Source organism: Gemmatimonadota bacterium (assembly GCA_041390105.1).
Taxonomy (GTDB): domain Bacteria; phylum Gemmatimonadota; class Gemmatimonadetes; order Longimicrobiales; family Gaopeijiaceae; genus JAGQIF01.
Window position 1 is genome coordinate 576,714 of record JAWKQO010000002.1, and the last position, 57,671, is coordinate 634,384.

General features: G+C 68.2%; 39 protein-coding genes and 1 pseudogene (2 of these 40 cut by a window edge). 23 read left to right on the plus strand and 17 right to left on the minus strand.

The window, feature by feature from the left end:
• Positions 1-874: the 3' portion of a hydantoinase/oxoprolinase family protein gene (locus R3E10_11795; protein ID MEZ4416419.1), read on the plus strand. It extends 683 nt beyond the left edge of the window; only the last 874 of its 1,557 coding nucleotides appear in the window; its start codon lies beyond the left edge, outside the window; it ends in the stop codon at positions 872-874.
• A 78-nt stretch (positions 875-952) separates the two neighbouring features.
• On the opposite strand, the gene R3E10_11800 is transcribed toward R3E10_11795, so the two are convergent.
• Positions 953-2,419, minus strand: coding sequence for an arylsulfatase (locus tag R3E10_11800; GenBank protein MEZ4416420.1), 1,467 nt, complete (start codon positions 2,417-2,419; stop codon positions 953-955).
• On the minus strand, positions 2,416-5,010 hold the full coding sequence (locus R3E10_11805) for an alkaline phosphatase D family protein (GenBank protein ID MEZ4416421.1): 2,595 nt from the start codon (positions 5,008-5,010) through the stop codon (positions 2,416-2,418). The genes R3E10_11800 and R3E10_11805 overlap by 4 nt, the downstream gene beginning before the upstream one ends.
• Positions 5,011-5,259: 249 nt before the next feature.
• On the opposite strand from R3E10_11805, the gene R3E10_11810 reads away from it, so the two are divergent.
• The 3 genes from R3E10_11810 (at position 5,260) to R3E10_11820 (ending at position 8,920) form a co-directional block, all read left to right on the plus strand.
• Positions 5,260-6,201 carry a hypothetical protein gene (locus R3E10_11810; protein MEZ4416422.1) on the plus strand — a complete coding sequence of 314 codons (942 nt, stop codon included), beginning with the start codon at positions 5,260-5,262 and terminating at the stop codon, positions 6,199-6,201.
• Complete coding sequence (locus R3E10_11815) at positions 6,198-7,346, plus strand: hypothetical protein (GenBank protein ID MEZ4416423.1); 1,149 nt, start codon at positions 6,198-6,200, stop codon at positions 7,344-7,346. Before R3E10_11810 ends, R3E10_11815 begins: the two co-directional genes overlap by 4 nt.
• An 83-nt stretch (positions 7,347-7,429) precedes the next feature.
• Positions 7,430-8,920 carry an amidohydrolase gene (locus R3E10_11820; protein ID MEZ4416424.1) on the plus strand — a complete coding sequence of 497 codons (1,491 nt, stop codon included), beginning with the start codon at positions 7,430-7,432 and terminating at the stop codon, positions 8,918-8,920.
• A gap of 13 nt (positions 8,921-8,933) precedes the next feature.
• Here the strand turns inward: R3E10_11820 and R3E10_11825 are convergent, their stop codons facing one another.
• The 6 genes from R3E10_11825 to R3E10_11850 form a co-directional block, all read right to left on the minus strand.
• A complete protein-coding gene (locus R3E10_11825) occupies positions 8,934-9,992 on the minus strand; it encodes an alpha/beta fold hydrolase (protein ID MEZ4416425.1) in 1,059 nt (352 codons plus the stop codon).
• Between the two features lie 8 nt (positions 9,993-10,000).
• Entirely contained in the window at positions 10,001-10,894 is an 894-nt protein-coding gene (locus R3E10_11830; protein MEZ4416426.1) for a hypothetical protein, read from the minus strand.
• A gap of 135 nt (positions 10,895-11,029) precedes the next feature.
• Positions 11,030-13,777 (minus strand): YqiA/YcfP family alpha/beta fold hydrolase, encoded by a 2,748-nt coding sequence (locus R3E10_11835; protein MEZ4416427.1) that lies wholly within the window; start codon positions 13,775-13,777, stop codon positions 11,030-11,032.
• Positions 13,778-13,806: 29 nt separating this feature from the next.
• Positions 13,807-15,261: an amidohydrolase family protein gene (locus tag R3E10_11840; GenBank protein MEZ4416428.1), complete on the minus strand. Its 1,455-nt coding sequence runs from the start codon at positions 15,259-15,261 to the stop codon at positions 13,807-13,809.
• Between the two features lie 97 nt (positions 15,262-15,358).
• Positions 15,359-16,486 (minus strand): glycosyltransferase family 4 protein, encoded by a 1,128-nt coding sequence (locus tag R3E10_11845; protein MEZ4416429.1) that lies wholly within the window; start codon positions 16,484-16,486, stop codon positions 15,359-15,361.
• A 5-nt stretch (positions 16,487-16,491) separates the two neighbouring features.
• The gene (locus tag R3E10_11850; GenBank protein MEZ4416430.1) at positions 16,492-17,814 is read right to left on the minus strand and encodes an MFS transporter; all 1,323 of its coding nucleotides are present in this window, start codon (positions 17,812-17,814) and stop codon (positions 16,492-16,494) included.
• A gap of 161 nt (positions 17,815-17,975) precedes the next feature.
• Between R3E10_11850 and R3E10_11855 the strand changes: the two genes are divergently transcribed.
• The 4 genes from R3E10_11855 to R3E10_11870 all read left to right on the plus strand — a co-directional run bounded on the left by R3E10_11855 (position 17,976) and on the right by R3E10_11870 (position 22,765).
• A complete protein-coding gene (locus tag R3E10_11855; protein MEZ4416431.1) occupies positions 17,976-18,956 on the plus strand; it encodes a DUF1028 domain-containing protein in 981 nt (326 codons plus the stop codon).
• Positions 18,953-19,549, plus strand: coding sequence for a class I SAM-dependent methyltransferase (locus R3E10_11860; protein ID MEZ4416432.1), 597 nt, complete (start codon positions 18,953-18,955; stop codon positions 19,547-19,549). The genes R3E10_11855 and R3E10_11860 overlap by 4 nt, the downstream gene beginning before the upstream one ends.
• A gap of 179 nt (positions 19,550-19,728) precedes the next feature.
• A complete protein-coding gene (locus R3E10_11865; GenBank protein MEZ4416433.1) occupies positions 19,729-19,899 on the plus strand; it encodes a hypothetical protein in 171 nt (56 codons plus the stop codon).
• 190 nt (positions 19,900-20,089) lie between these two features.
• Positions 20,090-22,765, plus strand: coding sequence for a M14 family metallopeptidase (locus R3E10_11870; GenBank protein MEZ4416434.1), 2,676 nt, complete (start codon positions 20,090-20,092; stop codon positions 22,763-22,765).
• Positions 22,766-22,822: 57 nt separating this feature from the next.
• On the opposite strand, the pseudogene R3E10_11875 reads toward R3E10_11870, so the two are convergent.
• Positions 22,823-24,139, minus strand: a pseudogene (locus tag R3E10_11875) (FAD-dependent oxidoreductase).
• 250 nt (positions 24,140-24,389) lie between these two features.
• On the opposite strand from R3E10_11875, the gene R3E10_11880 reads away from it, so the two are divergent.
• Positions 24,390-25,820 carry a pyridoxal-dependent decarboxylase gene (locus tag R3E10_11880; GenBank protein ID MEZ4416435.1) on the plus strand — a complete coding sequence of 477 codons (1,431 nt, stop codon included), beginning with the start codon at positions 24,390-24,392 and terminating at the stop codon, positions 25,818-25,820.
• On the opposite strand, the gene R3E10_11885 is transcribed toward R3E10_11880, so the two are convergent.
• The 3 genes from R3E10_11885 to R3E10_11895 all read right to left on the minus strand — a co-directional run bounded on the left by R3E10_11885 (position 25,725) and on the right by R3E10_11895 (position 30,260).
• Positions 25,725-27,158, minus strand: a complete 1,434-nt coding sequence (locus R3E10_11885; protein MEZ4416436.1) for an MATE family efflux transporter — start codon at positions 27,156-27,158, stop codon at positions 25,725-25,727. The genes R3E10_11880 and R3E10_11885 overlap by 96 nt on opposite strands.
• A 139-nt stretch (positions 27,159-27,297) precedes the next feature.
• Positions 27,298-29,934 (minus strand): ABC transporter permease, encoded by a 2,637-nt coding sequence (locus tag R3E10_11890; GenBank protein ID MEZ4416437.1) that lies wholly within the window; start codon positions 29,932-29,934, stop codon positions 27,298-27,300.
• Positions 29,931-30,260, minus strand: coding sequence for a PadR family transcriptional regulator (locus tag R3E10_11895; GenBank protein ID MEZ4416438.1), 330 nt, complete (start codon positions 30,258-30,260; stop codon positions 29,931-29,933). The genes R3E10_11890 and R3E10_11895 overlap by 4 nt, the downstream gene beginning before the upstream one ends.
• Positions 30,261-30,437: 177 nt before the next feature.
• Between R3E10_11895 and R3E10_11900 the strand changes: the two genes are divergently transcribed.
• Together R3E10_11900 and R3E10_11905 are read left to right on the plus strand one after the other, a co-directional pair.
• Positions 30,438-30,815 carry a PadR family transcriptional regulator gene (locus R3E10_11900; GenBank protein ID MEZ4416439.1) on the plus strand — a complete coding sequence of 126 codons (378 nt, stop codon included), beginning with the start codon at positions 30,438-30,440 and terminating at the stop codon, positions 30,813-30,815.
• On the plus strand, positions 30,812-33,505 hold the full coding sequence (locus R3E10_11905; protein MEZ4416440.1) for an ADOP family duplicated permease: 2,694 nt from the start codon (positions 30,812-30,814) through the stop codon (positions 33,503-33,505). The genes R3E10_11900 and R3E10_11905 overlap by 4 nt, the downstream gene beginning before the upstream one ends.
• A gap of 1 nt (position 33,506) precedes the next feature.
• On the opposite strand, the gene R3E10_11910 is transcribed toward R3E10_11905, so the two are convergent.
• The 4 genes from R3E10_11910 to R3E10_11925 all read right to left on the minus strand — a co-directional run bounded on the left by R3E10_11910 (position 33,507) and on the right by R3E10_11925 (position 41,884).
• Entirely contained in the window at positions 33,507-35,132 is a 1,626-nt protein-coding gene (locus R3E10_11910; protein ID MEZ4416441.1) for a hypothetical protein, read from the minus strand.
• Positions 35,133-35,301: 169 nt separating this feature from the next.
• Positions 35,302-37,167 carry a S8 family serine peptidase gene (locus tag R3E10_11915; protein ID MEZ4416442.1) on the minus strand — a complete coding sequence of 622 codons (1,866 nt, stop codon included), beginning with the start codon at positions 37,165-37,167 and terminating at the stop codon, positions 35,302-35,304.
• A 258-nt stretch (positions 37,168-37,425) separates the two neighbouring features.
• Entirely contained in the window at positions 37,426-38,649 is a 1,224-nt protein-coding gene (locus R3E10_11920) for a hypothetical protein (GenBank protein MEZ4416443.1), read from the minus strand.
• A gap of 19 nt (positions 38,650-38,668) precedes the next feature.
• On the minus strand, positions 38,669-41,884 hold the full coding sequence (locus R3E10_11925; protein MEZ4416444.1) for a glycosyl hydrolase: 3,216 nt from the start codon (positions 41,882-41,884) through the stop codon (positions 38,669-38,671).
• A gap of 169 nt (positions 41,885-42,053) precedes the next feature.
• Between R3E10_11925 and R3E10_11930 the strand changes: the two genes are divergently transcribed.
• From R3E10_11930 to R3E10_11940, 3 genes are all read left to right on the plus strand, one after another.
• Positions 42,054-42,815 (plus strand): hypothetical protein, encoded by a 762-nt coding sequence (locus R3E10_11930; protein ID MEZ4416445.1) that lies wholly within the window; start codon positions 42,054-42,056, stop codon positions 42,813-42,815.
• A 165-nt stretch (positions 42,816-42,980) separates the two neighbouring features.
• Positions 42,981-45,911, plus strand: a complete 2,931-nt coding sequence (locus tag R3E10_11935) for a M14 family zinc carboxypeptidase (protein MEZ4416446.1) — start codon at positions 42,981-42,983, stop codon at positions 45,909-45,911.
• 162 nt (positions 45,912-46,073) lie between these two features.
• A complete protein-coding gene (locus R3E10_11940) occupies positions 46,074-47,204 on the plus strand; it encodes a histidinol-phosphate transaminase (protein MEZ4416447.1) in 1,131 nt (376 codons plus the stop codon).
• 93 nt (positions 47,205-47,297) lie between these two features.
• Here R3E10_11940 and R3E10_11945 read toward each other — a convergent pair whose 3' ends face one another.
• Positions 47,298-47,762 carry a hypothetical protein gene (locus R3E10_11945; GenBank protein MEZ4416448.1) on the minus strand — a complete coding sequence of 155 codons (465 nt, stop codon included), beginning with the start codon at positions 47,760-47,762 and terminating at the stop codon, positions 47,298-47,300.
• Between the two features lie 172 nt (positions 47,763-47,934).
• Here R3E10_11945 and R3E10_11950 point away from each other — a divergent pair, with 172 nt between their 5' ends.
• The 9 genes from R3E10_11950 to R3E10_11990 form a co-directional block, all read left to right on the plus strand.
• On the plus strand, positions 47,935-48,441 hold the full coding sequence (locus tag R3E10_11950; GenBank protein ID MEZ4416449.1) for a hypothetical protein: 507 nt from the start codon (positions 47,935-47,937) through the stop codon (positions 48,439-48,441).
• Between the two features lie 35 nt (positions 48,442-48,476).
• Complete coding sequence (locus R3E10_11955) at positions 48,477-50,174, plus strand: sulfatase-like hydrolase/transferase (protein ID MEZ4416450.1); 1,698 nt, start codon at positions 48,477-48,479, stop codon at positions 50,172-50,174.
• Positions 50,175-50,182: 8 nt separating this feature from the next.
• Positions 50,183-51,592: a hypothetical protein gene (locus tag R3E10_11960; GenBank protein ID MEZ4416451.1), complete on the plus strand. Its 1,410-nt coding sequence runs from the start codon at positions 50,183-50,185 to the stop codon at positions 51,590-51,592.
• 29 nt (positions 51,593-51,621) lie between these two features.
• Positions 51,622-53,319 carry an amidohydrolase family protein gene (locus R3E10_11965; protein MEZ4416452.1) on the plus strand — a complete coding sequence of 566 codons (1,698 nt, stop codon included), beginning with the start codon at positions 51,622-51,624 and terminating at the stop codon, positions 53,317-53,319.
• A gap of 177 nt (positions 53,320-53,496) precedes the next feature.
• Entirely contained in the window at positions 53,497-54,117 is a 621-nt protein-coding gene (locus tag R3E10_11970; protein ID MEZ4416453.1) for a TetR/AcrR family transcriptional regulator, read from the plus strand.
• 56 nt (positions 54,118-54,173) lie between these two features.
• On the plus strand, positions 54,174-55,229 hold the full coding sequence (had, locus tag R3E10_11975; GenBank protein ID MEZ4416454.1) for a 6-hydroxycyclohex-1-ene-1-carbonyl-CoA dehydrogenase: 1,056 nt from the start codon (positions 54,174-54,176) through the stop codon (positions 55,227-55,229).
• A gap of 10 nt (positions 55,230-55,239) precedes the next feature.
• The gene (gene oah / locus R3E10_11980; protein MEZ4416455.1) at positions 55,240-56,388 is read left to right on the plus strand and encodes a 6-oxocyclohex-1-ene-1-carbonyl-CoA hydratase; all 1,149 of its coding nucleotides are present in this window, start codon (positions 55,240-55,242) and stop codon (positions 56,386-56,388) included.
• Positions 56,389-56,406: 18 nt separating this feature from the next.
• Positions 56,407-57,153 (plus strand): 3-oxoacyl-ACP reductase FabG, encoded by a 747-nt coding sequence (fabG, locus tag R3E10_11985; protein ID MEZ4416456.1) that lies wholly within the window; start codon positions 56,407-56,409, stop codon positions 57,151-57,153.
• 36 nt (positions 57,154-57,189) lie between these two features.
• Positions 57,190-57,671 carry the 5' portion of an enoyl-CoA hydratase/isomerase family protein gene (locus tag R3E10_11990; GenBank protein ID MEZ4416457.1) on the plus strand. Its footprint extends 274 nt past the window's final position, so 482 of the gene's 756 nt are visible here — the first part of the coding sequence; it begins with the start codon at positions 57,190-57,192; the stop codon falls past the right edge of the window.

The following is a 57,671-nucleotide window of genomic DNA, read 5'->3' on the forward strand; positions in this document are numbered from 1 at the left end:
GCTCTTCGTGACGCTCAATGACGGGACGGTAGCCCGCTCGGAGATGGTGGCGCGTTTCCCGGTGCTTTCCTTCGCATCGGGTCCCACGAACAGCATGCGCGGAGCGGCTTTCCTGACCGGCATGTCGGATGCGCTGGTGGTGGACGTCGGGGGCACCACCACCGACATCGGGGCACTGGTGGGAGGCTTCCCGCGGGAAGCGAACAGCGTGGTGGAGGTTGGCGGCGTCCGCACGCTCTTCCGCATGCCCGATCTCCTCTCGATCGGTCTCGGTGGAGGCAGCATCGTTTCCGAGGACGGCGGTCAGGTGGGGCCGACCAGCGTGGGCTTCCGGATCCAGGAGGAGGCCCTCGTGTTCGGCGGGGATACCCTGACGGCGAGCGATGTGGCGGTGGCGCTCGGGTGGACGTCGATGGGCGACGGGAGCCACGTCGCGGGGGAGCCGCGGGCCCGGGTGGAGCGTGCCGCCTGGAGCCTGCACACGGCCCTCGCCGAGGCGGTGGACCGCATGAAGACCGACGCCCGCCCCGAGCCGCTCATCGCGGTAGGCGGCGGCGCGTTCCTGGTTCCAGAGCGCATGGATGGCATCTCCGAAGTCGTCCGGGTGCCGCATCAGGGCGTGGCCAACGCCGTGGGTGCCGCCATCGCTCAAGTGTCGGGTGAAGTCGACCGCATCTTCCAGGGGGTCGGGCGCGAGGGCGCCATCGTGGAGGCCACCGCTCTGGCGAATGAGCGCGCAATGGCGGCAGGTGCCGCGGCGTCGACTCTCCGAGTCGTCGACCTGGAAGACCTGCCCCTGGCCTACCTGCCGGGAGATGCGCTGCGCGTGCGGGTGAAGGTGGTGGGGGACGTCGGACAGACCGTCCGCGTCTAGCAACCAGCTCAGCGGCCTTCCGATTCCACCAGCTCGGGGCCGCCGCGTTCGCGGATGAGCTCTGCGGGCATCATCGGCTCACCTTCTGGCGAAGTTCCACTCGGGAAGTCGTGCCGGGGTCCGGCTCTCCATGACGGCGGCAACGCGCTGCACCACCTCCGGGTGGTCGGCGGATACATCCCTGGTCTCTCCCGGGTCCTCCGTCAGGTCGTACAACGCGATGGGCGCGTCGGCGTCTTCGTGTCCACCGAGGCGCACCGCCTTCCAGTTCCCCAGGCGGACGGCCTGGGCGCCGCCCCACAACTCATGGTATTCCCAGTAGAGGGCGTCGTGTTGCTGTTGGCTGCCCTCGCCCAACAGCGTCGGGAGGAACGACACTCCGTCGAGGCCCGTGGGGGCAGACACACCCACCAGATCCGCGAAGGTCGGCATCATGTCCCAGAACGCCGACACGTGATCGCTCACCGAGCCCGGCGCGATGTGGTCCGGCCAGCGGGCGATGAGCGGCACCCGGATGCCGCCCTCGTACACGGAGCCCTTGAGACCACGCAGTCCGCCCGTGCTCTGGAAGTATTCCGCGTCCACGCCGCCCGTGTAGGTGGTGCCGTTGTCACTGCTGAACATGACGAGCGTGTTCTCGGCCAGTCCCAGCTCGTCCAGCTTGGCCAGGATACGACCGATGTGTGCGTCCATGCGCGTGATCATGGCCGCGTACGCCGACAAGGGACGGATGTGGGGCAGGTAGCTGCGGTCGCCCAGGTAGGGCTCCTCAGCGAACGCTCCCTCGTATTCCGCCAAGGCGGAGTCGGGCACCTGCAAGGCCAGATGGGGGATGGTGAAGGGCAGATAGAGGAAGAACGGCTGCTCCTGGTGCTCCTCGAGGAAGCGCAGCGCGTCGTCCGCCATCACATCCAGTGAGTATTCGTTGCCCTTGTAGGCGTCGTAGGAAGCCGGGTCGTCGGGGTCGCCTCCGCTGAAGCGCTGGTGAGGAGAGAAATAGGGGTTGTCCAGCGGCACCCGTTCACCGTTTCGCCACAGGTGGGTGGGGTAGTAGTTGTGGGCCAGCTGTTGATCGAGGTAGCCGAAGAAGTAGTCGAACCCCTGGAAGTGGGGCTGTCCGTACGAGTCGCGTCCGCCCAAGCCCCATTTTCCGATGGCGCCGGTATAGTAGCCGGCATCCTGCAGGAGCCGCCCAATCGTGTAGGTGGCGGAAACGAGGGGCATCTGCCCCATCTCGTTCGGGTCGGGGTAGCCGCCGACCTCGAAGTTGTCGCGGATCTGGCCATGGCCGGTATGTAGCCCCGTCAACAACGTCCCCCGCGACGGTGCACACACCGGGCTCCCCGCGTAGTGCTGTGTGAAGCGCATGCCCTGGGCGGCCAGGCGGTCGAGCGTGGGAGTATGGATGCGCGTCTGGCCGTAGGCGCCGAGCTCCCCGTAGCCGAGGTCGTCGGCGAGCATGTAGATGATGTTCGGTGGGGTCGCCTCCACGCGGCAGGCGGTCAGCAGGAGCAGTCCAATGAGCGCTCGTTGCGGAGTCCTCACGCGTCCCTCCCGTCCGGTTCGAAGTCGAACGACAGCGGCCCTCCGCCGAGGTCCTCGGCGTCCACAGTGCGTTCCTGCCAGAGCCCGCGGTCCGGATCGCCGACCCGGATCTGGTGTCGTCCACCCGAGAAGAGAGGGGCCGCGGGCTCCGACCCCTCCACCCTGCGGGAGTAGACCAGCTCGTCTCCGGCGTCCCGCACCTGCAGCACCGGAGCGGCAAGTCCGGTGATGCGCAGGGGAACGCGCAGCGCCGGCACGCGGCCGTCTCCGGCATCGGCCCCCACGACCATGGGCCATCCCCGGTATTGGCCGGCGTCGCCGGCGGCGGGGTCCGACTGGCGGGGCCAGCACTCGATGCGGATGGTGCGTGCCGTTGGATCGAACGTGATGATCCCGTAGCCCGTGGCCCGGTCGCGCAGGATGCGCGGCTCCAGTCCGGTGTCGTGCGGGTTGGCTGCCGCGTAGACGGTGATGCGGTTCCCGAAGCCGTCCAGGAAGTCGCCCGTGTAGGGCGGCTGGCCTGGGATCGAGGAGTGCGCCATCGGTCGCGGCGGCCACCAGCGTCGGGGCCAGATGTTGTTGAGTGCTGGTCCGGTGAAGCTCCAGGCCGCGTCCCGGAACTCGTCGACGCCGTGGTGCACCATGGTGGCGAGGTGCTGGTCCCCAGCGATGTGGAACGCGGAGCAGGTGCGGAGGACTCGCAGCACCTCGTCGCGTCGGTCCTGAGGCCATCCGTTCGAGTCCATGTCGACGGCGGGCTTGTCGCCGTCGACATACTCTCCGGAGCGAGGAACGGGAAGGCTGGGAATGACCTCGCCGGTCAGGGCATCTGCCGGAATGGTGTGTACGGCGGCGAAGTTCGTCTGGGACAGCACGACCTTGATCTGCGCCCCACCGCTCCAGTCCGCCGCCCACTGACGTAGGAAGTGCATCTGCCGTGTCCCGAGCAGGGTGGCGTCCGGGAGATCTCGGTGCTCCCGCACGTCGAAGTCCGGGTTCTGGATCCACCCGTTCCAGACCCGTGCCTGCGCGGGGAGCACGTTGGCGGGCGCCGACTTGAACTTGCGATCCTCCAGGATGGCGAAGCTGATGCCGCCGTAGGTCCAGCTGGTGAAGTAGACACCGATGCCCTGGTCGACAGGCACCGGATCGACGGGGTCGGGCAGGTGACTGGTCTGCGCCCTTTGCACGGCATTGAGCCACGCCGCGGGCATCTTGTAGCCGCCCTGGTCTTGCGCCTCCGCCCCCCATCCGTGGTCGGTGGGAGCCACTTTCCCGCCTTCGCCCCAGACGTTGCCGTGGTAGACGTCGTGGTCATCCGGGATGAAGGCGGCGGGGACGTGGCGGAACAGCTCTCGATAGGACCAGCCGAACATGAACCACTTGTGCAGCATGTCGAGCGTCGCCTCGGGAACCGAGTCCGTCTGGATCCCGAAGCCGCCCGAGCTCTCGTAGAACTGGTCTCCGAGGAACAGGGCCAGATCGGGTCGATGTCGGGAGACGTGCCGCACCACTTCCGCGTCGGGGAAGCCATGATCGGCGTTGCAGCTGAAGACGGCGGCCTTGAGCGGCGTGGATCCGTCGGGCTCGGCCGCCACGGTGCCTTCGTAGACGAAGTCGACCGGACCGGAACGCAGCGGCACACGGACGCGGACGCGATACGGGACCGCTCGCGTTCCGTCCCAATGTTCGACGCGGAAACGGGCTGTGCGGGCCAGTGGATCGAGGGGCGCGCGGGCCATCTCGGTCCAGGTGCCCTCCGGAGTCCGTACCTGCAACACCGGAGCGAGGCCGTCGATCGCCTCGATGGGGGCGAGCTGCGCGGTGAGCTTGAGGACATTCCGGTGCAGGGTGTACTGCGCGAAGACGATCGGACCGAACGCGGCTTCGGGGTCGCTCAGGATCCCTGGTCCGTACAGGCTCCACGCGTCGAACCGGACCTCGGCGCCGCCCAGCGCTTCAGCGCTGTGCACATGTAGCGCCAGAGTCCCCAGCGTGTCCGCGCGGTCGGCGATGCGGTGCTCCAGTGTGGAGACGGGTTGGGCGCCTGCGGCGGGCAGGAAGGCGTGGAGAGTCAGGCGGGCGCCCGCGCCTTCGGCCTCGACGTTCAGCTGCAGCCGAATGGGCTTCGCAAGATCGATGCGCTCCGCTCCGCGGAGATCTCCGCAGACCAGTCGACCTTCGCCGTCGACCCCGGCATCCTCCCCGCGCCCGTGGACCGCAGCCGAGCGAAAGTCCGGAAAGCGCCCCCGGCTGCCGACGCGAACTCCGGCGCGGGCGTCCCGCCCTCCCGCGCGGAGCGCGGACGCGTCCAGGACCAGGTCGGTACGGTAGGGGAGGCCCCCCGCTCTGTGGGTGAGACAGTGCAGCGTCCGGTTGGGAGCCAGGGTGCGGCAGACCAGCACTCCGCCTCGGACTTCCCAGTCCTGCAGCCGATTGCCCCAGTAGTCCGGCCCCACCCAGCGGACGTCCGGCCAGTCGTGCCAACGACCCAGATGACGGGCCTCCTGGTCGGGTCGGTCGACCGGGCGGGGGACTGCCGGGGACAACGCGCCGGCCATCAGAAGTTTGAGCGTATCGCGTCGGTCCATGGAGGCGCTCGGGGGATCGACAGAGGTTCAGCGGCGCAGCGGAACGCGACCTAGGCTGGGGCGGGGCGAACGGGTGGGCAAGCGCCGGGAGACCGGGTCGTGGGGAGTAACCTTTCGAGCGGTCCTTGGTACGGTAGGAAAGCGCGGTGCCCTGGCGCCGCGCCCAGCGGCCATCGCCTCACGTGCCCCGAGCGCCCAAGCGAACCCATCGATCGTATGCTTCGTCGCTGCCACTTCTGCGAACGTCCCATGGGGCGAGGCACGGACGACCACGGCTTTCCCGTCGTGCGGGTCGCCGCCTACGACGCAGAGCGCCACCGGCTTTGGGCCGTATGCGATCGCTGTCGGCGCTGGAATCTCTGGCCGCTGGAGGATCGCGCCGAGATCCTGGAGGCCATAGAGCGGCTGGCCCATGATCGCGGGGTTCCTGTCGCGAACACGGCCAACATCACGCTCCTGCAAGCGGACGAGGTCGCTCTCGTGCGGGTGGGGGATGCCGGGTTGGCGGAGCGCAGCTGGTGGCGCTACGGCCGGGAGTTGCAGCTGCGCTACCAGCGCCAGCGGAGCCCCCGCTTCCACCTCACGGGCTATCTCCAGGGCACGCTCACCGTCCTGGGGCAGAGCGTGGGGCTCGCCGACGAGAACCGGAAGGTTCGCTGGGACCGGGGCGGCCTCACGGATGTGCAGCGCTGGCGGCGGTTCGGGCGCACCGTTTGGAATGGTCGCCTACCGTGCACGAATTGCGGGAGCATACGCAGGGCCCTGCTCTACGATACCGGCTGGTTCGTGCACCCCGTGGTGAGTGAGGCGGGTCTCGAACTCCGAATGCCCTGTCCGCGTTGCGACTTCTGGAGCCCGGGCGACGCCTACAGCCTGACTGGCCCGGAAGCCGAAGCGACGCTGCGCCGCATCCTGGCCTACCAGCACTTCAACGGCGCGGATGCACCTGCCATCGAGCAGGCGTCGCAGGCCATCGAACGGGTGGGTTCTGTGCGCGGCCTGCTGGGGCCCACTGCCGGACGGAGTGTTTCGTTGTGGTCGATGGATCGGGTTCAGGCGTTGGCGCTCGACATCGCCATCAACGAGGCGTCAGAGCGCCGGGCCCTCCGCCACCTGGCTCTCGCCTACGAGGCGACCTGGAGGCGAGAGGAAGAGCTTGCCGAGATCATCGACACCGAATTGACGTGGTGACCGACACACCCAGCTCACTCTCCGAACGCATTCTGCTGCAGTTTGCCGAGGAGACGGGCCTGACCTCCTCCCGCGTGCCCCGCCGGTATCTGTGGACGGATGCCTTCGCGGTCTGTGGCTTTCTGGCCCATCACCGGCGTACGGGTCAGGAGCGCTTTCTGGAGTTGGCCACACGGCTCGTGGATCAGGTCCATCAGGTGCTCGGGCGCCATCGCTCCGACGATGTGCGGCAGGGTTGGATCAGCGGATTGAGCGAGGAAGAGGGAGCGGAGCGGCCAACGGCCGGAGGTCTGCGCATCGGCAAGACCGAGCCCGAGCGGGCCGGGCAGGGGCCGTACGACTCTCGACGGGAGTGGGACCGGGATGGCCAGTACTACCACTACCTCACGCGCTGGATGCACGCCCTCAATCGCGTTTGGCGCACAACCGAAGACGAACGTTTCCACCGTTGGGCCGTGGAGTTGGCGGCTGCGGCGCACCGGGGATTCGTGCGCAGGGACGCGAGCGGTCTGACCATGCACTGGAAGGCCAGCATCGATCTGTCTCGTCCGCTGGTGCCTTCCATGGGGCATCACGATCCACTGGATGGTCGCGTCGAGATCCAGGCGTTGCGGGCCACGGCCCCCCGCACGGTCGGGGACTCCACCGAGCTTCTGCGCAGGGAGGCGATGGAGCTCGACCAGCTGTGTCGGGGCCGGTCCTGGGTGAGTGACGACGCGCTGGGCATCGGTGGTCTGTTGATCGCGGCGTTGCAGGCCTCTCAGGTCCGCCTCCACGGAATGCCCCTGGATGCGCGACTGGAGGCGTCGGTCCTGCGCGACAGTTGGATCAGCCTGGACGAGTACGCGCGTCACGAGCGGCCAGGGGTGCCGGCCATCCAGCGACTGGCGTTCCGCGAGCTCGGTCTTGCCCTCGGCCTTCGCGCCGCGCAGCGCGTCGGGTCCCTCCCCAGGCCTCCCTTCGAGCCGGATTCGGAGCACGCCTGGGCCACCATGGTCCGAGCCCGCGTCGGGATCGCGGAACGGATCGAGGCCTTCTGGTCCCGGCCGGAGCATCGCGAGGTCGCCAGCTGGACCGATCACGCCGACATCAACGCGGTCATGCTGGCGGTATCCCTGGAACCCAGCGGCTACCTGGATCTCTGACGGAGGCGCTGGAGGCGGCTCCGCCGCGCCCCTGGTAGATTGCGGCACCGTCATCCGTCGGACCCAGCTCAGGAGTCGAGGCCGTGAGATTCGCCCGGTCCCCCCGCATCCGTCCCTTCGCCCCCATTCGGCGTATTGCCCCGTTCGCAGTAGGAGTGGCGCTCCTCGGCGCTGGAGGCCCGGCGCTGGGTGCGCAGCAGACCCGTGAGGAGGTGATCGCGGCGCTGGACGCACGTGCCGATCACATCACGGGCGTGGCCATGCGCATCTGGGATCTCGCTGAGGTCGGCTTCCTGGAGACCGAAAGCTCGGGGCTTCTCCAGGGCGAGCTGGCCGAGGCCGGCTTCCAGGTGGAGACCGGAGTCGCCGGCATGCCCACCGCGTTCGTGGCGACCTGGGGTGCTGGGAGCCCCGTCATCGGCATCCTGGCCGAGTTCGACGCGCTTCCCGGGATCAATCAGGACGCCGTCCCCAACCGCCAGCCGATCGAGGGGAAGGCCGCCGGCCACGCCTGCGGGCACCATCTGTTCGGCACGGCCTCCACCCATGCGGCCATCGCCGCCAAGGAATGGCTGGAAGCCACCGGTACCACCGGGACCATCCGCCTGTACGGCACGCCCGCCGAGGAGGGCGGGTCCGGCAAGGTGTACATGGCCCGAGACGGGCTCTTCAGCGACGTGGACGTGGTCATCTCCTGGCATGCAGGAGACTCGAACTACGCGGGCCCCAACACCAACCTGGCCGTGAAGTCCGCGAAGTTCCGCTACTCGGGCGTGTCCTCCCACGCCGCAGCGGCGCCCGAGCGCGGGCGCTCCGCGTTGGACGGCGTGGAGGCCCTCGACTACATGGTCAATCTGATGCGCGAACACGTTCCGCAGCAGACGCGCATCCACTACGTCATCACGTCGGGCGGAAGCGCGCCCAATGTCGTGCCCGACTTCGCGGAGGTGTACTACTACGTGCGCCACCCCGACCCGGAGGTGGTCAAGGACGTGTTTGATCGCATCGTGCAGGCGTCGGAAGGCGCGGCGCTGGGGACCGGCACTACGGTCGAGCACGAGGTGATCGCCGGCGCGTTCAACCGACTCCCCAACGTGGCGCTGCAGGAGGTCATGCATCGCAACCTGGAGGCGGTGGGCGGCATCCACTACGACGAGAAGGAACGTGCCTTCGCAGAGGCCATTCGCGAGTCGTTCAACAACCCGCCGCCGATGGACCAGGCCTGGGCCATCCAGCCCTTCGAGTTCGAGCAGACCTACGCATCGGCGGATACGGGGGACATCACCTGGCTCGTGCCCTCCGCGAATCTCAGCACGGCCACCTGGGTGCCGGGCACCTCCGCGCACAGCTGGCAGGCCATCGCGGCTGGCGGCACCAGCATCGGGGCCAAGGGCATGATGGTCGCCGCCAAGGTGCTGGCTCTCACCGCGCTCGACCTCTATCAGAGCCCACAGGCGGTCACTGCGGCGCGCGCGGAGTTCGAGGAGCGCCGAGGGCCGAACTTCACCTACGAGCCACTGCTGGGCGACCGCGATCCGCCACTGGACTACCGGAGGTCCGTGTCCAGCCGCTAGGAAGGCAGCGTCGCTACCGCCTGAATCGCGAGGCGAACGCCCAGACTTCCTCCGAGGCGTTCACCATGGTGGTGGACGGTCCCAGCAGCCGCTGCCACATGCGCCCGACCTCGACGCCGGGCCAACCGTGGCCGACGCCAGTGAAGCGCAGATGCTCGACGGTCGCGCCGTCCGTGCACCCGCTCCACCGGAGACGCGTGAGAGTCTGCCCGCGATTGCCGAGCTGCCCCGTCCGCTGCTCCACCGGCACCGGCTCTGGCCGGCAGCCGTTGCGGTCCGCCCAGAAGTCGAGGCCGTCCATGACGCGCTCGTGGGGGACGCTACGGTTGGTGAGGGGGAACGGCGGACCTTCGCCGCCTTCGTAGAGCGCCCGCGGGTCGTCGACGCTGTGGATGTGGAGCAGCGGCACCGGACGGGTCGGCGCGGGAGCACTCAACGCCATCGCTCCACCGACCGGAACCACGGCCGCCACCCGGTCCGCTGCCTCTGCGGCGAGTCGGTAGGCCATCATCGCACCGTTCGAGTGCCCGGTCACGTAGATGCGGTGGTCGTCGTAGCGTTGGCGGCGTGCCAGGTCATTGAGCACGGCGAGGAGGAACCCCACGTCGTCGACCTTCTGATCGAGCGCATAGCCGCAGCAGTTGTGGCCTGAGTTCCAGGTGTAGAGTCGACCGTCGAACGCTCCGGTCCCGTCGGGATACACCGCCACGAACCCGTTGCGGTCCGCGACCTCGTCCATCCCGTTCTCGGATTTGAACTGATCGGCGGTTCCACCTCCGCCATGCAGTGCCATCACCAGAGCCGGCGAGTCTGCGACGGCGGTGGGGACGTGCACGACGTAGCGTCGGGCGCGACCGTCGTGTACCAGCGTGAACGCATGGTCGCCGGCCGACAGGCTCGGGGCCTCCGTGGGAGGGCTCCCCTCGGGGGCCGGTCCACCCACTCCGGCCGGCTGCGCGCCGCAGCCAGCCGCGACGGCCGCCGCCAAGGCGACGACCGTCACGACGGGGCCTGTCAGCGCGCGCAGGACCCTGTGGCCACGAATCCCGGGCACCCGAGCGGTGATGCCCATCGACATCCTCAGCCGGTGCAGGTGGTGTTGTTCTGGTTGGCGTCCCAGCAGGCCCTCAGGCCACCGTTGTAGTGGGGCGCGATGATGTAGCCCGTGCCGGTGGCTGCGTTCCAGCCGATCTCGACCTCTTCGTTCTGGGAGGCATCGTACCACGTCACCAGGTGATTGTCCCCGTTGCGGTCAGCGGTGAGCACGTCCCCCACGTTGGGGCCACTGGTGACCGTGATGGTCACGCCGTGCAGCACGTCGCTCTCGTGCGACCAATCCACCCGTACCACCTCGGTCGGGTTGCCCGGCTGGGTGATGTCGTTGAAGCGCCATGTACCGCTGGTCCTGTCCACGCGGGACACGCCGCTGTACCACAAGAACTCGTCGAGCGGCGGATTGGTCTGGGGGGCGGTGATGCGCATGTCCCAGGTGACCTGATCGCCCTGGACTACTCCGGCGATGTGGGCGGTCCAGAGCTGACCTCCCTGGGAAGCCGTGTAGCGCCAGTGCCAGCGCCCGTCGTCCTCGAAGGACGGCGTGTTGTTGGCAGCGGCCGCGAACACGGCTGCGGGTACCACCAGATGCAGAGCGGTGATGGCCTGGGCCACCACCACGCTCAGGGCGGCGGTGGTGAAGTTGAGTCCCACACCCGCGACCGCCGCGTTCTGCTCGGCCAAGGCCACGAGGGCGCTCAGGCTCTGCGCCTGAGCCGCCTGGGCCGAGCCCGAGGCCAGCAACCCGAAGTCGGCGTTCATGCTGGTGGCTGCGGGGAGGTCGGGAGGCGGCCCCGCTTCCTGCTCGGGTCCCGTGGTCCCGTTGTCGCAGGCTCCCAGCGCGGCGCCGAGGATCAGGAACAGGGCCCATCCCGACCGCGGCCGGAGGGCGTGTAGAATCGCGTCACGGTGTCGGGTCATGGTTCTCCCGTCCTGTCAGGGTCATCGGTTCGGGCGGGGCCGAGGCTCCGGCGCGCCGCCTTTCATGGTGTGGGTGCGTCCTGCGGCCGCCCCATATGACAGGTAGGGTCCTGGGCACACACCGTGCCTGCTGCGTCAGTGCCCCAGACGACGCCCCCGCTCCACCCAGGTCTCGCCCCGTTGGATCCACTCCGGGGCGGGCTCCCCTTTCAGGTAGTGGCCGAACCACTGGAGGATCCGCCGGTGGTAGTCCACCTGCTGCGTCTCCTCCCGCAGGCCGTGGTCGGCACCCGGATAGACCAGGAGCACCACCTCCTTTCCGGCGCGGCGGGCGTAGTTGTAGAACTCCAGGCCCTGACGGAAGTCGACCACGCCGTCCGCGTCGCCGTGCATCAGCAGCATGGGCGTCTGGAGATTCGTGATGAAGTTGGCGGGGGAGCTCTCCAGGTGTCCTTGCACGTCTTCCCAGTACGGGACCGCCATACGCGCCTGACCCGTCTCCCAGTGTCCCGACTCCGGGAGTCCTCCGTTCCAGTGCACCGCTCCCATGAAGCTCATGAAGTTGGTGATGGCTGCGCCGGCTACGGACGCTGCGAAGCGGTTGGTGCGCGTCGGTAGATAGGCGGCCTGATACCCGCCCCAGGAGTGTCCGATCAGGCCCATCCGTTCAGGATCGACGTGGCCGGTGGCCACCGCGGCGTCGAGGGCGTGCTCGACTGCGTCCAGCGCGGAGGGCCCCGGACGACCGGGCTCGTAGGCGATGTCGGGCATCAGCACGAAGTACCCTTCCTGGGACCACACCTGGTAGTTGTAGTAGCTGCGCTGGCTGGGTGTGTAGTAGCGGTGCAGCCCGTCCGAAAGGCGCTCGTACTGGTAGAGAATCAACGGATAGCGCTTCCCCTCTTCGAAGTTCGCCGGATAGGTGAGGATGGCCTGGAGCGCGTGCCCCGCGTCAGTGGTGTAGCGGAGCAACTCGGTCCGGCCCCACGCGTACTCGTCCTGGAACGCATTGACCGCCGTGAGCCGCCGCAGGGATCGAAGGTCTTCATCGCCCACGAACAGGTCTGGTGCGTCGTCCCAGCGCTCCTGACGCAGCACGTACCGGGCGGCATCACGCGCACGAGTCAGCGACGAGACGCGCGCATCCTCGGACACGAGCGTCTCGGCGGAGCCACCGGGCCGCACCCGCGCGTAGCCGGAACGCTTGGTATCGAGATCGAGGGTGGAGAGCCAGAGGGGATCGGTGTCCGACCAAGGCGTCGCTTCTCCGGGGCGACGCTCGGGATCCACATGCGCGACGCGATAGCGGATGCCCGCCTGCGCGCCCTCCGTCATGCGAGTGAGGACTCCCGTGACGAGGTCCGCGCGCCACACGTCGTGCTTGTCGTAGAGCAGGGCCGTCGTGGTGCCCTCGATCCATGCACCTACGCCCCACGGAGGCCGCGGCCCTGGATAGTCGTAGTCGAAGAGGGGCATGGTGAAGCGACCTGCGTCGCCGATCGCGACGCGTTCCAGCGACGTCAGGTCGACCGCGATCCAGCGATCGTCCTCGTAGACGAGCACTCGGCCATCGGCCGGGCCTTCCTCGATGCCCCAGTGGACGCCCTGCGCGATCCGCGTCCGCTCGCCCGTCCCCGGATCGACGCGGTACCAATCGGCGGACGAGTCGCCCCAGCGTCGTTGCACGCGGTAGGGCGTGTAGTCTGGCACAAGTCCCCACCGGCCTCCCTCGACCATGCGCACGGGTTCCTCCAGGTCCTCGCCTAGGCGCACGAAGCGGTCGGAGCGCAGGTGCCATGCGGCCGCGTAGGTCTGCCGCGCGATGCGGGCCGCGTTGTACTCCTGCGCCCTGAGGATCTGGTCGTCATCCCAGTGCCACACCTGGACGTCCGCTTCCTTGGGCGCGTCCGGGTCGGCTGCCGTCGACTCCGAGGCCGTGCTCGCCGAGTCGTCGGGCTCCGTCGCCGATTTCCCTTTGGGGTCCGGCTCCCACGGTCTCAAGCCCACGAAGACGATGGCGCCATCGTCGCTGAAGGAGATGCCAGCCGACTCGACCACGCGAAGCGTGTCACCGAGACCCGGGTGATCGGCGGCCAATACCTGGGGTGCGGCTGAAGGCGCGGTCCACGCCAGGACGTCGTGTGCATCGTCCTTGCGGTCCTCTCGGGAGACGGAGCGGAGGACGCCCAGGGCGCCGGAGTCTTCATGCCACGTGAGTCCGCGGTAGCGGGCGTTCCGCGAGTCGAGCGTGCGCAGTGTGCCGCTGTCGGGGTCGAACAGCACCACGCCGTTTCCGTCCCCGCCGGCCGTGCGCAGCGTCGCAGCCAGCCGTACCCCGTCCGGTTGCCATGCGAAGCTCTCCACGTTCCCGATCACCGTGCGTCGACCCGACGCCGGGTCCAGCACGATCAGATCCGCTCCCACGCTATCGGCCAGGGGGTAGCCGCGAGCAGCCAGCCAGACGCCATCGTCGCGAAAGGCGACGTCGCTGATCTCGAAGAGCACGGTATCCCTGCCGGGGTTCAGCTCGACCAGACCGAGCCGGTCGTGGATCGGCGTCTTGGAGGCCTCCCGCTCCGCGGGGGAGACGCCCTTGCGGTAGGCGAGCCAGCGCCCGCCCTCGGCGAACACAGGGCGCGTTCCGTGCTCGAGCACCAAGGCGTCGCCGCGCCCACTCGTGGCGTGGACGCGGATCTCGTTGCGCTCGTCGACGCGCTGGATGGACGCTGCCAGCCACTCTCCACTCGGGTCCAAGAGAAACGTGCCCAGGTTCTCGAAACGCCCGTACTCGGACGGCGTAAGCGTGGGCAGCTGCTGCGCCACCAGGGGAGCGGCGAGCCAGAGCCAGGCGAGGCCGGCGGCCAGTCGACGAAGAACGATCATCACATGCTCCAAGGAGATGGTTTCGTTGCTCAGCGTGCTGCTGGGGCACCGCGGATGGCACGCCCGGGCGCGACATCCTCCACGAGTCGGCTGTCCACCACGACGGGAGTTCCGTTCACGATGACATGTCGGATTCCCTCCGAGGTCTGCGCCGGTTCTGCATAGGTGGCGCGCTCGCGAATGGTCGAAAGGTCGAACACCACGATGTCGGCGTCGGCACCGACACTGAGCCGTCCCTTGCGGCGCATGGCGGGTGAGGCCTGCTGCAGCTGTACGGCGGCCAGGTAGCTGGTCTTGCGCACGGCGTCCATGAGGTCGATCAAGCCCTCTTCGCGGACGTATTGGCGGAAGAAGCGTGCGTAGGTGCCCGCCCCGCGCGGATGGCCGCGGCCCTCCGCGTCGATGCTCCCGTCGCTACTGACCATGGTCACGGGGCTGGACAAGGCACGCCGCAGCGTCGTCGTGGGAATGAAGTGGATGATCACCCGGTCGGGTTTGCCGTCGTGGCGATACCGTTCGAACGATGCTTCGGTGAGGCGTTCGCCATTGGAGACCATCTCGATGTCTCCGTAGTCGATCGCCATTCGCTCCCGGAACCCCTCGTCGAACACGGAAGACTCGAGGCCGGTCGATCCCGCCTCCCAAGGATAGGCGTCGGCGGACATGTCGACCCCGTGCGCCGCGGCTCCTTCCAACAGACGCATGGTGAGGTCGATCTCCCGCGGCGACGTAGAGTTCACGTGGGCGATCTGCGCGGAGGCGCCGGTCGCAGCGGCGGTGGCGATCACCTCCTGGATGGCTTTGACGCTGTTGATGGGGTGGGTCGGACCCAGGTAGCGGATATGCAGGTGGACGGGAACCCCGTACCGGCTGGCGAGGGCGAACAGTCGAAACACCTCGTCTTCGTGCGTGCTGGGCACGTACTGCAGTCCGAAGCCGATGCCGAGGGCACCGTCGAGAATCCCCCGGCGGGCGATCTCCACGATGCGCGCCACCTGATCCGCACTGGCGGCCGCGGCGCGTTCTTCTTCGTTGCCGGCGTGGAGCCCCACGGCTTCGCGAGCGGCTTGATGTCCGACCGTGGTGCCGTAGTTGAGCAGCGCGCCTTCCTGCTCCATGCGCTCGTACAGGGCACCCACGTCGGTGGGACCGCCGTGCATCGAGAGGACGGTGGTCACGCCGTCGGTGACCTTGTACAGGGCGCTCGGCAGCTGGGCGGCGGCGACCTGGGTCAGCGGATCGATGAAGCCGGGGGCGACGATCAGTCCGGTGGCGTCGAGCACACGGCGGCCCTGGAGCGGCCCGGACTCGATCGCCGCGATGCGCCCGCCCCGCACTCCGATGTCGGCGACGCCGTCGAACCCGCTCTCCGGATCGAGGACGCGGCCGCCCCGGATGACGAGATCGTATCCCGTATTCTGGGCGGCGAGCGCTGCAGGAGGAAGCACCCAGACGAACGACAGGACCAGCGCGAGGATTCTCATGGCCTCTCCGGGAGAGCGTTGGCAGCAGGCTGGGCCCGCCGCCGCAGGTTGGTCGACTTCCCAGGAAAGAGGCAAGGGCGCCTGGTGGGGCCCACGTTCAGCGGGGCGGGGTCCAAGGCTCCAGTAAGCGGCGCGCGACCCCTGGCCAGGTGAACTCGGCCAGCACCCGCTGGCGGCCCGCCTTCCCCATCCGAGCGCAGAGCTCCGGATCCTCGAGCAAGCGGTCGATCTTGGCGGCGATCGCCATGGAGTTGTGCGGATCCACCAGGAAGCCGGTTCGACCATCGAGAACCGCGTCGCCCACCCCGCCCTCGGCTCCGGCTACGACAGGTTTCTCACAAGCGGCGGCCTCGAGGAACGTGATCCCGAAGCCTTCCGCATCTCCGGTGCGCTCCAACGTCCGACTGGCCATGACCACCACGTCGCAGGCCCGGTACAACTCCACGACCTCCGCGTCGGACAGCGATCCGGTCCACACCATGCGATCGGCCACTCCAAGGTCCCGGGCCAGCCGCCGGAGGCGAGCCTCGACCCGGGCTTCGCCACTCCCGCACACCACGTAGCGAATCCCAGCATAGCGCGCGGCGAGTCGGGGCAGCGCCCGGATCACCTGATCGTGGCCCTTGCGTTCCACCAAGCGTGCCACGGTGAGCAATAACGGCCTCGATGCGATCCCCAGCCGGCGCAGCAGCGCTTCGTCCGGGGGGCGCGGCTGGAAACGCTCCGGATCGACGCCCGGATGGATGACCCGCGTGCGCGCCTCGGGAACGTGCAGACGCTGCTGCAGCTCCAGCTGCGTATAGCCACTCACACAGGCGATGGACCCGGCCGCACGCAATACGCGTCCGAGGCGCACTCGCTGGACCCACCCCAGCCGGCTCGACACCTCCTTCGCGTGCGCGATCAGCACGAACGGCAGGTCCAGCTCGGCGAGGTCGTGCACCACGGGCCGGACCGCCTTCCAGTGGAGGGCGATCACGCGGTCGGGCCGCCCCTCCTTCCGCACGTGGCTCTGCAGGGCGTCCCGCTCCCGGGGACCGCCGCGATGGCCCACGGGGGTGACCCGAACGCCGCGAGGAGGTGAGGGCTCGACCCCAGGAGGCAGGCGGGCATGCACGGTGACGTCATGACCGTCCCGGAAAAGCCCGTCTGCCAGGCCGTACGCGAACTGTGCGATGCCCCCCTCCACGGGAGGGAAATCGCGGGTAAGGAGCAGAATGCGCACCCGACTCAGGTGCGAGGCCGGAACCAGGTGGCCGTGCTGACACCGGTGGCCACCTCGGGCAGCACACCCCGCTCGATGAGCACGGGGCGGGCGGCCGCTCGTAGTGCCGGAAGCGCGCGGGAGAACCATGCGGCCAGCACAAGACACCCTGCGCCACCCAATGCCACCGTGGAAGGCGCGCCCAGCTGGGACGCCAGCCAACCGCCCGTGAGGCTCCCGATGGGGCCGACGCCGACGAAGGCGACGGTGTAGAGGCTCATGACGCGGCCTCGCATCTCGTCGTTCGTCAGGGTCTGCAGTACCGTGTTGATCCCTGCCGTGGTGACGATCACCCCGAACCCGGCGAAGACCAGCATCAGCCCCGCCAGCCAGGGGGTGCGTGCCAGCGAGAACAGGATGAGCCCTGAACCGAACAGCCCGCAGCACTGGGCGATGCGACGTCCCAGGCCCACGATCGAATCGCGTGAGGCCAGATAGAGCGTTCCCGCCAAGGCGCCCGCCGCTGCGCAGGACGTGAGCAGCCCCAGCGTGCGCGCATCGCCGTCCAGGACGTCTCCGGCGAAGACCGGCAACAGCACGGTATACGGAATCCCGACCATGGACAGCCCCGCCAGCAGCAACAGCAACGCCCGGATGGGCGCGAACCCGGCCGCGTAGCGCCACCCGTCCAGGAGGCTCCCCAGAATGGAGCCTCTCGCCGCCGCCGGCTGACGCGGAACCCGCACGGTGGCGAGCGCCACCAGCACCGCGGTGAAGCTGAGCGCGTTGATCAGGAAGACCGGTCCCTCCCCGACGATGCCGATCAGGACGCCGGCGATGGAGGGGCCGACCAGGCGCGCCGCATTGAACATCGCCGAGTTGAGCGCGATGGCGTTGGGGAGGTCCTCCGGATGCTCGACAAGACTGATGAGCATGGACTGACGCGCCGGAATGTCGACGCCCGAGATGATGCCCGACGCCAACGAAAACGCGATGAGGTGCCAGATCTCGATCCGGTCCAGCAACACAAGGGTGGCCAGCAACAGGGCCAGGCCCATGGACAGCGATTGGGCCGCGACCACCAACCGGTAACGGCTCCAGCGATCGGCAGCGGCGCCGGCCAGCGGCGCCAGGAAGAGCGACGGGATCTGGCTGGTGAAGGCCATGATGCCCAGGAGCACCGAGGAGCCGGTGAGGCGGTAGACCAGCCAGGCCATGCCGACCTGCTGCATCCACGTCCCCACCAAGGAGACACCCTGACCGGCGAGGAAGACGCGGAGATTGCGTCCGCGCAGGGAGCGCAGGGCGAAACTCAGCCGGTCCAGCAACGAGCGGGACTCCCGGTCCACGGGGTGCGTCGTGGCGGGGCGGAAGCGCCCCGGAGACGCAGCAGTATAGCCCCCGGGGGAATCCCGGTCAGTGCCTACCGACCGTCACTTGCTCCCGCCCATCGGGGCCCAGCACGTTCGGGTTGCCGCACGACTGGCCCGAGTCCTTTCACGGAGGTGCGATGAACCGCGCGTCGCTGCCCGTCCTGACCGTTCTGCTTACTGCCTCTGCGGCCGGACTCGCAGGGCAGGACCACGACCCGAACTACCTGGCGACGTTCTCGATCATCGCGCGCGATCCCGCCACGGGTGAGTTGGGGATGGGAGTGCAGTCGAAAGCGTTCGCGGCCGGGAATCGTGCCATGCACGCCAAAGGCGGCGTGGCCATCGTCGCCCACCAGGCCAGTGCCAACCCCATGTACGGCGGCGTCGGCATCGAGCTCATCGAGGCCGGCTATTCGCCGCGGGAAGCGTTGGACATGATGGTGGCCAGCGACGAAGGACGGGACCGTCGCCAGGTGGCCATCCTCGACATGCAGGGTCGGTCGGCCGCCTGGACGGGAACCGGCGCCAACGACTGGAAGGGACACCACTGCGGGGTGGGCTACTGCGCGCAGGGCAACATCCTGCTGGGCCCTGAGGTGGTCGAGGCCATGGCGCGCTCGTTCGAAGGATCCCAAGGCCCCCTGGCGGAGCGCTTGCTCGCTGCGCTGGACGCCGCTCAGGCAGCGGGTGGCGACGCCCGTGGCATGCAGTCCGGGGCGCTGCTGGTGGTGCGCCCCCGCGTGAATGGAGGCTACAGCGATCGTGCAGTGGACCTCCGCGTCGACGACCACCCCCGCCCCCTCGTGGAGCTGCGCCGGATCCTGCGACTGCAGCGCTCCGGGGAGACCATCACGGACGCGAATCGGCGGCTCGCGGCGGGGGACGCGGAGGGCGCCCTGGCTGCGGCCGAGCGCGCCTGCGAGCTGGCGCCGACCAACGACAACGCCTGGGTGGCCCTGGCCAACATACACCTGAGCGCGGGACGGAGAGCGGAGACGCTGGATGCGCTCCGCCGGGCGGTCGAGTTGAACCCGGGTCGCAAGCGGACGCTTCCCCGGGACCGGAACTTCGAGGACCTGTTCAACGACCCGGACTTCCAGCGGATCGTCGGCTCATGAAGCGGTACGACCGCGCCTACTACGAACACTGGTACCGGAATCCCGCCTACCGCATCGGGTCGGCGGCCGTGCTCAAGCGCAAAGTGTCGCTCGCGGTGGCGCTGGCCGAGTGGGTCATCGATCGCCCGATCAAGAGCGTTCTCGATGTGGGATGCGGGGAGGGACGATGGCAGCCGGTGCTGTATCGCCTGAGACCCAAGGCCAGCTACCTGGGGATCGATTCCAGCGAGTACGCCATCGAGCGCTACGGCGGCCGCAGGAACCTCCGCCTGGGGACGTTCGAAGAGTTGGGCCAGCATGTCTTCGACCGCCCCTTCGACCTGGTGGTCTGTTCGGACGTGCTCCACTACTTGACCCGTTCCCAGCTCGTCCAGGGGCTGGAGGCGCTGGTGCCACTGGTCGGGGGCGTGGCCTTGCTGGAGGCGTTCACCAGCGAGGACGACATCGAAGGCGACCATCACGACTTCCAGCGACGTTCGGCGGCCACCTACCGCCGGCTCTTCAGCGATGCCGGCCTCGTGCCCTGCGGCATGCAATCCTACGTCCGAGCGGATCGGGCCGTGGACCTGACGGCGCTGGAGTTGGGGCTCTGAGCCTCGCCGGGCCGGAAGGAGCGGGGCGAGGGTGCGGCTGAGAGGGCCCAGGCGCGGTGCATCGACGCAACGGATGTTTCCCGGGGAGTGTCCCCATTGCGGGTAACCCGCCTTGCCACGAGGTTCCCTGGCGCCGGATCGATCCGGCGTATTTTCCTCGCTTGAAGGATGGGCGTACTATGACGTACGAACGCCCCGAACTCGAGGTGTTCGGTGGGCTCCGCGACCTGACCCAGGTGGGACATTCAGGGGCCGGAGACATGTGCACCGTCATCAGCGCAGGCCGTGGGAAGGCGGTTGGCAACCCACACTGCCAGGGCGGCGGCACCGGGACCACCGGCCGGTCCTAGACCGGTCGTGGTGACGATGAAGCACGGGGCCCCGGCTCAGCCGGGGCCTCTTCGTTTCAGCCCCCCTACGCGGTAGGCCGAAGCCGGCAGGACGGGCGCCCCTCCTTCCCCTCTCACCGAGTGGCGCCGACCCGCGCAGAACCGCCATGTTCGGGGCGAACCCGTCGATTCCTCCCGCTGGAACCCCATCGTGCGTGCCGTCCGCCTTCTCCTCCTGCTCTGCTCCATCCCGCTGGCCCTGGAAGGGCAGCTGCCGACGCCCGAGTCCGTCCTGGGCTTCCGGCCGGGCGCCGACTTCAAGCTGGCCACCTACGAGCAGTCGGTGGACTACTTCCAGCGGTTGGACGCTGCTTCCGACCGGATCACCATGCTACGGGTCGGGCGCACGTCCTTCGGGCGCGACTGGTGGATCGCCTTGGTCTCGAGCCCGGAGAACCTCGCCCAGGTCGATCGTTTCCGAGCGATCGCCGACCGCCTGGCCCACCCCGAGACGTTGACGGATGACAGTGCTCGGGCGTTGGCCTTGGAGGGGAAGGCCATCGTCGACATCAGCGGCGGGCTGCACGCCAGCGAGGTGGCTGGCGCGCAGCAGATGATCCAGTTGGCCTACGATCTGGTGTCGGGGGAGGATGCCCGAACGGTCGCCATCCGGGATCAGGTCATCGCGGTGCTCTGGCCCTCGCTCAATCCGGACGGCCAGACCCTGATCGCGGACTGGTACATGGGCAACGTGGGCACGCCCTACGAAGTGTCCGCCATGCCCTGGCTCTACCAGAAATACGTGGGCCATGACAACAACCGCGACTCCTACATGGTGAACATGGTGGAGTCCCGCGTGCTGGCGCGCGTGTGGCAGGACTGGGATCCCCAGATCATCCACGTGCACCACCAGAGTGCGCCCGTTCCCACGCGCATCTGGCTTCCGCCCTTCGCCGAACCCATCGCGACTCAAGCGCCTCCGCTGATGTCGCGAACCGTGAACACGCTGGGCATGACCATCGCCCAGATGTTGGAGGCGCGAGGCTTGCCCGGTGCCGTCCACATGGGAACGGGCTTCGATGCCTGGTATCCCGGCTACGTCGACTACATGCCGCTTCTACAGAACCAGGCGGCCTTCTGGACGGAGACGGCGCTCTACCGCTACGCCACGCCGCACTTCTACACGCTGCAGGAGTTTCCGCAGGGTCGGCGGGACCTGCGCGCGGAATCGCTCTACCCCAGTCCCTGGGAAGGGGGCTGGTGGCGACTGGGCGACGCCGTCGAGTACATGCGGGTCGCCTCCCTGGCCGTGCTGGACTATGCGGCCAAGTATCGCGAGGACGTGCTCTACAATCGCTATCAATCGGGCCGGGATCAGATCAGGAAGTACCGGTCCACTGCACCCTACGGCTACATCGTTCCTCAGCAGCAGCATGACCCCGTGGCGGCTGTGGAGCTCTTGCGCCGGCTCGCGTTCAACGGCTTGCGCGTGCATCAACTGAGCGCGGCGGCCGAACAAGAAGGCATCCGCTACCCAGCGGGCACCTGGGTCGTGGCCACCGATCAGGAGTTCGGCGAGCTGGCGAGGCAGGTCTTGTCGGTGCAAGCGTACCCCGACCTGCGTGAGTATCCCGATGGCCCGCCCGAGCAGCCCTATGACGCGGCCGGATGGACGCTGCCCTATCAGATGGGGGTACGGGTGATCACCGCCTCCCAACCCCTCTCCGACGACTTCCGGGCCAGCATGACTGCGGCGAGCAGCGAGCCGCTCGCCTGGGACGCGGACGTGGAGGACGCAGCCCCCTTCGATCGCGTGCCCGGCGTTGGGTTCGACACCAATCCCGTGGCGGCTGCCATCGTTCCGCCAGCCGGTCGCCTTTCGGGCTCAGGGCCGGCTCTGTTGCTCGATCCGGCTCAGAACAACAGCTATCGCGCGCTCAACGCGGCCTGGGAGGCGGGCGCGAGTGTGCACCTCAGTCGCTTCGGCTATGCCGTCACGGGCCTGGGCAGTGGTGTGGTCGATCGACTGGTGCGTGACTACGCACTGCAGGCCGCACGCGGCGCGGCGGCCGGCGCCGCGGTCGCTCGCCCACGGATCGGACTCTACCGGCCCTGGGTCGCCAGCATGGACGAAGGCTGGACGCGGTGGCTGTTCGAGCAATACGGCTTCGCGTTCACGAACGTCCGGCCCATCGAGCTCCGCGCGGGAGATCTCAATGCCCGGCACGACGTGATCATCCTGCCCTCCGAGCGTGTGGCCTCCCTGCTGGACGGGCATGCGCGCGGTTCGGTTCCGGCGCGCTACGCCGGGGGGATGGGTGAGGTCGGGGTTCGCAATCTGGATGCATTCGTGCGTGGCGGCGGCACGCTCGTCTGCTTGAGCTCGTCTGCCGACCTCTGCATCGACGAGCTCCACCTCCCGGTGGAGAACGTGGTCCGGGGCCTGGACCGTCAGACCTTCTTCTCCGCTGGATCGATCCTGGAGGTCCGGACCGACACGGCCCACGCGCTCATGGCCGGAATGCCGGAGCGTTCGGATGTCTTCTTCGATCGTAGCCCCGTCTTCACGACGCTCGACGGGTTCGACGGGGCCGTGCTGGCTGCGTACGCCCCGGCCGGCTCACCGCTCCGGTCGGGCTACCTCCTGGGCGCGGAGCGCCTGCAGGGCCAAGCCGCACTGGTCGACGTACGCCATGGAGACGGACACGTCGTTCTGGTCGGCTTTCGGCCGCAGTGGCGAGGGCAACCCGCGGGCACGTTCCGCGTGCTCTTCAATGCGGCGCTGTACCACGGTGAGGTCGCCTCCGCCGCTGCCGGTAGTGAGGGCTTCTGGACGGTGCCCGAGGGACCGACCGCCGAGGAGTCGCGGCCCGCTCGCAGGCGGTGAGGCCGCTTGGGTGCAGGTGGGGTGGGGCAGCTGCTCACGCAGCAGCCGTACCGTGGTGTGCGCGGAGTCGCACGCACCGTTGAGTGTCGAGTCGGAGAGGTAGTCCCCCACCACGTAGAGCCCAGGAAGCTGTGCTCCACCCGGGCGCTGGGCCCGGTCGAGCGAGTGCGGCGCGTGCCCGCCCGGCAACCCGCTCACCGCGCCCGCCCAGCGGTGGACGCGGCTCTCCAGCAGTTGTTCCCGAGCGTGACTGCGCAGCACATGGGGAAGGGCGTCCAGCACGTGGGTGACCAGCGCCTCGGAATCCTCGTTCCCCAACCGCAGCGCTGCTGATCCTGCGAGCAACACCGCCAGGGTTCCGTATCCGGCGGACTCGTAGCGCGTATTCTCGGCGTAGGCGCAGGCGCCGCCGAACGCATCCAGGATGAACCAGGCACCCTCCAATAGGGACTGCCAGAAGGGCGTCCGGAAGAGCAAGGATACGCGAAGGTAGTGCCCGGGATGGTCGTAGTGGGCCAGGTGTCGGGTCATGGCCCGATGCAGTTCCGGGCCCCGCCACTCCAGCGCGCTGAGCTGCAGGATGGGAAGGGCCAACACCAATACGTCGAAGTCGAACCGGGTCGGGGTTCCATTTCGCACGGCGTGCACTCGGTAGCCGCCCCCCTCCCGCGTCTCGATCTCCGATGCCCGCGTGCGCAGATGCACGCGCGTCCGGCGCAGTCGATCTGCCAAGCGCTCCGCCATGCGTGACATGCCACCTTCGATGGCGTAGCACCCGATGTAGCCCGGCACGTCCATCACGAAGTTCTTGAGTCCGTTCAGGGCCGACGTTCGGTGCGGCTCGGTGGCCAGGTCGGAGTGGGCTGAGACGGTCAGGTAGCGCCGCGCGGTCGCGTCCTCCACCTCGCCCAGGAGGTCTGCGCAGGAGCGTAAGCCCCACGGGTGCGAACGGTCGAACGCCAGGTCGTCGGGGTGCCAATGCTCGAGCGGCAGGAGGCTCTGGAGGCGGTCGCGGAAGCGTCGTACGGCGTCGGCCGTGCCCGGTCCGCAATGCTGTCGCAGATCGTCCAGCGAACGGATGGGCACGCCGTCCATCATCACCACGTATCCCTGCATGGGACGGGTCGCGAGCCCCAGATCATCGACGAGATCGTGCAGGCGATCCTGCCCCACTGCGCGGTAGTCGTAGCATTCCGCCGCGCCGGCCTCGTAGGGGACCGGAGCGGAGCGGAACTGGCGGGTGTCCAGCTTTCCCCCGAGGCGATCGGACGCTTCCAGCAAGGTGACCTCGACTCCGGAGAGCCGCTCCCGCTCGAGAAGTTCGGCCGTGAAGAGGCCGCTGGGTCCACCTCCGACGATTCCGATACGTGTCATCACCGTGCCCGTTCCCACAGGGATTCCCTGACGCTCTCAACGGACTCGGCGACGATCGTTGGTAAAGTTGGACATCCGCTCCGGTCGGCATCGCTCAGGCGGGGTGGAGGGGTGCCCGTCGCCGCGTGCGTGGGCGGGGGAGGGGCTGAGACGGACGCGCGGGCGGTTGCACTTGTATTCCAACCCCAGGCCGGGCCAATTGGGCCCCGCACCCCGTTGAGGGGTTACCCCTTCTGAGTCCCGGACCGCGATGACCGACACCCACACGTCTTTCGACCTGACGGATCAGGAGTTTCGCTCCCTCGGCCAGGCCGTGATCGATCTCATGCTGGGCGCCACGCAGGCCGAGCGCACCGAGCCGGTGTTCCGCTCGATCAGCGGGCCGGAGAGTCGGGCGCTCCTCGATGAGCCGCTTCCGGCAGCAGGAACGCGCATGGACGAGGTCCTCCGCCTCTGGTCGGAGCGGGTGCTGCCGTGGTGCCGCCGGAACGGTCATCCCCGCTTCTTCGCGTATGTCTGCACCAGCGCCGATCCCTACGGGATGCTGGCCGATGCCATGGCGTCCGCCCTCAACCAGCCCGTCACCGCCTGGCGGTCGACCCCCGCGGCCGCCGAGGTCGAGCGCCTCGCCGTGCGCTGGCTGGACGAGCTGGTCGGGTTCGCGGGAGGTGGGAGCGGGCTGCTGGTCAGTGGCGGGTCCATGGCCAACCTGCACGGATTGGCTTGTGCGGTGGCCCGCAGCGAGCTGGAGCACCCGGGCGTCGCCCGGGAACGGCTGACGGCGTATCTATCGCCGGAGGGTCACGTCTCCATGAAGAAGGCCCTGCGGCTCATGGGCATCCCCGCGGCCAACGTGCGGATGCTGGCGATGGACGCGCGCCGCCGGATGCGCCCCGAGGCGCTGAAGCAGGCCCTGGAGGAGGACCGGGCTCAGGGCCTGCTGCCGACGGTCGTGTGCGCGTCTTCGGGCACGGCCAACACCGGCGCCATCGATCCCCTGCTGGAGATCGCGTCGGTCTGCGCGCCGCAGGGCGTCTGGCTGCACATCGATGGAGCGTACGGTGCTCCGGCAGCCATGACCGATGGCTACGCCTGGTTGCGGGAGGCGTTCGCGCGCGCCGACTCCCTGTCCCTGGATCCGCACAAGTGGCTGTTCGCCCCAGTCGACGCCGGCTGCATCCTGGTTCGGGACCCGCAGGCGCTGACCCGTGCGTTCGCGGAATTCAGCGAATACACCGAGGTCTCGCAGACCGAGGAGATCGAGCGCTTCGCGTTCTTCGACCAGGGCGTGGAGATGTCGCGCCGCTTCCGCGGCCTCAAGGTGTGGACCATCCTGAAAGCACGCGGGTGGCATCGGCTGCGCGACGCGGTGGCGCACGACATCGCCCTCAGGGAGTATCTGGACGAGCGGATCGATGCTGAACCGGAGCTGCAGCCCCTGGGCTCGGAACTCAGCATCTCCTGCTTCCGCTTCCTGCCGCCGTCCGAGAAGTCCTCCGACGACGTCAACCGGCACATCGCGGAGACGCTGGTTCGGGAGGGGCGCTGCTATCTCTCTCCCACCCGGCTGGACGGCGTGTTCGCACTACGGGCGTGCATCGTCAACTTCCGCACCACGCGAGCCGACATCGACCTGTTGCTGGACGAGATCCTGCGCATCGGTCGCGCTGCGCTCGGGTGACGCCCCCGCAAAACGGCGTCGCAGGTAGTACTCCAACATCATCCAGCTGAGGCCGGCCTGGATCGTCACCGTGGCCACCGACAGCATCCAGAGGTGTCGGAGCTGGAAACCGGCGAGGCGGGACATCCACATGGCGGGCAGGGCGAAGGTGAGCAGCCGAGTCGCGCTCGCCATCAAGGACGGCACCGTGTTGCCCAGCGCCTGGAACATCCCGGAGCAGGTGAAGATGATCCCCGTGGCCACGAAGTTCCACGAGATGATGCGCAGATACTCCGCACCCACGGCGATCACCTGCGGATCGGTGGTGAAGCCTCGCACCAGCACGCCGGGCCGGATCTGGCAGCCGAGTGTCAAGAGAAACATCATGGCACTGCCCACGAGTACCGCGGACGTGAACGTCGCGCGCACCCGTTCGGGATGTCCGGCGCCCACGTTCTGACCCGCCACGGGAGCCGTGGCGAAGGCAACGGCCATCGCGGGCAGAAAGATCGCCTGCATCACCCGTGATCCGACACCAAAACCTGCCTGCGCCTCCGCGCCGAATCCGCGGATGACCCAATAGATGACGCCCATGTAGACGAACATCAGCGCGAACTCGCCGCCCGGGGGCACGCCCACCCGCAAGATCCGCTTCCATACCTCCAACCGGGGGCGGACCAGGTCGGGATCGAACGCCACGAATCGCTCCAGTCGAGCGAAATAGAGCCACATCAACACCACGCCCACTGCGATCGAGATGGTGGTGGAGAGACCGGCTCCCACCACACCCAGGGGACGACCGGTGCCCCAACCGGCGATCATGATGGGAGACAACACCGCATTCAGGAGCACGGTGCTGATCTGCACGACCATGGTGGGCTTGACGATGCCCGTGCCCCGCAGAGCGGAACCCATGGAGATGAGCGCGAACTGCAAGCCGAGACCGGGCAGGAACCACTGCATGTAACGCGTCCCGGCCAGAACGGTGGCCGCGTCCGCGCCCAGCGTGCCCATGTAACGGCCGATCAGGAGGTAGCCGGCCAACAGGGTCGAGACCGAGCAGACCGCTGCCAGGGTCAGGCTCTGGTTGAACACCAGGTTGGCGTCGTCCCGGTCCTTCCGTCCGCTGGCCTGCGCGATCAGCGCCATGGTGCCGACCCCCAGGATCTGGGTGATCGACATGATCAAGAACTGGACGGTGCCGGCCGCACCCAGCCCGGCGATGGCGGCTTCCCCCAGCCGGCCCACGAAGTAGAGGTCGACGAGATAGTACAGCGTCTGAAACACCATCCCGATCGCGATGGGGACGGCCATCGCGACGAGATGGCGTAGAACGGAGCCCTGCGTGAGATCCTGCACTGGACGCGTTCACCGGGACAGGCTGGGGCGCCGGGCGCGCTCGCTGCCACCGGACGTCCGCGACGGGAGTGCCTGCCCTTCTGAGCGCGCGGAAACCTAACGGCGGCCTGGGTCGGGGCAACGTCGCCCCGACGCCGCGTCAGTCGTCGCGCAGCACGGTCGCGGGGTCGACCTGGGTGGCGCGTCGCGCCGGCACGTAGACGGCCAACAGCGCCGTGAGGGCCAGAAGCACGGGGACGACCACGAACGTCACGGGATCCAGGGGCGCCACGCCGTAGAGGATGCCCTTCAGCGCCCGCGCCGCGGGGACGGCCAGCACCAACCCCAGCAGCCCACCGGGAAGCGCCAGCCGCAGGCCGTCCCCCAGCACCGAGCGTCGAATTCCCTGCACCGGGGCCCCCATCGCCATGCGCACCCCGATCTCCTTGATTCGCTCCCGCACGGAGAACGCTGCGACCCCGTACACACCGACCGCGCCGAGAGCCAGCGTGGACGTCGCGAAGATCAGCAGGAGGAATGCAAGCAGTCGGGTGCTGGCCAGGGAGGTGGCCAGGAGGTCCGAGTAGTGCGCGAGGTCGCTCAGTGCGATGCGGGGATCCGCATCCCGCGTGCGTGCCGTGACGGCGTCCAACGCAGCGTCGAGGTCGCCGGACGCGTGCAGGACCACCACCGCGTGGCCAAGGGCCCCCATGCCCATCTGGGCGAGCGGCACCCACACGGTGGGTTCGGCGACGGCAGCCAGGTCACCCTGGAACGTGGGGCCCACCACGCCGACGATCTCGATCGGTGGAGCGCCGCGCCACGGATAGCGGACCACGCGTCCGATCGGATCGAGGCCGGGGAGGAAGCGGTCCACGAAAGTCTGGTCGACGACGGCTACCATCGGCGCACCGAAGCGATCCGACGCGCTGAACCCCCGTCCCCGCAGGAGTGGGATGCCCGTCACGTCGAAATAGGAGGGCGATACCCGGTGGTGCGGCATGACGGGGAGGTCGTTGGGGTCGGTCGTGACGCCGTCGATCGACATCGCGATGTACTCGTCTTCCATGCCGAACGGAATCGTGCTGGCCAGGGTCACGCCACGACTGGATGGGTCGGCCTCCAGGTGCGCCTCCAGTTCCTCGAACCATGCAGCCCGCGCCTCCCGTTCGTCCGTGAGCCCGGGTGGCACGTGCACGAGCGCGATGACCCGGTCTTCCACCTGGAACCCGGGATCGACGTTGCCCAGCGCCAGGAGGGTACGCGCCAGAAGACCCGCGGAAGTCACCAGCACGACGGCAGCGGCCAGTTGGGCCATCACCAGGCCGCGCGTGGTTCGGCGCCGAGATCTCGACGCGGTACCTGAGCGCCCGGACTCCTTGAGTTCGAGCGCCAGTGCCCGGCGGGCCGTGCGCAGCGCCGGCAACAGACCCGCGCTCAACCCAGCGCCGAGCGCCAGGAGCGCCGTGATCATGATGATCCGTAGGTCCAGCGTGGCGGAGCTAGCGCCAGGAAGGTCGGACGGCAGGTGGGGCCGCAGGAGCTCGAGGCCCAGCGCCGCGATGGAGAGTCCGACGATCAGGCCCATTCCCGCCAACACCAGGGATTCCAGGAGTTGTTCGCGCGCGAGGCGGCCGGCTCCGGCGCCGAGCGCCGCGCGCACCGCGTAGTCGCGTCCCCGGGCCAGAGCTCGCGAGAGGAAGAGATTGGCGACGTTGGCGCACACGACCAACAGGACGACGCCTACTGCGATGAGGAGGATGAGCAAGGGGGCGCGTACCGCCTGTGCTCGCGCCTCCACCAGCGGTGTCACGCGTGCCTCGTCCCAGAACCCCGGATTTGGTGTCCAGAGCGGGTTGGCCGTGCGCACCTCGTCCTGAACACGGAGCAGCTCCTGCCGCACTGCCTCCGCCGTCGCGCCTGGCGCCAAGCGGCCCACCGCGGTGTAGTTGCCCGTTCCCCAGAGCAGTCCAGGGTTGGACGCATCCAACACCGCCGGACGCCAGACGTCGTTGCGTGACGATGGCATGTCGAAGCCGCGAGGCAACACACCGACGATGCGATACGCCTGGCCGTCGAGTGTGAGCGCGCGATCGAGTGCGCCGGGATCAGCGCCGAAGTGCGTGCGCCAGAACTCGTCGCCCATCAACACCACGCGCTCGGCGCCCGGGCGCGACTCTGCGGCAGTGAACGTCCGCCCTATTTGGGGAGTGACGCGCAGCGCCTCCAGATACTCGGGAGAGACCGCTGCCGCGGTGATGCGGCGTGCGGGGACACCCTCCGCCTCCCAGGTCATGCCGGTGGCGTTTTGCGCAGCGCCCACGTCCGCGAGCGTGGTCATCTCGCGCTGCAGGATCTCGACCGACCCGAGGTTCGTGCCCCAACCGGCCAGCACGGCCACCAGCCGATCCGCATCCGGGTACGGAAGCGGCCGCAGCAGCGCCCGGTCGGCGATTCCCACGATCACCGCGCTGGCGCCGATGCCCAGCCCCAAGGTCGCGATGGCCACCAGAGCGAATCCGGGGGCACGCCACAAGCTCCGAATCGTTCGCCGCACCAACCGCACCAGGTCTCCCACCTCCACCTCCGTCTTCTTGCGGGCATCGCGCAGGCGCTCGGCCGGTGCGCGTGTGACGAACGCCATCACTTCTGCTCGGTACCAGCGGGCCGCGGCGCGAGCACCTTCGCTCTGGGCGCGGCGGGTGTAGAGGCGATCGAGCTCATCGAGGAGGACGTCCCGGTCGTCCTGCGGGAGCACCCGCGCGAGGAACGCGCGCCAGCGCCGGGGAGGCCTCAACGGCCCTCCTCGGGGGCGAGCTGCAGGCCGCTCCAGAGCGCCTGATAGGCCTCCTGCGCCTGCCGCAGGCGCTCCATGCCCTCGGGCGTCACCTGGAAGAAGCGGCGGTCGCGCCCGCCTTCTTCGCCGGGCCCGCGCATCTCCGAACGCACCAACCCCTTCTCCTCGAGACGTCGCAGCACCACGTATACGGCGGCCACTGTGGTGTGCCGGCCGGTACGGCGTTCCAGCTCCTCGACGATGGGGGCGGTGTAGGTGTCCTGTTCGAGATGGAGCAGCGCCAGCATGGCTTGGTGCTCCAGCTCGCCGAGTCCTTCGCGGCCCATGGGGGTGCCTCTCTCGTTCGGTGCGTGACGCGGTTCTGACAAAGTCAATATCACGATACTGACAAAGTCAGAATCAGGGAAGGGAGACAGGCGGCTTCCAACCTTCGGCGCATCGGGTCGATCCAACGTTGCACTGATGACTTGGTGTGCATACTATGTCATACATAGTACCTGCAGATGGAGGCACCTGCCTTGGACCTGGATCGGGAGTGGGTGAGGGGGGCCGCGCCGCTGGCGGTGCTGACCCTCCTGGCGGAGGGCGATCTGTATGGATACGCCTTGGTGGAGGCCTTGGAAGCCCGCTCCGGAGGGCTGTTGGAGTTGGGGCAGTCGACGGTCTACCCGCTGCTCTACAGCCTCGAGAGCCGGGGGCTGGTGAGCCCGGTTCGTCGCTCCGCGCCATCGGGGAAGGTGCGGAAGTACTACCGGATCACGCAGGCCGGGCGTGAGTGGCTGGCCAGCCAACGCAGCCAATGGCGGACCCTGGTGACGGCGATGCATCGACTGGGCGTCGATCCCGATGCGCCGCGCCCGGCCGGAGAGGCGCTCGCGTGAGGGCGGGGGATGGGTTGCCGCCGGAGGTCGATCGCCTGATCGAGCAGGTGCTCTCCCATGCCGATCTGGAGGGGGCCGGCCGGCGCGAGGTCGAGAGCGACCTGCGGGAGCACTTCGAAGACGGACTGGCTTCGGGTCGCAGTGTGGCCGAGCTGATCCGCGTCTTCGGAGACGCAGAAGAGGCGGGACGTCGCATTGCCGCCGCGCGCAGGCGCCGCACGCCCGAGGGCCGAGCGGGGAGGCGGTCTGGGCTGGACTGGACCGGCGAGCTGGGGCGAGCCGCCCGCGGTCTGAGGAGGGCGCGGGGGTTCAGCGCGCTCGTACTGGGCACGCTGGCCCTGGGTATCGGCGCGACCACCGCCGTCTTCACGGCGCTCGATGCCGTGTTGCTGCGGCCCCTTCCCTATCCGGACGCCGGGCGCCTGGCGCGCATCTACGAGGTCGGCGAGTGGTCCAATGCGCCACAGTACCTGCGGGCTCCGGTGGCCGAACGCTACGCCAGCTGGGACGACGTCTTCGAATCGGTGGGCGTCGTCTACACCTACCGGGAGACCGGTGGGGACCTCACGGACGGCGACGTCGCCGAGCGCGTGGTGCTCTCGTACGCGGACGCTGGCTTCTTCCGCGTGCTGGGCGTCCAGCCCGCCCTGGGCCGGGTGTTTGTCCCGGAAGAAAGTGTCCGCTCCGCGGACGACGTTGGGCCCGGACCGGCAGCGCCGGTGGCCGTGCTCTCGTGGGACCTGTGGGCACGACGCTTCGGCTCCGATGCGAATGCTGTTGGGAGTACGCTCCAGGTCGATGGAATGACGATCGAGGTCATCGGGGTCATGCCCAAGGGGTTCACGAATCCCTTCGGAAGCTCGCCGGATCTGTGGGTGCCACAGAACCTGACACCGGGCGGTGGCAACAGCTGGGGCAACTACTTCCTGTCGTCCGTGGCCCGTCTCGCACCTGGTGTTTCCGTGGAGGACGCCCACCAGCGCGTACTGGCGCGCTTCGACGCCTGGGCACTGGAAGAGCCCGAGCTCGGCAACGTTCGTCCCCTCGTCGTCCCGCTGCGGGAGGATCTGGTCGGCGGCACGCGCCGCACCATGCTCTGGATCCTCGCCGCCGCCGTCACCCTCTTGTTGATCAGCACCTGCGTCAATGCCGGGAACCTCGTCTTCGCCCGTTCGCTAGGTCGCGTTCGTGACCTCGCCGTGCGAGGCGCGTTGGGTGCGGGCCGCCGTCGCCTGCTTTGGCATCTGATGTTGGAGAGCGCGCTCCTGGCCGGAGCGGGTGGACTGCTCGGCGTCGCCGTCGGATGGGCGGGACTCGAGGCGATCCTCGCGCTCGCGCCGGACGCGCTCCCGACACTCACGCAACCCACGCTCAGCGGCCGCGTGCTCGTCCTGTCGCTGTTTGTCTCCACGCTCGCGCTTCTGCTGTTCGGGCTGGCTCCGGCGTGGCATTTCTCAACAGTTGCGCCGGCGAAGGCGTTGCGAGCGGGAGGTCGAAGTGGGACGGAGAGCCGGCGCCATCGCTCGCTGCGCGATGGCCTGGTCGTGGTCCAGATGGCCGTGGCGCTGGCGTTGGTGGTCGGGGCCGGGTTGTTGGTCAAGAGCTTCGCTGCGCTGCGAGCGGTGGATCTGGGGATCGATGCGACGGGCGTCGAGACCTTCGAGGTCCACCTGCCTCGATCGCGCTATCCGGCCGGCGAGGACCGCATCCGCTTCCATCGTGCGTTCGAGGATCGCGTGCGCGCCTTGACCGGGGTGCGGAGCGTGGGCGCGACCTCCTGGCTCCCGGTGAGCGGCCGGTACCACGTCTGGGGCTATGCGACCGATCCCGCCGATCTCCAGAACGACGAGGTGTGGTCCTCTGCGGACATCCGTGTCGTCACGGGCGACTACTTCGAGGCCATGGGTGTCCGACTCCTGAGCGGGTCCGGTCTGGCGGAGATCGATCCGGGCGGCCCCCCTGTGATGTGGATCAACCGGGCACTGGCCGAACATACCTTCCCCGGAGAAGATCCCATCGGGCGGATGCTGTTCGCGGCGGACGAGATTCGCCGGGTCGTCGGCGTTGTGGGCGACGTCGCCCACGAGCCCCGCGGTGCAGTGGCTCCTCAGATCTTCGTGTTGCACGACCAGTTCGCCGACGAACGCAACTGGGCCCTCATCCAGACCGTTCGCGCTGATGGCGACCTTGCGGATCTGACGGAACGCATCACGGCGGAACTGAAGGCGGTCGACCCCGACCTGGTGCTCTTTCGCGCCGCACCCTTTGCCGAGCGGCTGGCCGGGGCCCGCGCCGAAGACCGATTCGCGCTGGGGCTCATGGGCGCCTTCGCCATCCTGGCGCTCACGCTCTCCGCGGTGGGTACCTTCGGCGTTCTGGCGGGCTCGGTGGCACGCCGGCGGAAGGAGATCGGGATCCGCATGGCCCTCGGTGCAGATAGAGCGCAGGTGCGCCGCGGTGTCCTGAGGTCGGCGTTTTCGCTGACGGGTGGCGGCGTGCTGCTCGGGGCACTGCTGGCCTGGATCGGCGGGCGCTGGCTGGCCGTGATGCTCTTCGGCGTGCAGGCCCACGATCCCGTGGTCTTCAGCGGCGCCAGCCTCTTGCTTCTGGGATTGGGGGCACTGGCCGCCTGGGTTCCGGCGGCGCGTGCCAGCGGAGTCGATCCCGCGCGGACCCTGGTGGAGGAGTGACTCAGCGCTCGCCGCACCCCGGCATGCGGAACGCACCGATGCGGGTCGAATACGTTTCGGCCTCCCGCTGGTAGTAGTCGCCCACGTACCAGATCGTGCAGTCGTCGAGCGGGTCGACCGCGGTCTGCGTGTAGTCCTCCCAGCGAAGCGTGGCGGTCTGCGATCCTTCTCCGTCGACCAGGACCGTCTCGGCGAATGTGAGCTGGCCCGCTGGGTCGCCCGGAGCGCGACCCGCGAAGCGCTGCCCGGGGAAGTGCGGTGTTCCGCCGAACGAATAGCCGATGCCGATATTGCCGAAGCGATCGAGGGCAGGGCTTGCCATCCACCGGTAGGACGTGTCCGGTGCGAACGTCCCTTGTTGACGCAGCGAGAGTGTTCGGTCGGCCCGGACGTCCAGCTCGTACCAGCGTACCCCACCCGAGCCCGCGCTGGTCGCCACGGAATGCACGGCCACGATGCTCTCCCGGTCTCCCAGGTTCCGGTAGACCACCCGCGCCATCAACTTGTCGCCCTGGGAGTCGAGGTGGCGGTCCGTGCCGGGCTGGCGCACGCAGGTGGTGAGCTGCCCGTCACACAGGAAGTGATAGGGCGCGACGTTCACCTTGGTGGGGCCCCGCAACCGCGTGTTGGCCGGGTCGTCCCAGTCTACATGAAAGCTCCACGCGTACAGGCCGTCGTCGTCGAAATCGCCTTGGAGCTGCATGCCTCCGGTGGCCAGCACCGGGTTGGGCGCGCCCGGGGGAGGAAGCGCACTGCCATCCAGATCGGCATTGTTCAGGAATGCCACGTCGGCGATCACCAGGCACTGCTCGCTGGCCGGCTCTCCGCGCAGCATGCGCGTCCGGTCCGCCACGCACGCGTGCTTTTCGATCACGTCATCGCCCGTGCTTGTGGGAACGTACCACCCGTCGGGCCACACCGCCGGCCGCGGATAGTCGGGAAAGAGGGGGCGCAGGAACTCGTAGCGGTACCAGGCCCCGAGCGGGTCGGACGTGGCGCTCACGGCATAGCACATCGCGTAGGGACCCTCTTCCGGAGGCGGACGCTCCTGCGTTCGCTGCTGCTCGGCAGCGGGAGGCGGCGGAGGGGGCACATACAGCGGCACCGCCGGCCCCGGTTGGCCGACCACGCCTGGCGGGCTGACGTAGGCTTCCTCACGGGCAGTCCAGAGCGGCGGCTGGTCCGGCCGGGAGGGACCCCGCCGGAAGAGGGGTAGGACGAGCAGCCAACGCTCGGCCAGCTGGTCGTAGCGCACCACCGCGTCGCCCGAAAGGATCTGTTCGCAGAGGCCGCCCTGTCCGCGGAACACCGTGTTGGTGGGCACCGCTCCATAGAGCACGGTGCCGCTGCGATCGAAGACGGCCATCCGCGAATTGACCGTTTGCACGACGTGTTCCGGGCCAACCGCGAGGCTGTTGTCCGAGGGATTGCGACCCGCGTACGGGCCCTGCGGTCCGTCGAACCCCACGCCCAATCCGTCGAACGCGGTCACCAAGCGGGCACCGGGAAGCGTGCCCGGCCGGGTCTGCTCGATGGCGGCCGTCGGGTCGGGGGGCAGCTCGGTGCCGGAGCACGCCACGGTGAGCGCGGCTGCTGCGATCATAGGCGTTGTGGCGAGAGTGCGCATGGCGAGCTCGGGACAAGGGAGGGCGGCTCGGGCAGAGTGCGCGCCAGGGCTGGCGGCCGCCAGGGGCGCCCAGCGCACACCAGAATGCGTCACGAGCGCATGAACGCGAAGGGGGTGGCGGAGTCTCCTCCGCCACCCCCTCGTGGACCGTCTTCCTGGTGAGCTGCGATCAGCGCGTGATCGTCACCGTATTCGTGCAGACGCTGCTCCCGGCCTCGCAGACCTGATACGCGTGGCTTCCAGGACTGGGCGTGTCCCGGTAGCTGCTCCCGCTCACGCCATTCATCAGGGCCGCTCCGTCCCGGAAGACGTCGAACAGGCTGGCCGAGCTGCCGGACCAGTTGAGGCGGACGCCCGTGCGGCCCTGCAGCGACGCGCTCAGCTCGAACGCGGCGGGCGGTGGAGGCGGCGGGGGCGGCGATGCCGAGGGGCCGTCGCAGGACTCTGCGTTCGCGCTCGCATCATACACCATTCCCGCGCCCGCGACGGACGTCACGCAGAACACGAGCGCGTCCGATTCACGCACGTTGCGCAAGCCGCCGGAGCCGACAGACGCCGTGCCGCTTCCGTCCGTCACACCCGAGGTGCCGGCCTTCGCGCTGGTACCGTTCACCTTCCAGTCCCCGGTGACCGTGGCACCGCTGGCTGCGTTCCCGTCCGCGTCCTCGATCACCACCGTGGCGGTGCCGCTGGCGTTCTTGCGGCTGTAGCTGGCGCTGACGTCGATGCTGGCGACGTGTACCACCTTGTCTGCCGGAGGCGGTGGGGGCGGCGGCGAGCCTCCCAGCAGCGTGTAGAGCAGGAGGTTGGGCGATCCGCTCCCGATTCCCGAGAGCACGCCGCTCGTCGCATTCGTAAGGATCAGCGAGGAGACCTGCGAGGCACTCAAGCTCGGGTCGGAAGCGCGCACCAACGCGGCGGCGCCCGCCACGTGCGGTGTCGCCATCGACGTGCCGTTCCAGGTGCCGGTGGAGACATCCGAGCTGTTGGTGGACGACGTGATCGCCGAGCCCGGCGCGAACAGATCCACACAGGTACCGTAGTTGGAGAAGCTCGAGCGCTGGTCGGCGGACGTGCTGGCGCCCACCGTCAACGCCGCGCCTGCCGAGGCAGGTGATTTGGTGCAGGCATCGGTGTTCTCATTTCCGGCTGCGACCGCGAAGACCACGCCCGAGGCGACCGCGTTGGCCACGGCGGTGTTCAGCGCGGAAGAGACGCCACCGCCCAGACTCATGTTGGCCACAGCGGGGTCGGTGCGATTGGCGGCGACCCAGTCGACACCGCCGATCACCGCGCTGTAGGAGCCGCTACCGTTGCAGTCCAGGACGCGCACCGCGTGCAGGCGCACGCCCTTGGCGACCCCGTAGGTGGATCCCCCGATGGTTCCGGCCACGTGCGTGCCGTGTCCACCGCAGTCGCCGTTGTTGGTCATCTCACGACCGTCGAGGATGAAGTTGGCGTCGAAGGTGGCGCGCCCACCGAACTCGCTGTGCGTGGTCCGAATACCGGTATCGATCACATAGGCGTGCACACCGGACCCGTCATTCTCGTACGTATAGCTTCCGTCGAGCGGGAGGTTGATTTGGTCCACGCGGTCCAGCCCCCAGGTTGGGTTCAGCTGTGTGGCGATGCTGAAGGCAACTTGATCGGGCTCGATGGAGACGACGTTGGGGTTCCGACGCAATGCGTCGACGGCCGCATCGGACAGGGGGGCGGCGAAGCCCTTCAGTGCGGTTTCATATACGAATGTGGGAGCCGAACCATGTGGCCCGGTGAGTCCGCGCGCGAGGCCTGGAACGTCCCGCACGGACGGGTCCAGGACCACGATCCAGCGGCCCGGGATGGTGGTTGCCACTGCCTGACCCTGGGCGGCGGACGCGGCCGACGTCGTCAGGTCGAGGCCGGTGTGCCCCGGGGCCGACGGAGAGTCCTCCGTGGCACAAGCCGCGAGCGTCAGGATGGCCGCGCTTGCCCAGCGGGTCCAGCGCAGACTCGACCTGAGGGGAATCCTGCGGTGACGAGAACGAACAGTCATGCGAAATCGACTCCAGCGGTGTGGCGCAAATGCACCGGGGAAAGAACGGGTCGCCCGAGGGGCAGCAAGAAGCGCGCAGGACAGGGAGTCTGTCGGGGGCGTGCCTCACGTGGGCGATGGACACCGGGCGCGCTGCGTCACGAAGCTCCCGACGCCCTTACCACACGACCGCCTGAGCGGAAAGCAGGTCCCCATGCGGTCACCTTGTACCTGTTGCTGCGGAGCCTCATGCCCCGGGTGCCGCGTCGTCGGGGCCGCTCAGTGTGGGGGAAGCGTGTAGAGGTCCAGGTATTCGACGTCGAGCTCGTCGGTGGAGACGCCCAGGATCCACTCGTCGCCCAGGGCGAGGGGTTTGAATCGGCGAGGATGTCGGGCTCGTGCCACCACGTCAGTCCCGTCCGGCGCCAGCAGGAGCCACTGCGCGTCGGCATCGGGGAGATCCTCCCGCAGGTAGTCCTGCAGCCAGATGCGACCGCCGGGGTCGACGAGCATGCGGGAGAAGGGTGCGAAGGCGGGGGAGACCGGTTGGTAGCGGAAGAACTCCTCGACGTAGTGCCGGGCCTGTGCGTCCGCTGCGGCGCCGGCGAGATGCACCGACTTCAGCCGCTCGATGTCTTCCGGTCGAATGGTGCGATCGGGCCCGCTCCAGCGCACGATGCGTTCGAGGGCCTGGCCGGGACCGTAGCGTTCGATCTCGTAGGCCTCGTTGGCGGAGAACCAGACCGCGCCGTCCCACGGTGCGAAGAGGGCCAGGTCGTCGAAGAGGGCAGGGGAGAAGGCCGTGTTGGGGTCGTTCCCCTCCGCGTATTGCGTATCCAACACAAACGTGCCGAATCCTCGGTTCGACTCTCCTTCGGTATTGACGGCGCCCAGGCGAGAGTAGGCTTCGAGGATCAGTGGATCCGCCTCCCGAGACGACGAGCGCACTTCGTACAGCACCTCATCCGACGCGAGCAGTCCCCAGGTGAGCAGTTGGCCCTCGACTCCAAGCACGGACGCAGTGCGCACGAACTCGCCTCGCGGCCCCAGCACCGTCAGCCGGCCCGTCCCCGGATCGGAAACCAGGATGGAATCACCAGGCAGCACCGTGAGTGCCCACGGAAAGCGGAACTCCCCGGGTCCCTCCCCGTTGCCGCCAGCGGTCCACAGGTGCGCTCCGCTCTGCGTGAACGCCCGGACCTCGCGGGAGCTCTTGTCGAGACCGAGCACCGTGCCATCGGACAGCCGACCCGCGCCGTCCAAGCGACTCCACTGGCGCGCGGGATCCCCTTCCACCACACCGATCCGCAGTCTGGGCTCGTCCTCCAGCACCCAGGTCGGTAACGCCGCATAGTCCAACACGCCCAGGTCCACGATCGTGACACCGGCGCTGTCGGTCACCGTCGCGTGGGAGCGCGCTGCCTCTTCAACGCAGGCGGCGGACGCGAGACACGTCAGCGCCACCCGCGCCACACGGTCCCCCGCCCGCCGCCGTGACCTCACGACGTCGCCACCTTCCGCGCTACATCACCGGGCACGGTCCTTCCGGTTTGCAATTGGGGTTGATGGCGGGCAACCCCAGTCGTTGCAGCTCGCGGTTCACGGCGGCCAGATCGGTGGCCCAGATCTGCTCCAGCCGGTCCGTATAGCCCTTCAGCTCATCGGTGAGGATCCCCAGGATCTCCGGCATCATGTTGCCCGGCCGACCATCTCCGCGCTCCGCCATCGACATGAGGTTGGCCAGTCGGTTGTTCACCTTGATGGGGAAGTTGAGCGGATCCTGGCCACTGCGGTTGCGGACCTGGTAGATGTTGCCCTCCACCTCGGAGGCGTTGCCTTCCAGTGTCTCGGCTGCCGAATGCAGGCGTCCGTCGTCCGAGCGGCCCAGGCGGTCCTCGAGCTGACCCTTCACGTTGCGGATGGCGATCACGGAGCGGTTGGCTTCCGTCACCTTGTTCCGTACCTCCTTGGAGAACTGGTACTGCGCGATCAGGTCCGCGTCCGTGACGTCGGTGATCCAGGGGTTGCGCTCGATGGTCACCGGTGCGGTGACCGTGTGATTGTCCGCCGTCAAGCGCGCCGTATAGCGCCCCGGAGGAAGTGCGGGTCCACTGGAGCGCACACCCCAGTAGATCATGCCCGGGAACACTTCGAAGCCGTCCGCGCGCAGATCCCAGGCGATGTGGCTGATACCGGCCTTCAGCGGCAGATCGGGCCCGCCGCGGTAGCGCGCCGCGGGGTCGGGCGCAGCGGTCGAGTCGGGCGTGGTCGTGTCCGCCTGGAACGTCCGCACCACCTCGCCGGAGGCGTCCAGGATCTCCAGCGTGGCCCAGCTGGGTTTGTCCTTGAGCCACCAGCTCAGGATGAGCGGCGCGCCCGAGCGAATCCCTGTGGCGGGTGTGAACAGCTTGGCCGGCGCATTCGTCAGGTCGGCAGTCATCTGCCGCAGGGGCGCGATGTTGTCGAGGATCCAGAAGCTGCGGCCGTGGGTGCCGATGACCAGCTCGTTGTCCTCCACGATGAGGTCCGCCACCGGAACGTCGGGCAGATTGGGATTCAGCTCCTGCCAGTGGGCGCCATCATCGAAGGAGACGTACACGCCATGTTGGGTGGCCGCGTAGAGCAGCCCCGCTCGAGTGGGATCCTCGCGCACGGCGTGCACGTAGGCATCGGCCCGGATGCCATTCACGATCTTCGTCCACGTCTGCCCGTAGTCGGACGTCTTCCAGATGTAGGGCGCGCGGTCGTTCAGCAGGGGCCGGCGCATCGAGACGTAGGCCCGCCCGGTCTCGAAGGCGGATGCGTCGATCTGACTCACCCGGCCGAAGTCCGGCAGGTCGGGCGGCGTCACGTTGGTCCAGGTGGCGCCGCCATCCCGGGTGACGTGCACCAGGCCATCGTCCGAGCCGGTCCAGATCACGTTGACGTCCCGCTTGCTGGGTCCGACCGCGAAGATGGTGGCGTAGACCTCGGGCCCGTTCATGTCGCCCGTGATCGGACCGCCCGACTTCTGCAGCGTCATGGGGTCGGCGCGGGTGAGATCGTCGCTCAGCCGCTGCCAGGTGGTGCCGCCGTCCTGCGTCATCCACAGCCGTTGGGACGACACGTAAAGGCGCGTGGGGTCGACCTTCGAGAACAGGATCGGGAAGGTCCACTGCCAGCGCTCCCGGATCTCGATGGCGGGCTCGCCGGAGTAGAACCAGGGATAGGGGTTCACTTCCCGGGAGGTGCCCAGGCGCCGATTGAACTTGTCGACGTAGGATCCGTTGTTGGTGCCGGAGTAGAACTGGTCCAGGTCCAGTGGATCGGGGGCGATGTAGCCCGGCTCACCTCCGCCGGCCACATAGGAGAGCGCAACGGAGCCGGCGGTCATGTCGCCGCCGCGACCTCCACCCCCGCCTCCGCCGAAGCCTCGATTGGCCGCGAACCCGTACCGTCCGGCATTCCAGTCGGACGGCGTGCACATGGTGCTGTTGTCCTGCTGTGAGCCGCACACGTGATAAGGGATGTGCTCGGTGGTGATGGCGTGGTAGAACTGTGCGGTCGGGTAGTCCTCCGCAGTCCAGGCGCCCCCGGTGTTGGTGGAGACCGCGCCGCCACCGTCGTTCCCCACCACCAGATGGTCCGCGTTGTCCGGGTCGATCCAGAAGTCGTGGAAATCCCCGTGCGTGCCGTTGTTGATCGTCTCCAGCGTTTTTCCGCTATCCGTGGACCGGAAGAGGGAGGTGTTCTCGAGGTAGACCACATCCTCGTCGTGGGGGTCGGCGAAGACGTGCGTGTAGTAGAAGGCCCGCTGGCGGATGGAGCGGTCGTCGTTCGCCAGCGTCCAGGTGGCCCCCGCGTCGTCGCTGACGAACAGGCCGCCGTTGTCGTTCTCCACCAGGGCGTAGACACGATTGGAGTTGGCGCGCGAGACAGACACGCCGATCCGCCCCACCAGTCCTTCCTGGGGCAGGCCGGAGTTGCGGGTGATCTCCGTCCAGTGCTCGCCGCCGTCCGTGCTCTTGAACAGGCCGCTGCCAGGGCCACCGCTCGACATCTGGTATTCCTTGCGGTAGGCCTCCCACAGGGATGCGTACATCACGTTCGGGTTGTTGCGGTCGATGCTGATGTCGATGGCGCCGGTCTTCCCGTTGCGGAACAGCACCTTGCGCCAGGTGGTGCCGCCGTCGGTGCTCTTGAAGACACCCCGCTCATCGCTGTCGACGCTGTACTTGCCGAAGACGGCTGCGAAGACAATGTCAGGGTTGGTGGGGTGGATGCGGATCTTGGAGATCGCGTCCACGTTCTGGAACGCGACGTGTTCCCATGTCTCCCCGGCGTCGCGGCTCCGGTAGATCCCGTCTCCGGGCATGATGTTGCCACGGATGCAGGTCTCACCGGTCCCGATCACCACGAAGTCCGGATCGGTTTCACTGACCGCCACGGCACCGACGGAAGCCGAGGTGATCTTGTGGTCGGTCACCGGGGCCCAATTCTCACCCCCGTCGGTGGTCTTCCAGAGGCCGCCGCCCACCGCGCCGAAATAGGCCTCGTCGGGCCGGCCCCGGACACCGGTCACGGCGATCGAGCGCCCGCCGCGGTCGGGCCCGATGTTGCGCCAGCGGTAGTAGTCGAGAACGGTCTGGTCGAGGGTCACGGCCCCGGGGGCCTGCTGGCCCTGCAGGGCGGGCGCGGCGAGGAGCGTGAAGCCCCCGATCAGGGCCGCTGCTGACAACGGGAATCGTGCGCGTCGCATGCTCGTATTGTCCGGATTCACGGGTGGGTCGAGAAGACGGGGGGCAAGGTAGGGACCGGAGTGGGTCCGTGCACGACCCCGGGGGACCCCAAGGGGTAGGGAACCGCACCGGCGCGGGACGGCAGCACCGCATGCGGGTGGCACCGGGGCCTGCGGAGGGAGCAGCACAATGGAAAGGCCAGCCAATCCGGGGCGGGCGTGCCGCGTGGGCCCGTCGGCGGTGGGGGTCGCGCTCACGCTTCTGGCTCCCGTCGCCCTGTCCGCGCAGGGCGCGGGCCCGCGCGTCGAGATTCACGCCTACGGGGGTCGCTCCTGGACCCAACCTTCCGATCTGGTGCTGTCCTCCGGGCCGCGCCGCATCGAGCTTCGCGATGTCGCGTGGAGAGAGGAACCCTTCCAGCAGCCCCTCTACTGGGGCGCTCGCCTGCTGCTCTGGTTGCCCGGAGGCGCCTGGGGCGCCCTGGTCGACTTCACGCACGCGAAGCTGACCGCCACTGCGAGCCAACCGGTGCGCACGGTGGTGCGTGGGGAGGGGGCACCACTCGATCTGGTTCAGCCGCTCGGTGAGACGATCGAGCGCTTCCGGATGACACACGGCTACAACATCGTCACGCTCGGGGGGCTGGGACGGTTCGGCAACGGGCGACGGGTGAGTCCCTATGTCGGGCTGGGCGGCGGCGTAGTCATCCCTCATGTGGAGGCGCTCATCCAGGGGGCTGCCACGAGCAGATACCAGTGGGGCGGCTTTGCGGCCCGGGCCACCGCGGGCCTTGGGATCGGCGTGGTGGGGAGACTCCGACTGTTCTGCGACTACGGCGTGGTCCTCGCGCGCAGTGAGCTGGTGGTGGAACCGACCAGCACGCTGGAGGTGCCGGCCCTCACCCACACGCTGAATCTGGGGCTGGCGGTACGGCTCCTCGGGGCCGACTGACCGGTCGGAAGCGTCGGTCGGCCACGGGGGGACCGGCGAGCTGACCTTGGACGGCGCACCAGGGCGCTTCCCGGCCGCCAACTCCACCTTGCGGACCCCTCCCCGGGCCAGTAGTCCAAGAAAGGCCGGTCCGCTCCGGTCCATGCACACCTCCAGGGGGGTTCCATGTCTCGCTGCATCCGTCCGGCGCGCGCACTTCTCCGTGCGCTCGCCGTCTTGGCTGTCTTTCCGGCTTTGGGCCAAGCCCAGCAGGCCGTCGACGAGGAGTATACGCGGCTGATCGCCGAGCACCTGAAAGACAGTCGCATCACGACCGAGCTGGTGGACTATCTGCCCGCCTCGGCGACCGTGCCGACGCCGCTCGCTTTCCATGGCCGCATCATTGGTACCCCAGGCGAGTTGACCTACGCCGCGGACATCCATCGCTACCTCCGGGCCATCGCCGACGCCTCGCCCCGCGCCACCGTCTGGTCGATCGGTCAGACCGAGGAGGGGCGTGAGATGGTGCTCATGGCCATCGCCGATGAGGCCACCATCCGCGATCTCGAGCGCTACAAGGGCTACCTGCGGGAGCTCACCGATCCCCGGGTCACGTCGGAGGAACGGGCGCAGCAGCTGGTCGAGAGCATGGCCAAGCCCCTCTACTGGCTGACCTCGGGGATGCACTCGCCGGAGACGGGCGGACCGGAAATGCTCCAGGAGCTCGCCTATCGGCTGGTGGTGGACGAGAGTCCGTTCGTCCAGTCCATCCGTGACAACGTGATCACGTTCATCACGCCGGTCATCGAAGTAGATGGGCGCGAGAAGCAGGTCGACACCTACTACTTCAACAAGGAGCGAGGAGAAGACGAGGTCCGGCTCCCGTTGATGTACTGGGGCAAGTATGTGGCCCATGACAACAACCGTGACGGCATGGGCATGCTGCTCCAACTCACGCGCAACGTGCTCGGTGTGCAATTGGAATGGGCTCCGACGGTGATGCACGATCTGCACGAGGCCCAGAACTACCTCTACACCTCCACCGGGACGGGTCCCTACAATGAGGCCTTCGATCCCATCACGGTCGGGGAGTGGTGGGTGCTGGCCGAGAACGACGTCATCGAGATGACCAAGCGCGAGGTACCCGGCGTCTGGACCTACAACTTCTATGACGGTTGGACTCCCAACTACATGTTCACCATCGCCCACGCCCACAACGCGACAGGGCGGTTCTACGAAGTGGCCAGCTATGGGCCCGACACGCGGACGCTGCGCCTGAACGGCAGCGCGATCAGCCGGGAGTGGTTCCGCCCCAATCCCCCGCTGGCCGAGATCGAATGGGGTCCCCGCAACAACACGAACATCCAGGAGTCGGCCGTCCTGTTCTCGCTCAAGTACATGGCGGACCATCGTTCCTGGTTCCTCGAGAACTACTGGCTCAAGAACAAACGGTCGGTGGACAAAGGAAAGGAGGGGCCGGTCTTCGCTTGGGTGATTCCGGCGGAGCAGCGCCGCCGGGCGGACGCTGCCCAGGCGGTCAACGACCTGAGGTTCCAGGGCCTCGAGTTCCACAGGGCCGACCGGGACTTCGAAGTCGGGGGCACGACGGTAGCCAAAGGGGACTACATCGTGCGCGCGGATCAACCCTTCCGCACGCTGGCCGACATGTACTTCTCGCTGCAGGCCTTCAGCCTGGAGAACCCGCGGCCCTACGACGACACGGGATGGACGTTCCAGTTGATGCGCAATCTCGAGCTGAAGACCATCGAAGATGCCGGCGTCCTGGAACAGCCCATGAGCAAGGTGACCTCCGACGTGCTCGCCGCCGGCGGCGTCAGCGGCAGAGGCGACGTGCTGGTCGTCGATCACACGACAGACGCCAACCTCATGGCGTTCCGCTATCGTCACGCCGGTGTGTCCATGCAGGCGGCGGAACGCGACTTCGACCTGGACGGCCACAGCTTCCGGGCGGGTGCGTTCATCATTCCCGCCGCCGATCGGACGGTGTTGGAGCCGACGCTTCAAGAGTTGGGACTCTCGGCCTGGGCCACGCGTGCCGTTCCGGACGTACCCATGCACGAGCTGGACCTGCCCCGCATCGGCTATGTGCACTCGTGGCAGCGCACGCAGGACGAGGGATGGGTCCGGGCGGCACTCGACACCTATGGCGTGCCCTACACCTACTTCTCCGATCAGAAGCTCAAGGACGGCAACCTACGGTCGCGCTACGACGTGATCATCTATCCGCACGTGGGCGGGAGCGCGCAGTCCCAGGTGAACGGCATTGCCAAGACGGGTGAGATGCCGCTCCCCTACAAGCGGACGGAGTCCACTCCGAACCTGGGCGGGATCGACGAGAGTGACGACATCCGTGGTGGCATGGGGTGGGAAGGGTTGGTGGAGCTGGCGCGCTTCGTTCAGGACGGTGGCACGCTGATCACCGAAGGGGCCACGGCGAGCATCTTCCCGGAGTACGGGATCCTGAGCGGCGTGCGCGCCGAGGACGCGGAGGGGCTGATCGCACCGGGTTCGGTCCATCGAGGGATGATCACCGACAAGAGCAGCCCCATCATGTACGGATACACAGGCGATCAGCTGCCGGTGTACTTCAAGGGTGATGTGGTGTTGGCGGTGGGAGGGAACGCGGGCGGCTTCGGCTTCGGTCGGGGCGGCGGACCCTGGCAGAATACCACGCCGATGGCGACCAAGCCGCGCCTCTCCCCGTACGAGCTGCCGGCCGAGAACGCCGGCACCGACCGGCGTGAGCGGCCCCAGGCCGACGAAGCAGCCGACTTCCGGCGCCTGGCCCGTCAGTTCGGCGTGGGCGGCGACGACGAAGAGAGCAGCCCCCGGGTGGTGATGTCATTCCCGCAGCAGGCGGACCGCATGCTGTTGAGTGGCGCCTTGGGTGGGGGCCAGGCACTTCAGGGTAGGGCCCAGATCGTGGATGCCCCCCTCGGCGCCGGGCATGTGGTGATGTTCGGGATCCGGCCCTTCTGGAGATGGCAGACGCAGGGCACCTACTTCCTCGGGTTCAATGCCATCCTGAACTGGAACGACCTCGACGCCCGTCCCGAGGCGGTGACGGCGGCCGAGGAGGGTGGGAGAGGGAACTAGCCGGTCGCGGAAGAGGGGCTAGGCGCCCCGCCCGCGCCGCCGCAGAAGGCGCGAACGGCCCGCACCCCCCGGTGTGGGCCGTTCGACGCTATCTGCCTCCCTTTCGAGGAGGCCCGCCGCGCCGCACATTGGCGGCTCGACCCACGAACCACAGGAGGGAGCATGGATCGCCGCGGCTTCGTCACCACTGGAATGGCAGCCGGTCTCACCGGTGCCACGGCTTCCGGGAACGCGCTCGGTGCCCTGTTCTCTCGGTCCAGCCTCTGGCGGGTGGGGAAGACGCTGCCCAACGGTACCGTCAAGCTGTCTTCGAACGAGAACCCGCTCGGGCTCTCGCCGTCGGCCCGGGAGGCGTTGGTCGAGGCCATCGTCGATGCCAACCGCTATCCGCAGTCCGGCCCGCTCATGGACGAGCTGGCCCGCTACCTGGGCGTCCGGCCGGAGAACCTCACGCTGGGCTTCGGCTCGACCGAGATCCTGCAGGTGGTGACCCAGGCGTATCAAGGACCCAACGTCCCGCTCATCATCGCCGAGCCCACGTTCGAAGACATCTCCGACTATCAAGACACGATGCCGTTCGAAGTGGTGGCGATTCCGCTGACCAGCGATCTGCAGCACGATGTGGGGCGCATGCGGGAAGCATCGAGGCGGCGGCCTTCGGTGGTCTACTTCTGCAATCCCAACAACCCTACCGGCACGGTCACCTCGGCCCGCGACATCGATGCCTGGATCGCGGATGCGCCCGAGACCACGACCTTCGTGATGGACGAGGCCTATCTCGAGTACGTCGACGACGCCGCCTATGCGCACTGTCTGCACTGGATCGACAGCAAGCCCAACGTGATCGTGGTGCGCACCTTCTCGAAGATCTTCGGAATGGCCGGCCTGCGGCTCGGCTACGCCGTGACACATCCCGACACGGCCGTGCGGCTGCGGGAGCACACCGTACAGAACAGCCCCAACGTGCTGGCCAGCGCCGCCGGGATCGCATCGCTCAAGGATGCGGGCCTCGTGGAACGGGGCGTGGCGGTGAACGCCGAAGCCAGGGCCATCACCCAGGCGACCCTGGACCAGTTGGGGCTCGAATACCTTCCCACCAACACCAACTTCATCATGCACCGAATCAACGGTGACCTGACCACCTACATCAATCGGATGCGTGACGCGGGGATCCTGGTGGGTCGGCGCTTCCCGCCCATGTTGGAGTGGAATCGCGTCTCGTTCGGACTTCCCAACGAGATGGACCGTTGGGCGGAGACGCTCAAGGATTTCCGGAAGAAGGGTTGGGTGTAGGTTTCAGGGCCCCACGTAGACGCGCGAGCCCAGGCGCTGCTGGAGCCGCGGCACGGACGCACCGTGCCGCGGCTTTCATTTGTGCACCCGCCCTCAGTGGATCCGTTCGTACGTCGCCTGTGTGAGCCGGTAGTTCCCTTCGCCGTCCCAGTTATGGTAGTCGTTCAGGATGGTGTTTCCGTCCTCGGACAGCTTGTTGATGATCATCTGCGTGACACGACCCTCGCGGCGCGTGACGATCTGGGTGACCCGGTCCGTCAGGAACACCACCGAGGTCTCGGTGCCATCCCGCCCCTGCACGGGCCGGAATTCACCATCGAAGAGGGTGGCGTAGCCCCATGTGGAGGTCTCCCCCCGCGCGTTGGTGGACTCCACCGTGATCTGCATGCCGCCGTCGCCCCAGGGCTGATAGGTCATGATGTTGAGCGCGGGCGGCGGTGCTTCCGACTTGAGCTTCCACCGGCCGAAGCGGGCCTCCGGGGATTGGGCGGCGGCGCTGGAGGCCACGGCCAGGGTGGCCGCGAGTACGGCGTTGACGACGACGGCGCGAGCGCGCATGGAGCATCTCCCCGTGGGGTGTGGGTCTGGGATCGGCAGGTGGGCAGGAGCGACCGCCGGCCCGCCGTGGGTCACAGTAGGGGGTGCGAGGCCGGGCGGCCAACCAGGGGATTGCAGAAGGATTCCCGGGGTGCTACCACAACGTAGGCACACCTGAGTGGAGGTTACCCCCATGGTCCGCTGGACAGCGGTCGCGGTGAGCTCGATGGCCCTCCTGGCCATCGGGTGTGGACGGGCCTCGGAACGGTCCGCCGAGCGCATGGTGGAAGAGGCCATGCGCGAGTCGGGAGCAGACGCAGCGGATGTCGACGTTTCCGAAGGGCGCATGCGCATTTCATCCGAACAGGAAGGACGGAGCACCACCATCGAGATGGGAGGCGGTTCGCTCCCGGAAGGATTCCCGGATGACGTGCCGATTCCGCCCGGAGCCCAGATCGCGGTCTCGATGATGTCGCAGGGGGAAGGCGCTTCCGTCACCCTGACTACGGACGACTCCGTACGGTCGGTCTACGACTACTACCTCGAGCATCTCGTGGACGAGGGGTGGGAAATCGATCAGAAGATGGAGGCGTCCGGGATGTTCATCCTCCACGCCACCAAGGACGAGCGCGAGCTGGCTGCCTCGATTGCCGGTGAAGGCGACGAGACCACGGTGACGCTGACCGTCTCGGACGGGTAACAGGGGCGGATCCACGGTTCTGTGCGGATCGAAGCATGGCGATCCGCTGGACGCTCCGCCTCCCGTTCCGCACCGATCGGGGGAAGCTGTGGGCTGCGCTGGCCGCGGTCCTCGGCCTTGCACTCGTGCGGCGACTGGTTGGAGCGGCGGACGCCGCCGAGGCGATTCGCGAGGCGTTGGTCGACGCCTGCATTCTGATCGGAATGGCGCTCGCCTGCGCCGGTGCCCAGGGTGCGGGGCGGCGAGGGGATCTGCGCGCGCTCCTGTTCGCCGCTGTGCTGGGCGGCTATGCGTCGGTCGTGTTCTGGCACGCGTACTTCTTCGGCATCGCCGCAGCGGATCGCTTCTCGGTGCTGGGCCTCTCGCTGGGGACGGTGGCTTTCTTCGTGCGCCATCTCGTCCCCCTGCGCGCCTGGCCACTCTTTGTCGGCTTCTGGGCTCTCGTGCTGTTCGCCGGAATGTCTGCTCGGTCAACGGGGCGCTCGGTTCCCCGATCGTGGCACCCGCGTGGACGGGGGGTGGCCCTGGTGGGTCTCGGCGTGATCGGGGCATGGGCTGCAGTGGAGCGCCATCCCTTGGCGGTGGCGCTTGAGGACGCGCGCTGGGTCCCGGCCCGTGCCTCGAGCGCGGAGGGACGGGTCTACGACACCGATGCGCTCGCCCCGGGGCTGCCTGAGCGGATGGCCGGCCCCGGCCCGTTCAAGAGGGTCCTGGTCTTCGTCATGGAGGGCGTGGACCTGAGCAGCTTCGAGGCCGCCCGCGTGCGCCTCGATCCAGCGCGCAGCTTCTTCGCCCGCGTGGAACCCTTCGCCACGCGCTATCGTGGGTACTTCACCGTCGATCAGGAGAGTCGCACGGCGCGCATCGCCATGCTGCATGGCCGCATGGTCCCCTACGAAGCGTACGACGCGGCCTGGAGTGAGCACTTCGGTCACCTGCTGCGCCAAGCGAGCCTGGTCGAGCGCCTGCAGGCAGCGGGGTGGAAGGCAGCGCTCGCCACCCCGCTCGCCGAGCTTCCCTGGGATCTGCGGGCGCCTGCCTGGGATCGTACGGTGGGCGCGGACGCGTCCGATCTACAGCGATCCGACGTCGTCTGTCTGGAACCCACCCGATTCGACCGAGGGTGCGAGGATCGCGTGCTCCTGGACCGGCTGGGCGCCATCCTCGCCGGCCCGGAGTCCTGGTTCCTGTTCCAGCCGTTCCTTTTCGGGCACACCGATGCGTGGGAAGCACGGACCGGTATCGAACGAGTCCGTTACTACGATCAGTATCTTGCGGAGATCCTCGATCGACTGGGAGCGGAGGGTGGTCTGCGGGAGACCTTGATCGTGGTGACTGCCGACCATGGCCCTCGCCGTCCGGAGGCGTTGCAGCACCGCGATGCCTACGAGGTCCCGCTGTGGTTCGTCCATCCTGGCTTCCCCTCTGAAGAACGTATGGGTCACTTCGCCAGCACCGAGCTGGGCGCCCTGTTGGCCGAAGCACTGGAGTCTGGCCGCCCGCCCGCGGCGCGGCACCGACCCCTGTTGATGGCGATGGGGCCCACCACCCGCTCCCTGTTCATGTGCGCCCGGTCGGATCAGGAGTTTGCCGTGCTGCAGATGTCGCGAAACGAGCGCGTGCAGGTCATCACCGCTTCCGGGGCCGATGGGGGCTTCGCGGTGGATTGCGCGCGCACGTTCTTCGACTACCGGGCCGGGTTCGACAAGGATCGCGACGGCATCGACTTCTAGGAGGCATTATGAGGGTGCGAGTACGCTGTCCCCTGCTGGTCGCGTTCGTCCTGCCCTGGCTCGGCGTGGGCCTGCAAGCGCAGAGCACACCATTGGCACCCTGGCTGGACGTCCCTGTGACCTGGATCCGATCGGGCACGCCCGAGCGCGTCGAGGTGGTCCCAGCCGACCTTGCTCGAGGCAGGACCTTCCGTCTGACCGTCCTGCCCCCGATTCGCTCGGAGGAGACGATCGCTGCGGCCTACGAGCGGACGATCGGGGAGCTCGGCGAGTGGCGGCCCGTCTTCCCACCCAGTGACCAAGGCTTCGGGAACGGCTGGCAGTTCCGCTACGGCGTCGGCGTGCTGCGCAGCGGGGGTGAGACCTACACCGCCTTGGTGGCCGTGGCGGGAAACGCTGGATGGGTGGCGCGCTTCTGGGCGATTGCCGACAGCGACGACACCTACAACCAGTATCAGGGCGCCATGATGACTGGCGTGTCCAGCGTCCAGGATCTCTCGGTCAGCGATGGCCCCCGCCAAGGCCCGGACGTGCCACTGATCGCCACCGACGCTCCCGCGCAGGAGCCCGGCGGCGCGACGCCCCCCGCGTCCGGACCGCGGACGACTCCGGGTCCGACCAGAACCACCGGACTGGTCCTGATCGCCCCCGGGTACGGGGAGTTCGGAAAGGGGATCACGGGTGCTTACCTCGGACTGGAGCGGGGGCTGCGCGCCAGCGCGGGGTCTGGAGGCATGGAGCTGTTGCTCGACCTGACCAACAACTTCCTCAGTGTGGGAGCCGACCCGGGTGCGCCGCAGCTTCAGACCAGCCTCGAAGACTACCCGGAGGTGGACCTCTTCCTGCCAGACCACCGCTACCGTCGCGGCCTGCCGATCCGTGGGCTGCGGTCGGATCTCGAGTGGGATCAGTCACAGCAGCCGTCGCGATGGGGGCGCTGGGATCTCGAAGGTGGACGGGTCGTCACTCGACGCGGCTCCTACGTCACCAGCTACGGAGTGGGGGAGGGCGTCCTGCTCTCCGAGCGGGATCGTCCCTGGCGCCGGATGCCACCAGAGGCTGAGTTGCGTTTGGAGGGGACGTTCGCGCGGGCCGACTTTCGTGACGCGGATGCACCCCGCTTGATCCTTCGCGAGGACGGGACGTACGAGGATCGCGGCGGCTTCCTGCGGATGGTGGGCTCGCCCTGGCATCTGGTGGTACCCGACGGTGACGCGATGATGGGGCAGTGGAGCGAAGCGGAGGCCGCACGCGCCCGAGGGCCGGGCAGGGGGACCTACGCGTTCAGCTACTTCACGCTCACCCTCCAGGACGTCGACGGCCGCGTGTGGCAGATCAACGCGTACGTGCCGCCGACGGAAACGCTCCCCCGGGCTCGCTATCTGGTGGTCAACGGACGGTTGCTCATGCGAGATTGATCCCGGCGCCAACCCGAAGGGGAGGGAACATGTCGCAGCGGTGGACACGCGCGTGGATCGTGCTGGCGGTTCTGGCCCTCCTCGCCGGGTGCGCGGTGCCCGATCCAGCGGACTGGGTGCTCGTGGGCGCGTCGGTGTTGACCGCTGATGAAGCGCTGCCAGAGGCGTCGGCCGTGGCCGTGCGCGACGGACGCATCGTGTTCGTGGGCTCGGACCGGGACGCCGAGCGCTGGATCGGCGCCGGGACCAAGGTCGACACGCTCGAGGGGCGATCGGTGGTGCCCGGCTTCATCGATGGACACGTCCACTTCAGCAGCGGATCGTCGCTGGTCCGAGGCGTGGACCTGACCGGCATCGTGGATCGGGCCGAGTGGGCACGGCGGATCCGTGCGCGTGCGGAAGAGCTGGGTCCGGGCGCCTGGATCGTCGGTGGCCGCTGGGATCATCTGCTCGAGCCCGGCGGGACCTGGCCGACGCGCGAGGAGCTGGACCGTATCGCTCCCGACAACCCCGTCGCGCTCTCGCACATCGACGGGCACTACCTCTGGACGAACACGCGGGCCTTGGAAATCGCGGGTGTCGATGCGCGCACACCCGATCCCGCGGGCGGTCAGATCCAGCGCGATCCCGTCAGCGGGCGGCCCACGGGGATCTTGCTGGAGACGGCCTCCGGGCTCGTCCAGCGCCATATCCCGCCACTGACGCCGGAAGAGGAAAGGGCGGTGCTGCGCGAAACCCTCGCGTACGCCAATTCGCTCGGGCTGACCGGTGGCCACGACATGGGTGGGACGGATCAGCTCCGGAGATACGCGGACCTCGCGCAGACCGGTGAGCTTCCGCTGCGAATCTGGTACGGCGCCATGGCAAGGGCGGGCGAGGGGGACGACCTCGAAGTGCTCCGCGATTCGTTGGACGAACAGATGGCTGCCCTCCATGCGGCGCAGGGTCCGATGGTGGCCCTGGGCTACGTGAAGCTCGTCGCCGATGGAGTCCTCTCTGCCTGGACCGCAGCCTTGCTTGCGCCGTACGCCGACAACCCAGAGGCACGGGGCCTGCCGCGCATGGAGGCCTCCGCCTTGGAAGACGCGGTGTTGCGCTACAACCAAGCAGGATTCCCCGTCGCGGTCCATGCCATCGGAGACGGTGCCGTTCGCATGTCCCTCGATGCGATGGAACGCGCTCGCAACACGGTGGGTCCGCTGTCTCGACCCAACCGCATCGAGCACATCGAGGTGGTGGACCCCGCGGACGTCCGGCGTTTCGCCGAGCTCGGCGTGTTGGCCTCGATGAACCCGCACCACTGCATCACCGGGATCGACGTCTACAACCATGCGCGTCTCGGAGACGAGCGCGTGGCCTGGGCCTTTGCCTGGGGACGGCTCCGTGACGCCGGGGCGTCCCTGGTGTTCGGGAGCGACTGGGCGACCGCCCCGCTCGATCCGCTACAGCAGCTGTACGCCGCTACGGTCCGTGAGAAGCCGTCGGGTGGACCGGCGGGAGGATGGCATCCCGACAACAAGGTCACCATGCCCGAGGCTTTGGCCGCCTACACTCTGGCCCCTGCCCGCGCGGCCGGTTGGGACGCCGAGATCGGCTCCGTCACCGTGGGCAAGTGGGCCGACCTGGTGGTCCTGGATGGCACGCTGCCTCGGTCCCCGGACCGCTCACTGCTGGAGCTGCGGGTGGCTCAGACCTACCTCGGGGGCAGCCTGGTCTACCAGCGCTGACCAGGGGCCCCCCGGTTTCCCGCGAGCCCCGCTTGGGTCTACGGCTCCTCCCAGGCCTCCGTTCGACGGGCTCCCAGGGGCTCTCCGTCCCCTTTGGGCACCCGGCGCCCTCGTGATCCTTGACGAATCTACCTATCGTTCAAATATTTAACAGTCGTTCAATTTCATGAGGACACCATGTCTTCTCCCGACGCGGCCACCCTGACGCCCCACGTCCGCGACAAGCGGGCCCGCAGGCGCGCGCAGATCCTGCACGCCGCGCTGGAGGCCGTGCGGGAGAAGGGGTACCACGCCACCACTCTCGAAGACATCGCCGAGCGCCTGGGCATTCGAAAGACGGCGCTCTACCACTACTTCCCGGACAAGGACAGCATCCTTTTCGCCTGCCATCAGGAGTCGCTTGCAGAACTGGATCGCCTGATCCGCGAGTCCCTCGCGTGCTGCCAGGGGCCGGCCGAGCGGCTGGCCTACCTGATCCGTGAGCACGTGCGCGTCATGACCGACACCCTCGAAGGCTCGCCCCTCGCCTTCGAGGTTCCCGCACTCTCGCCCGAGCTACGCGAAGAGATCATCGCCGGGCGCGACCGCTACGAGCACGTGTTGCGCGAGCTCGTCACTGAAGGAATCGAGCGCGGCGAGTTTCGTGAGGTCGACCCCAAGATCGCCGTCTTCGGCATCCTGGGGGCGATCAACTGGATTGCGCGTTGGTACCGTCCCGAGGGCGAGTTCCACGCGGCCGAGCTGGGTGAGCAGTTCTCCGACTATCTGTTGCACGGACTGACGTCCGGGTCGGCGTAGTCGGGGGGTCCGGGACGCACGCCCGGGCGTGCATGCCCCACGAAGGGATGGAAACGATGAAGGCCCTCCAATTGGTGACGCCTTCGGCGCCACTGGAGTTGCGCGACGTCCCCCGGCCGGTGCCGGGGCCGGACGATGTGCTGGTCAGGGTGGCGGGGTGTGGCGTGTGCCATACCGACATCGGTTTCTGGAGAGATGGCGTCCCTACGCGGGGCCCACTGCCCCTCACGCTTGGCCACGAGATCGCCGGAACCGTCGAAGAGGCGGGCAGCGCCTTCTCCCACCTCGTCGGTCGCGAGGTGATCGTGCCTGCCGTCATTCCCTGCCTCGAATGCGAGCTCTGTCGCTCGGGTCGCAGCAACGTCTGCCGTTCGCAGGTCATGCCCGGAAACGACATGGACGGCGGCTTCGCGGAGTTCGTGCGGGTGCCGGCCCGCGGTCTCTGTCTGGTCGAGGATCGAGCCGGGTTCGAGCTCGCCGAGCTGGCCGTCGTGGCCGACGCGGTCACCACCCCGTATCAAGCCATCGTCCGCAGCGGCCTCGGTGAAGGTGACCTGGCCATCATCGTCGGAGTGGGTGGGGTCGGTACCCACTGCGTACAGATCGCGCATGCCGTCGGCGCCCGCACCGTCGCGCTGGATGTCGACGCATCCCGCCTGGACGCCATTCGCGCCTTCGGCGCCGACGAGGTCCTGGATACCTCTGCGCTCGACTTCAAGACGCTGCGCCGCCGGGTCCGGGAGACGGCCTCCACGTGGGGAATTCCGGAGCACGGCTGGAAGGTCTTCGAGTGCTCGGGTCATCCCGCTGGACAGGAGACGGCGTACGGCCTGCTGACCTATGCGTCCACCTTGATGGTGGTGGGCTTCACGCTGGCCAAGATCGAGCTACGGCTCAGCAACCTCATGGCGTTCGACGCGGCGGTGCTGGGGACGTGGGGATGCCGGCCCGAGCTCTATCCCGAAGCACTGGCACTGGTGACGCAGGGTCGCATCGCGCTCCGGCCCTTCATCGAGACCCACGCGCTGGACCGAGGCTCCGCCATCCTCACCGACGCCGCAGAGCACCGATTGGCCCGTCGCGCGATCCTCGTTCCCGAGCGGGCACACTAGGAGGAGAAGCATGTCGCACGAGAGTCCCGTGGCGCTGGACATCGATCCTGGAAGCGCACCCTCGGCCCTCAAGAGTCACACGCTCGTTCCCGAAGGTGACTTCACCGCGATCCGCTATGAGTTGCGGCCCGCCCTCGATCCGCGTGGTCGCGTGGCGCCGGGGCTCTTCAACGCCTGGATCGTGCTCGACAACCCCAGCCAGTACAACAGCTACACGACGGACGCCATCAAGGAGATCATCCTGGCGTTCCGGCAGGCGTCCATGGATCGCCGAGTGGTGGCCGTCGTGTTCACTGCCGTGGGAGACAAGGCCTTCTGCACAGGCGGCAATACCCGGGAGTACGCCGAGTACTATTCGGGCAACCCGCAGGAGTACAAGCAGTACATGCGACTGTTCAACGACATGATCGACAGCATCCTGCGTTGCGACAAGCCGGTGGTCAATCGCGTCAACGGCATGCGGATCGGCGGAGGGCAGGAGATCGGCATGGCCTGCGACTTCAGCGTCGCCGTCGATACCGCCCGCTTCGGCCAGGCCGGTCCCAAGCACGGGTCGGCGCCCGACGGCGGCTCCACGGACTTCCTACCTCTCTATGTCGGCTTCTCCCGTGCGATGGAGAGCGGAGTGCTGTGCGAGACCTGGAGCGCCCACAAGGCTCTGTTCTACGGGCTGCTCAACGAGGTGGTGCCCTGCCTCAAGGTCGATGGCGAGTGGATCGCCAACCCCATGGTGGTGACCGACCGGATGGTGGGACCCCTCGGCACTCTGGTGTACGGCGATTTCAAATCCGGAGCCGAGCGGGACGCCGCCAAGCAGATCCTGGCGCGGGCCGAGACCGACTTCACCCGCCTCGACGAAGCAGTGGAGGCGCTGTGCACCAAGCTGCTCATGCTGATGCCGGATTGCACTTCCAAAACCGTGAACAGCCTGCGCAAGCACAAACAGCGTCACTGGGACCAGAACTCCATCACCAATCGTGAGTGGTTGGCCTTGAACATGATGACGGAGGCTCGCGCGGGCTTTCGTGCCTTCAACGAGGGTCCCAAGGACAACCGCGAGGTCGACTTCATCCGGCTGCGCCAGCTCCTGGCTCTAGGACATCCATGGGACGACGACCTGTACGAGGCGATCCGTCCGCGGACGCACGAGAACGGCTGAGACGGCGGCAGAGGCGTCATGGAGCTTGGACTCGGCGGACGGGTGGCGTTGGTAACCGGGGCGGCCAAGGGAATCGGTCGGTCCGTCGCTGAGCGCTTCGCCCAGGAAGGGTGCCAACTGGCGTTGGTGGACTCTGACGAGGTCGATCTCGCCCGGGCCGCCCGGGACCTGGAAGCCTCGGGCACCCATGTGATCGCGGCCGCTGCCGATGTGCGGGACCTGAACCGAGCAGCCACGATCGTGGGCGACGTGCTGGACGCGTTCGGCCGTATCGACGTTCTGGTCTGCAACGCCGGGATCACGCGCGACCGCGTGGTCTGGAAGATGGCCGAGTCGGACTGGGACGATGTGATCGACGTCAACCTCAAGGGTTGTTTCACCTACGCGCGGGCGGTGGCGCCAGTCCTTCGCGCCTCCGCGTGGGGTCGGATCGTGGCGATCTCGTCGATCAATGGGCTGCGAGGCAAGCTGGGGCAGTCGAACTACGCCGCGTCCAAAGCCGGCTTGATCGGGTTCTGCAAGAGCTTGGCGAGGGAGTTGGGGCGCTACGGAGTGACCGTCAACGTGGTGGCGCCCGGCATGGTGCACACGCCGCTCGTGGACGGACTCGCTCCCGACGTCGTCGAGCGCGCGCGCGGCGAGGCAGTGGACGGGCGCTTGGCGGAGCCGGACGAGATCGCGGACGCCGTCGCGTTTCTCAGCTCGGAGCGTGCCGCGCACATCACAGGCCAGACGCTCCAGGTGGACGGGGGCCAGTACATCTGAAGGCCGGCGCCCTGCGCCGGAAAAGGAGACAGCGGAATGCAGCTCCAGACCAGCGTTGCGGACGGAGTCGCAAGGGTCGTGCTGGACGCTCCGCCGCTCAACATCCTGACCCAGGCGTTGCTCGCCGAGTTGCGTAAAGTCCTCGCGGACCTGTCGACCGAAGCGACCCTGCGCGTGTTGGTCCTCAGCGCCACCGGGAAGCACTTCTCCGCGGGCGCGTCGGTGGAGGAGCACCTGCCTGAGCGGGCGGCCTCCATGATCCCGGAGTTCATGGATACCATCGAAGCCGTGCGTGCCTTTCCGCTCCCGGTCATCGCCGCGGTCCACGGTCGTTGCCTGGGAGGAGCGTTCGAGCTGGCGATGGCCGCCGACGTCGTGCTGGCGGCGGACGACTCCCTGCTCGGCGTGCCCGAGATCCAGCTCGGCGTATTCCCTCCAGCCGCGTGCCTGCAGTTGGGCCGCTGGGCTCCGCCGGGCCTGGCTGCGGAGCTGATCTTCTGCGGCTCGGCGGTCCGCGC

What these genes read in the sequence shown, in the direction of transcription:
- R3E10_11805 (MEZ4416421.1), bottom strand. Translation starts at nt 5,010, where the DNA reads ATGGACCGACGCGATACGCTCAAACTTCTGATGGCCGGCGCGTTGTCC.
- R3E10_11810 (MEZ4416422.1), top strand. Translation starts at nt 5,260, where the DNA reads ATGGGGCGAGGCACGGACGACCACGGCTTTCCCGTCGTGCGGGTCGCC.
- R3E10_11825 (MEZ4416425.1), bottom strand. Translation starts at nt 9,992, where the DNA reads ATGGGCATCACCGCTCGGGTGCCCGGGATTCGTGGCCACAGGGTCCTG.
- R3E10_11830 (MEZ4416426.1), bottom strand. Translation starts at nt 10,894, where the DNA reads ATGACCCGACACCGTGACGCGATTCTACACGCCCTCCGGCCGCGGTCG.
- R3E10_11835 (MEZ4416427.1), bottom strand. Translation starts at nt 13,777, where the DNA reads ATGATCGTTCTTCGTCGACTGGCCGCCGGCCTCGCCTGGCTCTGGCTC.
- R3E10_11840 (MEZ4416428.1), bottom strand. Translation starts at nt 15,261, where the DNA reads ATGAGAATCCTCGCGCTGGTCCTGTCGTTCGTCTGGGTGCTTCCTCCT.
- R3E10_11855 (MEZ4416431.1), top strand. Translation starts at nt 17,976, where the DNA reads ATGAACCGCGCGTCGCTGCCCGTCCTGACCGTTCTGCTTACTGCCTCT.
- R3E10_11860 (MEZ4416432.1), top strand. Translation starts at nt 18,953, where the DNA reads ATGAAGCGGTACGACCGCGCCTACTACGAACACTGGTACCGGAATCCC.
- R3E10_11865 (MEZ4416433.1), top strand. Translation starts at nt 19,729, where the DNA reads ATGACGTACGAACGCCCCGAACTCGAGGTGTTCGGTGGGCTCCGCGAC.
- R3E10_11880 (MEZ4416435.1), top strand. Translation starts at nt 24,390, where the DNA reads ATGACCGACACCCACACGTCTTTCGACCTGACGGATCAGGAGTTTCGC.
- R3E10_11895 (MEZ4416438.1), bottom strand. Translation starts at nt 30,260, where the DNA reads ATGGGCCGCGAAGGACTCGGCGAGCTGGAGCACCAAGCCATGCTGGCG.
- R3E10_11900 (MEZ4416439.1), top strand. Translation starts at nt 30,438, where the DNA reads ATGGAGGCACCTGCCTTGGACCTGGATCGGGAGTGGGTGAGGGGGGCC.
- R3E10_11910 (MEZ4416441.1), bottom strand. Translation starts at nt 35,132, where the DNA reads ATGCGCACTCTCGCCACAACGCCTATGATCGCAGCAGCCGCGCTCACC.
- R3E10_11915 (MEZ4416442.1), bottom strand. Translation starts at nt 37,167, where the DNA reads ATGACTGTTCGTTCTCGTCACCGCAGGATTCCCCTCAGGTCGAGTCTG.
- R3E10_11925 (MEZ4416444.1), bottom strand. Translation starts at nt 41,884, where the DNA reads ATGCGACGCGCACGATTCCCGTTGTCAGCAGCGGCCCTGATCGGGGGC.
- R3E10_11930 (MEZ4416445.1), top strand. Translation starts at nt 42,054, where the DNA reads ATGGAAAGGCCAGCCAATCCGGGGCGGGCGTGCCGCGTGGGCCCGTCG.
- R3E10_11935 (MEZ4416446.1), top strand. Translation starts at nt 42,981, where the DNA reads ATGTCTCGCTGCATCCGTCCGGCGCGCGCACTTCTCCGTGCGCTCGCC.
- R3E10_11940 (MEZ4416447.1), top strand. Translation starts at nt 46,074, where the DNA reads ATGGATCGCCGCGGCTTCGTCACCACTGGAATGGCAGCCGGTCTCACC.
- R3E10_11945 (MEZ4416448.1), bottom strand. Translation starts at nt 47,762, where the DNA reads ATGCGCGCTCGCGCCGTCGTCGTCAACGCCGTACTCGCGGCCACCCTG.
- R3E10_11950 (MEZ4416449.1), top strand. Translation starts at nt 47,935, where the DNA reads ATGGTCCGCTGGACAGCGGTCGCGGTGAGCTCGATGGCCCTCCTGGCC.
- R3E10_11955 (MEZ4416450.1), top strand. Translation starts at nt 48,477, where the DNA reads ATGGCGATCCGCTGGACGCTCCGCCTCCCGTTCCGCACCGATCGGGGG.
- R3E10_11960 (MEZ4416451.1), top strand. Translation starts at nt 50,183, where the DNA reads ATGAGGGTGCGAGTACGCTGTCCCCTGCTGGTCGCGTTCGTCCTGCCC.
- R3E10_11965 (MEZ4416452.1), top strand. Translation starts at nt 51,622, where the DNA reads ATGTCGCAGCGGTGGACACGCGCGTGGATCGTGCTGGCGGTTCTGGCC.
- R3E10_11970 (MEZ4416453.1), top strand. Translation starts at nt 53,497, where the DNA reads ATGTCTTCTCCCGACGCGGCCACCCTGACGCCCCACGTCCGCGACAAG.
- had (MEZ4416454.1), top strand. Translation starts at nt 54,174, where the DNA reads ATGAAGGCCCTCCAATTGGTGACGCCTTCGGCGCCACTGGAGTTGCGC.
- oah (MEZ4416455.1), top strand. Translation starts at nt 55,240, where the DNA reads ATGTCGCACGAGAGTCCCGTGGCGCTGGACATCGATCCTGGAAGCGCA.
- fabG (MEZ4416456.1), top strand. Translation starts at nt 56,407, where the DNA reads ATGGAGCTTGGACTCGGCGGACGGGTGGCGTTGGTAACCGGGGCGGCC.